The following is a 57,671-nucleotide window of genomic DNA, read 5'->3' on the forward strand; positions in this document are numbered from 1 at the left end:
ACAACCGCTAAGATTAATATAGTCGACAGAGCATTGATTTCCGGGGAGACCCCCCGCCGAACCATCGAGTAAACAAGGACAGGAAGAGTGTTGGAACCCGGTCCCGTCGTAAAAAAGGCGACAACGAATTCATCTAAGGAAATGGTAAACGCAAGCAAGGCCCCTGCTAGAATTCCAGGATAGATTAACGGCAGTGTCACCTTCCAAAACGTATGCCATTCGTTAGCACCCAGGTCTTTGGCCGCCTCTTCTAAGGCTCGGTCCAGACCAGCCAGCCTTGCTAAGAGAACGAGAATAACAAAGGATGTCGCAAATACGACATGGCCGGGAATTACCGTCGCAAGTCCCAACTTAACGTTGAGAAAACTGTAAAGAACTAATAAAGCGACCGCTAATACAATATCAGGGATAACGACAGGAATGTAGAACACAAATCCTACCGTCCGCTTACCCGGAAAGCCATAACGGTGCAGCGTAAGGGCCGCAAGTGTGCCTAATACCGTAGAAATAATTGTCGTTACAACCGCGATAAACAAACTGTTAAAAGCAGCATCGATAATTTGCGAATTGGAAAATAAGCGAATATACCAATCAAACGTAAATCCCGTCCATACCGTACCTATTTTCGAATCATTAAAAGAGAATACCATTAAGACTAGGATAGGTATGTAAAAGAAAGCAAAAACAAGCAATGTAAATATGAATAATGTTTTCCTCGTACCTTCCCTCATGTTTGCACCTGCCTTTGAGCAATAGGAAAATGTAAATGTTGTATAGATAATTCAGCACCCGCATACAGTTAGTTCTGTAGACTAGGAGAATCCCTCCCAGTCTACAAACTACTATTCTTGAGCTGCATTCCCTATATTGTTTTTTTCAAAGCAAAAGATAACGTCTCACGAGCACTACACTCGGTTTATTCCACTTTTATCTCTTTATATATTTGGTTCATTTTCCCTAATTCTGTTGGTTCAAGATATTCAAAGAAAACCGCTTTTTCAGGGATCTCCGGATAAGAAGCCGGGTCATTAATTTGTTCCTCACTCATTAATTCTTTTGCTGCTGCATTCGGATTACTGCTCGGAATCGCGTCTGTTAATTTCTTACTCACTTCTGCCTCAAGCATGTAATTTATGAAAACCTCTGCCGTATATTTATTCTTTGATGTTTTCGGGATGACAAAATTGTCCATCCATAACATCCCACCATCTTCCGGCAGTACATAGTCGATGTTTTCATTTTCTCCTATTGCAACCCCTGCTTGATCTGAAAATACTTGCGCTATCCAGACTTCTTCGTTAATCAATTTATCAGCAGGAGTGGAGTCATAAGCGAGGATGTTCTTCTTTAAGTCGGATAAGCTACTTTTTGCTTCTGCCAAGGTTTCTTCCGCCGGCTCGTTGATGTCGTATCCTAACTTCTGCAAAGCCATCGATACCCCTTCGCGCGGTGTTTCTTGTATGGTGACGTGATCTTTGTATTCAGGATTCCAGAGCGAATCCCAGCTATCCGGCTTATCGATTTTCTCTTTGTTGTAAGCAATGCCGATGCTTCCGTATAAATATGGGACAGAATATTTATTTTCGGGATCAAACGAAGGGTCTTGGAATTCTCCCTCAATATTTTCGAAATTCGGGATATTTTCCATGTTTAATTCTTGCAGCATGCCTTCCTCAATCATCTGTTGAACAAAATAGTCAGTAGGCACCACAATATCGTATGAAACTGTTCCACTGCTTAATTTCGTAATCATCTCTTGATTCGCGGAATACGTGTCATACACTACTTTCACTCCGTATTCCTTTTCAAAGTCCTCGAGAATTTCTGGGTCAATGTTCTCTCCCCAATTAAAAAAGTAAAGTTCATCAGCGAGTTCTTGTTGATTTGTATTATTTTCTTCTTCCGCCGTAGTAGCAGACTCATTTGCACCGCCACAAGCTGCCAAAAATATTAATAAAAAAGTTATGTTGGCTGCTAACCCCCATCGTCTGTTCATGTCGTTCCCTCCATCCCTTATTTACCGTCTAGTGAGCATCGTTAGTTCCTTTTTGTTTTAATTTACCTTCGCTTCTTGGAAGTAGCGGTTCATAAGTTGGTTTTTATCCGGCGCAAGGGGCTTACCCCAGCCTGCTTTCTCAATTTTTTCTGCCGGCATCACCATTCCCGGGCTCTCTTTAATTTCATCGCCAAGCATTTCTACAGCTTTTGTATTCGGATTTCCGTAAGGATAAGCTTCAGACAATTGTTTACTGACTTCTGGTCTGAGTAAATAGTTGATGAAGACTTCGGCTGTATATTTATGCTCAGCATTTTTCGGGATGACCATGTTATCGGTCCATCTAATTCCACCTTCTTCAGGAAGTACAAAACCTACGTCTTTATTTTCCATCCACGCCACAGCGGCAGCACCAGAATAAGCATAGCCGATCCATGCTTCGCCATTTACGAATTCGGCTTCCGGAGTTGATTTAAATGCCAGTAAGTTTGGTACGAGCTCTTTCAGCTTTTCGCCGCCTTCTTTCAATTGTTCTTCGGTAGGTTCGTTGTGATCGTAGCCTAAGTATTGAAGCACCATGTTAAAGTTTTCCTTCGGCTCTTCCATCGTTATGACATGTCCTTTGTATTCTGGATTCCATAAATCTTCCCAACTTGTAGGTGGCTCTTTAATTTTTTCTTTGTTGTAAGCGATTCCATCATATCCGTACAGGTATGGAATTGAATATTTTTCATCAGGATCAAACGGGAGTCCTTTCCACTCGTCTGCAATATGTTCGTAGTTTGGAATATTGTCAAAGTTAATTTCCTGTAGCAGGCCTTGCTCTTGAAGTTGGTTAACAAAGAAATCAGACGGTACTACAATATCGTACGCCACAGTTCCGGCATTCATTTTTGCAAGCATCTCCTGATTGGAACTAAATGTGGAATAAACAACATCCACCCCGAACTCTTCCTCAAAATCATCTAAAATCTCTTGCGGCATGTACTCACTCCAGTTAAAAACAACTAACTCATCCGCTAACTCTTCACTCGCCTCTGCACCTGTATCGGCTTCAGCGTCGCTTTCATTTGATGTTTCACTGTTGCCACCTGAGCACGCCGTCATTCCTACTGCTAGGGCTGCCCCAGCTAACCATAACGATAATTTTTTCTTCATCTTTTTTCCCCCTCGTTTTAATTAATCGTTCATCACGCTACACTTCCATTTTTTCTTTCATTTCAAAAACAACACTGTCTGCTGGTTCCCAGTGAAGATAGAGCTGATCACCCCTTGTACAGCTTTTTAAAATATCACGTGACCCATGCGCGATGACCTTCTGGCCATCTGGAAATTCTCCAATAATCTTTGTCACAGATCCGATATATATTTCATCTTTCAAGGTTGCACTTAAGAGATTATCTTCTTCCCCCGCCTGCGCCGAGACATGAATTTTTTCCGGTCGGATTGACATGTAAACTCTCTCATTCTTCGAAAAATTCCCGGTATTTGGGATGGAAATGTGCCTGCCACCACATTTCATCGTTGCGAAACTTGGATTAGCATCCATAACAGTTCCTTCAAACAAGTTTGTCTCCCCAATGAAATCAGCAACAAACTTGGTAGCCGGTTTCTCATAAATCTCATCCGGCAGGCCCATCTGCTCAATTTTCCCTTGATTCATAATGACGATTCGGTCTGACATCGTCAATGCTTCTTCTTGGTCATGAGTAACGTAGATAAATGTCATACCTAATTCTTCTTGCAACTGCTTCAATTCCAACTGCATTTGTTTCCGCAGCTTTAAATCGAGCGCTCCTAAAGGCTCGTCAAGAAGAAGTACTTGTGGATTATTAACAATAGCCCGAGCAATCGCTATTCGTTGCTGCTGCCCCCCACTGAGCTTTTTCGGTTTTCTATCAGCAAAATTGGCCAACTGAACAAGCTCTAATGCTTCTTTTACTCTTTTCGCGATTTCTTGTTTTGATACTTTTTTCATTTTCAATCCAAATGCCACATTCTCTGCCACGGTCATATGTGGAAATAAAGAATAACTTTGAAAAACAGTGTTCACTTCACGGTTATACGGCTCCACTTTGTCCACTTTCTCGCCATTAATCCATATGTTTCCTTCATTTGGTTTCTCGAATCCGGCGATCATCCGCAACGTCGTCGTTTTTCCACACCCGGATGGACCTAACAACGTTAAAAACTCTCCTGTTTTAATATCTAGATTTAATTGTTCAACAGCGTACGTGTTACCAAATTTTTTTGATACATTCTCTAAACGTACCATGTCTTTTGCCACTTTCATCCCCCCAACTTTTAAAAAAATAAATATTCTGTCTTATGGAAACGCTAACAAAAAAAGAAAGTTTTTAACTTAGTTTAATTATATTGCAATTAGTGTGCCAATTTAATTTTTTTTTAAAATCTTCAATCATTTGTTATCCGTTTATTGCTATAGATGCCCTTCTCTCACTTTTAAAAACTTTTGTTCACTAATTCTCCACCTAAAAAGGCCTTAGAGTTTTATACCTAAATGCATAATGTTATGCATTTAGGTATAAAACACAGCTATGATAGAGACGATTTTATTACCTGGTCGTTTAAAGAGACAAAAGGATTCTTCTCCACGTCCTATGGCAACGTCTTTATTTCCTATATTCTGTAACCCATATGGGTACACGCAAGATCCCGTCTTTTGTCCCTCTTTGATTCCTTCGAATTAATAGGAAAGATTTTCTTTATGCAAGTTTAGGTATTTTCCACTCCTTCTTTTTCAAAAACAATTTGTCCATCCATGATCGTTAACAACACTTCTGCCTTTCTTATGTCGGCTGCCGGCACAGTAAATAAATTACGGTCTAACACGATTATATCTGCCCATTTCCCTTCTTCAATTGTCCCAGACTCTTGCTCTTGAAAGCTTCCGTATGCAGAACCTTTTGTATAGCAGCGAAGCGCTTCTGCTAGCGAAATTTTCTCCTCTGGATTCCATCCCCCGTCCGGGAGCCCGTCATCGTGAAGACGGGTAACAGCGCGGTAAATCTCTGTCAGCGGGTCAAGATCAACAACCGGATAGTCGCTGCCAAAAGCCATCCGGGCCCCGTGATTTATTAATGTATAAATCGGCCATGTAAACGGTTCGCGTTCTGTTCCCAGCCGCTCCACATACTCATGTTCCTCCAAAGAGGCAGCTGCCATATGTTCCGGCTGCATAGAGGCAATCACTCCCAGCTTTTCAAAACGGTTACTATCATCTGGATGAATGACTTCTATATGCTCTATAGTATGTCGGGCGTCACGAACTCCATTCTGCTTCTGTGCTTCCTCAAAACAATCCAATGCAAGCTGCACCGCACCATCTCCGCAGGCATGAAACCGAATACGAAAACCCTCTTTATCCGCTTCCACCGCCCACTTTTTCACTGTGTCTTCTGGAAGCAGTGTACTTCCGCAAGTATCCGGACGATCTGAGTAAGGAGAAGTGAGGAAAGCCGTATAGGTAGTCGGCACTCCATCCAAAAACTGCTTTAACCCGGAGAATTTCAATTTGTCTGAATGGTATCGGTCCCGAAGTTGACAGGCCCTCTCAAGGTCGCCGTCCAAAGTGCTTAAAAATTGAATACGTGTCGTTAGCTTACCCGCTTGTTCAAATTCTTGATAAAATGCAGGGTCTCCTAATTCGAGATTTGGAAGTGGCAGCATATCATTTACTGTAGTGATCCCTAATCTTGCTGCTTTCTTTAGGAATTGTTCCATTACCTGTATTTGTCGTTCTTTTGGGATGGATTGAAATGCCTCTCTTGCCAGTCCCATAGCCGTCTCATATAAGAAACCAGTAGGCTCTCCACTCTCATCCCTGGCTATTTCACCGAACGGCGGGTCAGGTGTATACTTATCAATCCCGCATATTTCAAGCGCCTTACTATTCAACCAGGCACCGTGACACTCTTCGTTTAACAGGAAAACAGGCCTATCCGGGATGAGCTTGTCCAACGAAGAGCGGTGCGGTAGTTCTTTCTTTTCCCAATAGATGTGATACCATTGGAAACCAATCACCCATGGATCATCAGGACGGTTGTCTGCGAATTCTTTTACCTTTCGAGCAGCCGCCTCTTCTGATGAACAACCACGCAGGGAAACACTCTCCTGACAAAGACTGCCTAAAAATAAATGAATGTGAAAATCTTGAAAACCAGCCATGATCATCTGATCCCCGTAATGATAAACAGTTGTGTCAGCACCTATATAGCGCTCCATCTTTTCAATAGTTCCGACTGCCTGGATACGGCCGTCTTTAATTGCTACTGAACCTTTTACAAGTGTATCTGTAAGACCAGTGAAAATAGCATTACTCGATAACACTAAGTCGGCATTACCAATCATACTTAGCCCTCCCATTTATTCGTAATGTCATTGATTTACTATTGCAATTTTTGTTCCAATAAAGAATTTTTAAATAAAATTCAACTCTCTAAATCTATTTATGCAAAATTGCATATTTTGTGTTAAACTTACATGAGAAAGTATGGAGGAGGGGAAACAACGAAATGACAACGGTAATTAAAGATAAACTTCATCCCCTGTTTACTGTTTCCACGGTGCCAGAAGAGAAAAATTGGCGAGAGCGTTTAAAGAATGATCCGAACCCTTTTTTGTTTCTGCAAGAAAACGGCGACATCACGGCTTACATTCATTTGCGCGATACGAATTGGGAGCACATTAACGATATCACCATAGACGATTTATACGAACACGCCCATTCTTTAGAAAATGTCGGAACGATTCAACAAAAACAATCCGTCATTCCATCCACCTTTATCTTTCAGATCTTAGGTGAACCACTAGCACTCGTGACCGACGAAAACGATGCATACATCGGCTATATTCGCCGTGAGGACTTGTTGGTGGAACTGCTGCGTGTAGAGGATGACAATACGAATTTATTAAAGGTGATGCTTTCTTCCATTCCAATGGGGATTTTCATCACTGACAATGAAGGGAAAATTGTCGACTCTAATGATGCGGGACTGCGAATGATCAAGTCCTCTCTTAAGTCATTAGAAGGAACAGAGGCGTCGCAGTGGTTTAATGAACGCCATCTTGATAAAGTATTCCAAACAAAGAAAAAGATTCTGAATCAGATTCAGATCGAAGACGAAGCAGGAGTTCTTGTAGATTACATCCCGATTTTAGACTCGAAAGACAACTTAGATGGCATTATGATTGTCGTTCAAGATTTGCCTAAAGTAGAAGAAATGGCGATGGAAATTGAATACGTAAAAAATTTGAATGCTGATTTAAACGCTATCTTATCTTCTATGTATGATGAGATCCTAGTAGTAAACGACAAAGGCGACATTTTGCGATTTAATGATAATTTTGTATCCGGCCTTTGGAACCGAAACATGAAAAATCTCGTCGGTCAAAATCTTTTCGAACTCGAAGATAAGGGGTACTTTAACCCAACGATTTTACGCTTAGTCCTGGACAAACGGGAAAAAGTGTCGATCGTACAGGAGACAGAGGAAGGTAAGAATATCCTAGCTGTCGGCAATCCCGTTCTTGATGAGGAGGGACACATCCACCGTATTGTAATCGCACTCCGGGATATTACAGAAACGACCAAGCTGAAATCAGAACTCAATGAGACAAAAGAATTGACGAAACGGTATAAGAAGGAACTGGAAAACCTGCGTAACTTAGAACATACAAGTAATGAGGTTGTTTATTGCAGTACAGCAATGGAGCAAGTGATGATCAAGGTGAAAAAACTAGCAGAATTCCATTCTACTGTCTTAATTTTAGGAGAGTCCGGGGTCGGGAAAGAAGTCATTGCCCAGGCGATTCACAAACACGGCCTGCGCTCTTCGAAACCATTTCTTTCCATAAACTGCGGGGCAATTCCGGAGAACTTACTGGAAAGCGAACTGTTTGGCTATACAAAAGGTGCGTTTACCGGTGCCGACAATCAGGGGAAAATCGGCTACTTTCAGCAAGCCGATCAAGGTATTCTCGTTTTAGATGAAATCGGAGAAATCTCCCAGCAGCTGCAAGTGAAGCTTTTACGTGTACTTCAGGAAGGTGAAATCGTACCTGTTGGAAGCTCGAAGCCCGTCCCGGTCGATGTTCAAATCATTGCGTCTACTAACAAAGACTTGGAGAAAATGGTAAGGGAGGGTACTTTCCGAGAAGACCTGTATTACCGAATTAATGTCATCCCCATTACGGTACCGCCACTCAGGGATCGTGCAGAAGATATTCCACTCTTGGCCTATCATTTTCTCCAGCAATTGAATGTGAAATACGGGAAAGAATACTACTTCTCACCGGAAGCATTAAATTTGTTGGAAGTCTACTCTTGGCCAGGAAATATTCGCGAACTCCAAAACATCATTGAGCGCCTGGTCGTCACTGCAGAAGAACAAGTAATTTCCGTTGATTCTGTTCGACCTCTATTAAAGCTCGGTGACAGCGGCAAACATAAGCCGATTATCACAGATATTATCCCTTTCCAGGAAGCACAGGAGTCGACGGAAGAACAGTTAATTCTTCTGGCAATGAAAAAATATAAAACAACGACCAGAGCGGCAAAAGCACTGAAAATTAGTCAATCTGCAGTCAGCCGCAAGTACAACAAGATTCTTGACAAGCAGAAGCACACATATTCATAGATAAGAACGGTACTCCTGCCAATTTTTTCTTCGTGCCAGCTGCTGGGATAAATCTAACACACGTCACTAAAAAGTCGATATATGGTTAAGAACCTACATTCTAAGCATTTTGATGGAACGGCGTTGGCCATTACTGCCTTAACCTAAATAACCCGAACTGATTACATGTAGTCAGTTCGGATTATTCTGTGGTTGATATACTTTTGTCCCGACTCTTTTTTCTATGTTTGCGTCCCTTTACTAACTAGTTTTTTGTTTTGTTCTGTTTAATAATGGCGAGAAAGGCTTCTGTATCTTTTTCATACAACCGCTCATCAAGAGCTTTATCAATGATTTGCTTGACTCCCAATTCTTCAAAATGCTGGACAATCCGTTCGACTTCATGACTTGCTTGGCTCGGTCCGCCTGTTAATGGCTCTGTCGGATATTGGAGCATCGTGTCCGTGTATACGTGTAGCCTATCTATATTTAAGGTATAGCCATACTCACTGACTTCTTCAATGAACGCTTCCTTACCACGAAATTTCAACATCCGGTGGGAGAAAACATCACTCGTCCCAGTCGTCTCATTATAGTAATTAACATTTACAACCAAATCCTGCTTAACTTGAACTTTTTCGCCTTTTTTGAATTTCATGATGATCCCTCGCTTCCGTTACTAATTTTCCATGTTTCTGTTAAAAATAAACATTAGAAGTTGTTTTTCTTGGAAGCGAGGTTATTCCTGCTACATCTTTTCTTCTGCACAGCGCCACTCCGTAATGAAGTCAGTTATCGGCCATCCATGCCCAAGGCGCATCGACCTTTATACGTAAACCCGTTTCTCCATCATAACAGGAGGAGAATACATAGGTCTTTCATCTCCAGCGGGATAGAGCTTTCACAATAGCTTTGTCGCCGCCTCCTGCGCTGCTCCGTATACTTCCATAAACGGGACATTGTTTGCATCTGCTGCTCTTTTCACTTCTTCATATTCTGGAACAGCTTTCAATAACTGTCCTTCCATATATCCAAGTTTCACAGTAATAGAACCAAAAGGAGTCTGAACCTCCTTGGAGTCACGGGCTAGTATTTTCCTGTCCCATGCTGTTCTTCTTACGCCAAACGTACTCGTTTCACGAAGAAGAAGCTCTTCTATTTTTCTGGCATCTTTCGGCTTTGCGAGGACGGTAATGAGACAGCCAGGCCTGCTTTTTTTCATCGTAACCGGGGTGTAATATATATCTAAAGCGCCCGCCGCAAATCCTTTTTCCATCACATATCCTAGTGCTTCCCCGGTCATGTCATCAACTTGACATTCAACAGTTGAAATAATTTCTTGTCCCGGGTCATATTCTTCTTGTAACAGGATAGCACGCAGTACATTCGGATGTTCGAAATCCTTACAACCGGCACCGTAGCCGATTTTTTTAATTGTCCGTGCCGGTAAGTAACCGTACTCGTCCGCGAGCGCCTGCAGAAAACCGGCACCAGTCGGTGTAGTTAACTCGCCCTCTACGTGAAAATCTAAGAGTGGCACCCCTTTTAAAATCTCCGCAGTAGCTGGTGCAGGGATCGGATACAGACCATGTGCCATTTTCATTTTTCCGTATCCGGTCGGAACTGGCGAAGTAGTAATCTTGTCGACCCCGAGGCTTTCAAGGGCGAGACAGACACCAATCACGTCAATAATTGAATCCATTGCTCCAACTTCATGGAAATGAACATCTTCCGGGTCCATACCATGAATCTTTCCCTCCGCCTCCGCAATCACTTGAAAAACTGCACTGCTTCTCTCTTTCACTCGCAATGGCAACCTGCTGTTTGTAATCATCTCTAAAATAGAAGCCGCTTTCCGGTGGGGATGATCATGATCATGATGATGGTGATGGTCGTGATCATGGTGGTGATTATGTGAGTGAGGAGGATGCGCGTCGTAAATCTTTAATTCTAACCGCTGTGCGGCAATCCCTTTTTTATTGACTGTAGAAACGTCCATAGTAAATGATTCAATGGGCAGCTGCTTAAGTTGTTCACTTATGTAACTCACATCAGCACCCAAATCAATGAGCGCTGAAAGTGTCATATCACCTGAAATACCGTATTGGCAGTCAAGAAATAGATGTGTCATTTGTCTCCTCCAATTTCTGCGGCCAGCTTCAGAATAAGTGCCGCTTGATAGGCAGCCCCAAATCCGTTATCGATATTTACTACACTCATCCCGGAAGAACAGGAGGTAAGCATAGATAGCAGCGGGGTTATCCCTTCTAGATGAGTACCGTAGCCCACCGATGTCGGAACGGCTATAAGCGGACGTTTTACCAAACCGCCGACAACGCTCGGGAGGGCACCCTCCATTCCGGCACACACAATCACAACACTCGCTTTCGTAATATCCTCACGATGCGCCAGTAAGCGGTCAATACCAGCCACTCCAACGTCATATAAGCGAGTTGTCTGACATCCCATCCACTCGGACGTGACCGCTGCTTCTTCCGCAACCGGCAGGTCTGACGTACCGGCGCACATTACCATGACAGTGCCTGAATAACGTCGTTCAGGCGCTCCACACAAAAGAATGCGCGCTGTTGTGTCATATCGTGCTTCTGGAAATTCATTTGTCAGTGTGGCAGCTTTTTCAGCAGACAGTCTCGTGACCATCACTTTTCCGTGTTTGTTTAGTAAAATTTCCATGATAGCTCGAATCTGGGCGGCTGTCTTTCCTTCTCCGAAAATGACTTCCGGGTAGCCTGAACGCTCTTCTCTTGCCACATCGACTTTGCTGAATCCTAAGTCTTCAAAATTATCCACTATGTCACCTGCCCCTCTCCTCTTCCCTTGAAATCCTGCTTACTGCTTAGCTTGTTCAAGTACTTGATTCATACTCCCGCTCTTGTATCCTTTTAGATCCATCGTGACATAGGTGTATCCGATTTGCTTCAACTGCTCGGTGATTTCCTGATGGTGGTTTAGTAAGGTCATCATTTCTCCCGGCTCTACTTCGATGCGGGCAATATCCCCGTGATTCCGTACCCGAACCTGCCGTATGCCCAGTTTTCGAATAGCCTTCTCTGATTCATCTACTTTGCGGAGCTTATCCATTGTGATCTTTTCTCCATACGCAATTCTAGAAGACAAGCAGGCAAATGACGGCTTATCCCACGTGGGCAATCCCATTTGCCGGGAGAGGTCACGGATCTCCTCTTTATAGAGGCCGGCTTCCTGCAGTGGACCACGGACATTGTATTCTTTCGCCGCTTGAACTCCGGGCCTGTGTTCCCCCATGTCGTCGGCGATTAATCCAAACGCCATGTTTTTATACTGCTGAGCATTCATAATCGGGATGAGATGATCAAAAAGGCTACTCTTACAGAAATAACAACGGTTCGGCGTGTTCTCTGAGTATCCTGGTATCGAAAGTTCAGACGTTTCAATGATCTCATGCGGGGCTCCGAGTGCTTTTGCTAACTGCTTCGCCTCTTCTAATTCTTCAAAAGGATATGTTTCGCTATCTGCCGTAACGGCTAACACGTTATCTTCACCAAGGGTCTCTAACGCCACTTTTAAAAGCAACGTGCTGTCAACTCCACCAGAAAATGCGATCACTACTGTTTCCATTTCTCTCAATATCGTCTGGAGTTTCTCAAGCTTTTCATCTACCATTTCCTTCTCCCCTTTATATCAAAAAATGTCTGTACAGGGTAGCACCTATCCTTGTTTTTTCGGAGCGAGTTCAACGGCCTGCCGAATTGCCTCTATCAAGCTGTCTTCGCTGGCAATGCCTTTGCCGGCAATATCAAAAGCCGTTCCGTGATCGACACTTGTTCGGATGATGGGCAGGCCGACTGTAATATTGACACCTGCCTCAAGTCCCAGCACTTTAATTGGGCCGTGCCCCTGATCGTGATACATCGCCACAACCATATCAAAATCACCACGCACCGCCCGGAAAAATAATGTATCAGCGGGAAGTGGTCCTTGAACGTCAATCCCTTCCTTCTGTGCTCGTTGGACAGCAGGAATGATTTTCTCCTCTTCTTCCCCATTGCCAAACAAACCGTTCTCCCCGGCATGCGGGTTGATGCCGCAGACCGCGATTTTCGGAGCATCTGTGCCTGCTTTTTGCAAAACATCATTCGCCAACGTAATAACCCTATACACTCTTTCCGGTTCAATCATTTCGATGGCCTTTTGTAAACCAACGTGTGTTGTCACATGAATAACCTTTAAATCAGGAGCCGACAGCATCATGGCATAATCTTTTACTCCGGTTAGGTCGGCAAGGATTTCAGTGTGTCCCGGGTACTGATGCTCAGCCAACTGAAGAGCCTCTTTATTCAGAGGAGCTGTACAAATGGCGTCGATTTTGCTATCACGCGCTAACCGTACGGCTTCCTTTATATATTGAAAAGCAGCATTTCCTGCTTCCTTAGAGACAGCGCCTACCGGCAACGTATCATCCAACAGGTGCAAATCATAACAATCAATCGTACCCGGTTTGTTTTGTAACTGTTCGACTTCCTCTATTTCATGGATCACGACCTCACTGTCTATAAAGCTGGCTGCCCGTTTTAGAATTGTGCTGTCCCCTATTACTACCGGTCGGCAAGTATCATGGAGTTGTTTATTTTCAAAAGCTTTTACGATAATTTCAGGGCCAATGCCGGCAGCATCTCCCATCGTAATGGCTATTACAGGTTTCATTAAGTTATGCCTCCTTTTAACTGTCTATAAGCGGTAACGAGGGACTTTTCATGGCCAAAGGCACCAGCCTTTGTGATAAGCGGAAGCTTAGGACCGCCAATCATGCGCGAAAGCGGCAGACCTGGTTCTATCTCATCTATTAATTCAATCGCATCCACGCCAAGTTCTTTAGAAATGGCCTTAGCTGTATCACCACCGGCCACAATCATTCCGTTTATTTCGTAATCGGGTAACACACCTGCTACCACAGCCCCTAATACTTCCGCTATTAGATAAGGAAGGGCTGCATCCTTTATTGAGTTATCCTGCGCAGGCTTCAAAATAACGTCTTTTCCACTTTCAAAATAAGTACGAATGCATGTATGACAGCGATTGATTTCAGCTGCTTTGTCTCCCGCACTGACAATATTATCAGGTTTCAGCTCCACAATTTCAGCTCCTGTGTGGGATTGAAGAGAGATCACTTGTTTTTTTGTAACCTGTGAGCGGCTTCCTGCCACGGTGAATACCGGAAGACCATCTCGCCGTTTCATCCATTGGTGTGTTGTTATCGGGGCTTCTTTTTGCGATACAGGAAGCTTCTCCGCAAGGCCAGCGGAGCCTGTCCAGAGAATAGAGTAAGGCAGTTTTTTAAAATGATACGCGATTTCCTCTAAGTGTGTCTCTGTCTCTGCATCCATCACAAACAGCTTAACGCCGTCACGGAATAGGTTATCAACGTGTTTCTTAAAATCGCTATGTCCCTTCTGCAAAATTTCTTCGGGCAAAAGACCAGCTTCTCTTTTAGATTGTGTGGAAAGCATTCGTACAATGTTTGCCTCTTGTACTGGTGTCTTTACATCTTTTGCCAGCTCGGTTTGGTCAACCGGAATATTTTCTACATACTGGACCCCCTTCTTCGTTGTGCGTTTTAAAGAAGGGAAAGCAGGAGCCACTACTGCTATGTCAAGAGAAAGCGCGTCCATTACTGCATCTATTTCTTGTCCGATATTTCCGCGCAGGGTTGAATCTATTTTTTTGTAAATAAGGGAAGTCTTGTCACCGTTAAGATGACAGGTGATTTTTTCTACTGCTTTATACGCTTTCTCTGGCGGAAGGGCGCGGCTGTCTGAATCAAATATAAGGACGTCCGTTTGCATTTCTATTGCCTTTTCTTCATTAAAACAGACAGCAGCGCGCAGGCCGGCACGTGCCAATTGCACTCCGGAGTCGCATGCGCCAGTTAAGTCGTCCGCAATCATTATAATCTGCTTCATTACGTTTTCCCTACTCCTGGTCTTCAACGTACGGAATGGTGAGCGGCCCCATCGGCATAACAGCAACCGTCATACCGTCCCCGTATTTTTCTTTTAATTGGTCGAGTGTTTTTTCAATATCTGTTGTCGGCTGTAGCTTGGCATCACGCACTTGCTCCTCGCTGAGCTGAGAATATACACAGACATCAGCCCAGACTTGAATAACGGCTTGTTTTTGAACTTGCCATTGATCAAAAATCTCAAATTCAGGTCCATTGATAAGGTCTAATAAATCTTGAGGAGTATCAGCCATTTTCAGGATCTTCGAGTAGTTGCCGTGATCAGGAAGGCCGTCTGAACACTCGGAGGCAACAATTATCGTTCCGCCTTCTTTCACAATTTTATGGGCCGCGCTCATCCCTTTTACAGCCTGATAGAGATTCTGATCGAGCGGGTACCCGGAGTTCGAGGTAATGACAACGTCGACACGCTTATCACAACGAACCATCGCGTGGTCTTTCGCGAACTCACATCCCTTGTCATGCGCTTCATATAGTTCTCCAGCAAACACAGCTGTAATCTCTTTCTCTTTATTAAGTGTTACATTTAACATAAAATGAGGCTTGCACATTCGGTTAATTTCACGCGTCATTTCTTGGAGCGGATTATCCACCATGTTCCCCCACGTGGCGAGCGGATCACCAATCATCCGGGCATTGTGAAACGTTGAGATCGTTTCAATCCCTGCAATGCCAGGCATAACCCCCTTTGGGCCTCCTGAAAATCCAGCAAAAAAATGAGGTTCAATGAAGCCGGTAACGATACGGAAATCAGCTTCCACATACTCTTTGTTTAAATATACATCACAGCCGAACTTGCTTTTCCCGATATTTACAAGCGTCTCTTTATCATGACAGTGATTATTAATAATCCGAACGTTATCGACCACCCATTCACCAAGCATCTGAATAAATTCCTCTTTCGTTTGGTCCCGGTGTGTGCCTGTACCGTTAATAATAACAAAATTTTCCAACGGGATGTGGTTCAATTCCTGAATAAGAAGTGGGACTAGGACATGATTAGGTGTCGGTCTCGTAATATCACTGATGACGATTGCCACTGTATCGTCCGGACCGGCCATCTCTTTTAACGGGGGTGAACCAATTGGATTTCGCAGCCCCTCCTGGACCGCTGCTTCTTCATCCTCGACTCCCGGCAGATGCTTCGGTTCAATAACTAACGTATCATCAGGTACGTTTATAGAAAGGTTCTCTTTTCCGTACAATAAAGTGGTTTTCATTTTCTATCTCCCTTTCATTTTTCCGTACTTACTAAGTATATTACCCTTATTGCAGAATGTTTAATAACGTTAAAAACCAACACCCTGAGTCATGTTCACTCAGGGGATTGGTGTTTATTTACTTCGCAGCTGCTTCACGTTCGTAGTCTTCCAGTCTGCCGTCAATGCCTTTTCGTTGTTGGTATTTATCGACGAGAATGACGGCAATCGGACATAAAATAGCAGTTGTAATGGTAGCGATCGAGATCTGCGCAGTCGCGATATTAACAATGCTTTCATATCCTGCGGCTTCTGATGCCGTCATCATACCGGATGCTGCGGCTACAGAAGCCGCGGCCGCAATTGCAGCAGGAGTGGCAGCAGCATTCCCTGCCGTTGATGCTTCTGAAATCGGCGCAATGTAGCTTTTTTCTTTAAAAGCTTTAAAAACAAGAATACCAGTTAAACCAGTTAGGACAGTTGTCAAGATTCCAATCGTAAGCCCGGCAGCTACGACGGCTGGGTTAAAGAAATTAGCCAAGTTCATGCCTGCCCCTAACGCAAAAGCAAAGAACGGCACCGGCAAAATTTCTCCTGGTTTTAAAAACTCACGAATCTCTGGATCTAAATTTCCCAAAATCATTCCAATTGCAATCGGCAAGAGCACGGCAATGAAAGAGATAACGGGAAACTGAGAACCTAACAATCCGAGCGAAATCAAGGTGAAGAAAGGACCGTCATTCAAAGAAAGAATCGCCACTGCCCCAATGTCAGAACGGTTCCCATATTGACTCGTTAATGCTGCATACATGCCCCCGTTTCCGTTCGTCATCGCAGCGATAATCGCCACGGTTGATAAACCAAGCAGTCCGTCCAGCGGATCAAAAAAGTAACCAAAGAGAAGACCTACTGCTAAACCGGTGAGATATTTAGACGTCATAAGTAAAACACCTTTTTTTAGTGCTTTACCGCCGATTTTTAAATTCATTTGGCTTCCAGCACAGAAAAGGAATAAAGCAATTAATACGAGAGCACCGTCTTTAAAGAGCTCCTGTGAAAAGCCGCCAATTCGTAAAAATTCATAAAAACCGTCCTCCGTCGGTGCGACTCCTAATGATTTCAGAAAGTTCATTACAAACGGAATATGCAGCTGATCAATTGTATTCAGCACGGCTCCAAGTAAGAGCGGAACAACCATGAGGCCGCCGGGAACTTTTTCAATCGATTGTTTGATTTTCATAGGAACACTCCTTATTTATTAAATGAAAGATGAAAATAAGAACGGACTACTTGTTCTGAAGTCAACGCCAGTAGCGCTTCTGTTTCCTGCATCGCTTTCTCCAACGTCATCGGGCGTTGAATGATACTGTGTACACTAACAACGCCAAATTGGTACAACTCCTCAATCCCCGCACCGACCGATCCAGCAATAATAATGGATGGAACACCTTGCTTAAGGGCTGCCTGCGCCGCCCCCATCGGTGTTTTTCCTGCTGCTGTCTGTGCATCTGCTTGTCCTTCTCCTGTTATTAGAAGATCAGCTTCTAGAAGAGCTTTCTCTAATTCTGTTTTTTCGATCACAACATCGATTCCGCGCTTCATTTCTGCTGCAAAAAAAGCTGCAAAGGCGCCGCCAATGCCGCCAGCTGCACCTGCTCCCGGAAAATCATGCAAATGAATCCCTGTGACATGTTCAACTTGGTCTGCCCAATTTTCTAAACTTTTATCCAAAATAGCTACCTGTGCAGGCGTTGCACCTTTTTGAGGACCGAACACACAGGACGCACCATAGGGACCAATCAATGGACTTTGAACATCACTTGCGATTAGAAAATCACTGTCTTTAATGCGGCTGTCAAAGCCGTCTACGTCAACATTCCGGACATGAGCAAGTGCTTCTCCGCCGACAGCTACTTCGTCTCCCGCTTCGTTTTTCAGCCGCACACCGAGTGCCTGCAGCATCCCAGCTCCCCCGTCGTTCGTAGCTGATCCTCCCAATGCCAAAATAAAAGAACGAAGACCATCATCTAATGCCTGCTTGATTAGCTCTCCTGTCCCGTAAGTAGTCGCTGTCATCGGGTTTAGCTTTTCTTTTGGAACAAGATCAATCCCGGAAGCCGCCGCCATTTCAATTACACATGTTTTCCGGTCACCAAGAATGCCGTATGCTGCGTCAATCGGATCACCGAGCGGACCGGTCACACGAACTTCTTTTTTCTTGCCGCCGGTTGCTGCTACTAGTGTATCCATCGTCCCCTCGCCACCGTCCGCTATCGGGAGACAGAGCGTTTCGGCCTGAGGAAATGCTTTTTTTATCCCTTTCTCTATTGCTGCTGCCACTCCTTTAGCGGGAAGGCTGCCCTTAAACGAGTCTGGTGCTATCACAATTTTCATAGTATCCTCCCAATTAGTAACCGCTTACATTTTGTATGTACATTATAGCAGATGACTTTTTATTAATCTTCGTGTAATATCAATAAATAAATTCAATTAGTTAGGTTTGTTTTTGTATAAAACATCTAAATGAGGCGAACTATATGTTAACCAAAGAGATCGCAGACATGATTGTGAAAGAAACGTCCGTCCGTCTAAATCGCAACATTAATATGATGAATGAAGAAGGTGTCATTTTGGCATCTTGCGACGAAGAGCGTATTACAGACATTCATGAAGGTGCGGTTCACGTTTTAAAAAGCGGGGAAACGCTGATTATTTATCCGGGCGATCAAAGTCAATATAAAGGCAGTCAGCCTGGCATTAACATCCCGATTGTCGAAAACGGGACGATTGTTGGCGTTATTGGGATTACCGGCCACCCCGATGAAGTCCAGCACTTAGGGGAACTTGTAAAAATGACAACTGAACTTATGATGGAACAGAAAGAAATTGCTGCCCAGCTTGAATGGAGACAACGGATGAAAGAAATGATGATTGCGGATCTATTGCAATCGAAACCGGCTTATAACCATATTGAGCGTGGTCTTGACTTATTGGGCATCCACCTTGAAGCCCCTTTTACAGCATTTCTTATTCAATTAGCCGATCGGACTACATCAAACCAAGCCATTATTGACAAACTTGAAAGGATAATCGGAAAGTCTACTAGTATCGTTGGATTTATTAACGTCAATCAAGTTTTCATTACTGTCTCTAATCTTGCGACACGCAAAGTCCGAGATGCGGCTGAAAGAATGGCAGACCTTTTTAATACATTACAGATCCCTTACCAAATCGCACTGAGTCAGCCATTTCTGCAGATGAGAAGCTTTTATGCAGCATATGAAGAATGTAATCTTGCTCTTCAAGCAAGTGATCCTAACGAAAAGATTGTATTTTATTCAGAGATCGAAGCGAAGGCTCTTGTTTTCCAGCTGGACAAAGAGCGCGCTAAGCGTTTTACACAAAGGGTTATAACAAAAACAATTAAGAAACACCGCGATACGCTTACGTGTTTCTTTTCCTGCAACTTCAACATACAGCAAACAGCAGATGCCTTGTTTATCCACCGAAATACACTTCTATACCGCTTAAATAAGATTAAAGAAGAAACAGGTTATGATCCGAAAAATTTTCACGATGCCTTAACTTTGCAGCTTGCGATCTGGATTTTTGAACGAAATTATCCAACATAAAAAAAAGCTGTCTTTAGAGGTAGCATCCCCTATAGACAGCTTCTCTATAATACAGTTTGTTAAAAAGTGGGGCCGATTCTCCAAATACCAAAATCATGTTGCTTCAGAATTTCTGCTTTTGTTAGCTTTCCTGAAGATACTTGGCTTATTTCATTTAGAATACGAGTACCGACTTCTTCAATAGATTCTTTTCCTTCGATAATAGTACCGGCATTAACGTCCATATTTTCTGCCATTTTTTCAGACAATGCAGAGTTTGTAGAAATTTTAATTGTCGGTGCGATCGGAGAGCCTGTCGGCGTTCCTCGCCCGGTAGTAAAGAGAACAATTTGGGCACCGCCGGCCGTCATGCCGGTTAACTGCTCAATATCCTGCCCTGGCGTGTCCATCCAAACAAGCCCTTTTTTCGTCGGTGCCTCAGCATAATCGAGCACTTCCTGCAGGGCAGTGCTGCCTGCTTTCGTTGCTGCGCCGAGCGATTTTTCTTCGAGGGTGCTTAGACCGCCCTTTCTATTGCCGGGTGTCGGATTTCCTGTACGGATGTCCACTCCCATTTGCAGGGAACGGTTTTCCATCGCTTTAATAACAGCACGGGCTTTTTGAGCGACGCGGTCATCCGCAGCTCTTTCTGCGAGCAGATGTTCAGCACCGATCAACTCGGTTGTCTCAGCCAATATAGCGGTACCGCCGTCTTCAATGATGGAGTCACTAACGTAACCGACAGCTGGATTAGCTGATAGACCGGAACAAGCATCAGACCCTCCGCATTCTGTTCCGATAATCAATTCACTAAAGTCACACAGTTCTCTCGTCTGCGCGGAAGCTTCCTGTACCATTCTTGCCGCAATTTTTGATCCTTGGGCAATGGCATCCAACGTCCCACCTTCATCTTGAATAGACACTACTTCGACCGGTTTGTTCGTCTTCGCTAGTTCACCCGCCACTGTTTTAGCCTGATGCGTTTCGCAACCAAGACCGAGTACGACTACTCCATACACGTTCGGGTTGGCACCAATCCCGACAAACGTACGAAATGTCTGCTCATAATCAACCCCGACCTGCGTACAACCATGCTGATGAATGAAAGAGACCGTACCGTGAACGAGCTCGGTAATCTGTCTCGCCGCTTGGGTTGCACACGTGATCGTCGGAAGAATTAAAACATGATTCCGTACCCCTACTTTTCCATCCGCTCTTCGATAACCCCAGAATTTATTCTTTTCCAACTTGATCCCCTCTTCCTCTCGTTCCTTCGATGTTATGGGTGTGAAGATGAGCTCCTATGTCAATATCCTGGCTCGCCCTCCCAATCACTTCCCCGTATTTCCTGATGTCACTGCCTTTCGCAATGAAAGAGGTGGCAAACTTATGCCCAAATTCGATTGAATCTAAAACAGTAATCGTACTAACCCTGCCTTGGCAGGAAACAACCGCGTCCTTGTTCGCCGGAATTGCTTCGAGCGCTGTTGCCACGTTATCTTCCGGCTTAACAATAAGAGCTTTATAGTCTTCCATTGTTGCAAGACTCCTTCATATAAAATTGTTCACCGACTAATGAATTAACCATATGCCATCATTCGAATGGTATCATGCCAAGAAAAAATCGTCTTTGACATCTTCCCCCACCTAAAATCCTATCGAATTTTTGAGGAAGGGGACTCCAATGGATAAACAGCTGAGACCAGCAAATTCATGTTGGATGGTTACGTTACCTTTACCTCTACTCAGTCCCACTCTCCATTTTCACAGGTTATGGGTAGAGCGTCAACAGCTAGGTGTACAGCGCAGTCAGGCGCCTTACAGAAAACACTACATTTCCTGCAACGACTGTCAGGGCGGCCGCCCCCTTTATAAGCATCAAAAAACAGCTGATCGTCCAGGGTGTCGATCATGTCGCTTACGATCCGGGCAACGTGATCTTCCGGAATTATCCGAAAAATACATAGGAAGATACAGCTGATTCAAATCGCCTTCTTTCATTAATGGGTTGTGGTGACTTCATTATACCGAAAGAGGCGATTTTTTTGTGTGTTTGGCATAAAATGTTAGATTGTTTTTTCGTTCCACTACTTTGAATGGCGATCAGGTGAGACGCCTGCGGGAAAAGCAAGAGCTGAAGATCCACCGACGGTGATCTTCCGTCGGTTAGCTGAAGCCTTGCCCGCGGCAAGCGAACCTGAAGAGCCATCTATCTGAAAGGGTATTAATTAATCTTAACGATAAATCTTATAGAATTAAAAAAAGGGCTGTATCAAAAGGTCATTTTTCATGACCTTTTGATACAGCCCCATCCCTCATTACGCCACCGTATGCAGACAGCGTCGTTAATACAACCTGCAGGCTAACTACTCCTTCATTCCTTCCAACCACTCTGTATAACATGTCCCGCACAATGTTTTTTCGAGTTCCTCATTTTCACGAAAAAAAGCAACTTGGTGAACACTCTCATGCTGATCAATGGTGCTGTCACAGTAAAAGCATGTGTTTTCCATTTTGATTCCATCCTTTTCCTATAATGTTTTCAGCACCATTATTTTTTCCAGCTCCATAGAAGGGCATACACGAAGTAATGGTTGGTGGCGTTGTTAAATAAAAGCCTCTTTTTTTTCATAGTCAACTTCGAACCCGAGATCCTTAAGCATTTGATGATCTTTTGTTCCTTCCTGTCCTGCGGTTGTTAAATAGTCCCCGATGAAAATAGAATTAGCGGCATACAATCCGAGCGGCTGCAGGCTGCGCAAGTTCACTTCCCGCCCGCCGGATATCCGAATTTCTTTTGTCGGATTGAGGTAACGAAACAAAGCGAGTACTTTTAAACAGTAAGAAGGCGTCAGCTCATCGGTCCCTTCAAGCAAAGTGCCATCAATCGCATGCAGGAAATTAACGGGAATGGAATCCGCATCAAGCGCTTTTAGTGACTTTGCCATTTGGATAACATCGTGCTTTGTCTCCTTCATGCCTACGATCACCCCGGAGCACGGGGAAATGCCCGCCTCTTTTGCTTTGTTTACAGTGGCCACCCGGTCCTGATACCTATGGCTCGTTGTGATCGCATCATGATGATCTTCTGAGGTATTAATATTATGGTTATAACGGTCGACACCTGCTTCTTTTAATTCGAGAGCTTGTTCTGGTTTTAAAATACCAAGGCACGCACATATTTTAAGGTCATACTTTTCCTTTATTTCTTTTACCGCTGACGTAACGATGCCAAGTTCTCGGTTCGTCGGTCCACGGCCGCTTGCTACGATACAATATGTACCTGAGTTTAATCGGTGAGCATTTTCCGCTCCTTTGACAATCTCTTCTTTATCCATCATCCGGTATCTCTCAATAGGTGCGCTCGAGTCGCGTGACTGCGAACAATAGCCGCAGTTTTCCGGACAGGCGCCGGACTTCGTATTAACGATCATGTTTAATTTCACTTTATTTCCGTAGTAATGACGCCTGATCGTATAGGCTCCGTCTAAAAGTTTCAGCAATTCTTCATTCGGACAATTCAAAATGGAGAGAGCTTCTTCCTCACTTAACTCGTATCCTTTCAAAACCTCATCTGCAAGCATATGCCAATTTGACATAATCCATTCCCCCTTTAGTTAGGCTGCTTTGTTCTGCCGTGCAACTATTCGTTTAATAACCGGAATGTTATGAAGTCTAAAGGCGAATATCCCCGATAAAACAGTAAGAATAATATCTTTGGGAAGCGGTGCCATCATCCATAACCACGCCAATTTGTACGTAAACCCTTCCGGTGCGTCAAACCAAAAGACATATGCCGCATACATCCAATTAGTGCCAAACACATAGTTAATTGCCATCGCTGTTAAGGCTGCCACTACAAAGGCACGCACGGCACTCTTATTTTCAATCATTTTTCCTGCCACGTAGGCGACCAGAATAAAAGATAAAATAAACCCGAATGTTGGAGAAACGAGCGCGGCCAAACCTCCTTTAAATTGTGCGAAAACCGGTGCTCCGGCAAGACCAATCATCATATACACAAACATGGAAAAAGCTCCAAGCCTGCTTCCGAGCACTAGTCCTGCCAACACTGCGAAAAAAGTCTGCAACGTAATCGGCACACCGCCTACTACCATAAACGGCACAAAGGCTGTAATATTCGCCCCAACCGCAGTCAGTGCAACAAAGAGAGCACCTAGCGCCATGTCGAGTGGTTTCCATTTTCTTCTCTCCAAACTAAAACCCCCTTTTTAATTTCTATTTTTGTTTTGTTAACCATTTATAAAATAACGTTAACATAAAGGCGAATTAAAAGAAATAAAAAATGATTAAGAAAACAACAAATCAGATGTTAGTAACAATAATAAGGTGTAATTAGAAGTTATAGTACGATACACATAGATATAATGCGTTATTTTTATCTATTATTATTTTATCCTTTTTTACACGTTTATATTGACAAATACGGAGGAATACCTTTAATATTTGGGGAGATTTTTGATGAACGGCTATCAGAATATCCATTTTTGCTTGTTTGATTAGAGAGGAGGAGTGTAAGTTGTTTTACCGTGTTTCTGTGTATTTGGCAGGAATGTTTATTAATTTTCTCGGGGTTGCATTAGTTATTAATGCTTCCTTAGGGGCTGGATTCTGGACGGCTTTTTTTGCCGGCTTATCCAACAACCTTGGCGGCACCATCGGTCTCTGGTATGCGATATTTCAGTTTTTGATTATTTTTATTAATGCCCGGCTTATGAAGCAAGCACCGGAATTTCGAGCGTTATTCACGGTAGTTTTAGAAAGTATTATTCTCGATTTTTGGGTAGAAATCGTTTTTGCCACTCTTGATTTATCAACAGCTCCTTTATTCATGCAGCTCGCAGTACTGACGACCGGCGTTATCTTAGTCGGCCTCGGGGTCGCTGTTTATATCTTGCCATTGTTTCCCCGTGCTCCGGTAGACCAGCTTTTCTTAGCTGTCAGCCACCGGTTTGGGCTCAGCCTGCGCCTCGGACAGACAATCGTTGCCGGCATCATGGCAATACTTGCTCTTCTAATCGGCGGTCCAGTAGGAATCGGAACACTTGCACTCACCCTCTTCTTAGGACCAGTCACCCAGTTCTTTTACGTACGAGCGTATCCTCTTTATTATAAATACAGTCCAGAGGGACATCCGGTACCAGCAGAATCCTTTGTTTAGCTGATTTGAAAAACCCCCACAGCATATTCAGCTGCGGGGGATTTTTTAGTGAACAATTTCCCAATTTTCAGGTGGGGACGCCGGTGCTTTTTAAGCCGGCTCCTTTTTTAAAAAGTTAGAGATAAAGGAACCGAATGATAGATTGATGATCGTGTTAATAATAGGGGGGACTGCCCCTAGTTCGCCAATAAATTGAAAGGCAAGGATTGCAGCTAAAGCGGTGTTGCATAAACCAACATAGAATAAAATAGCGCGCGCTTCCGGTTCTTCAACCCCAATTTTCTTAGCGGTAAGATAGCCTACTCCCATAGGAAGCAGGACCTGGATAAGGATAACAACAATTAATAATGGAAGCAGGTTCAAATGAGCCGCAACCGCCTCTTTCCCTTCCCCAACAATAATGTGAACAATGATCAACAGCGACAACGAGGATCCCAGTTTTGTGAGAGTTTGGGAATGCTGAACCGACTGCGGAAACATCCGTTGCATGAAAATACCAGCTGCTAACGGAAGAATTACAATGAACAGAAAGGATTGAAGTAAATCTAAGAAGGTGATACTGACTTCCTTTCCAGGTATATTTACCATTGCCAAAAGAGTGACGACAGGGCTTAACGCTGTGTCAAGAAACGAGCCAACGATAACGAGGGCGGTGTTGCCGCCAGCTAAAAAGGTGTATAAGGTTGCCGCCGTCGCATTCGGCACGGTACCAGATAAAATAATGCCGGCTAAGATTTCCGGCTCCTCAGAAAAAAATAGATAGGCGAGGACCAAAGAGATCGTAACTGTCAACGTCCATTTTAATATAACTGCAACCCCAATCGCTTTCTTCTTCCTGCCAATGCCTTTAATCGAGTCAAGGTTAATAGATAACCCGGCAAAGAAAATAACCATGCCTAATAAAACAGCCGGGACCCATGTGTACGTCTCCCAATATACCGGTAGATAATAAGTAAGTATTGCCGTAAAGACAATAAGATGAGGAAGCCTTTTAGAGAGAATATCAGTGATTGTCTTCATGTTTATGTATCCCGCTCCCCACAACGTTCGTGTTCTTTCTATATTACAAATTCTACTTTTCACTCACCATACATGCAATCCTCTCTTTTCGTTTCCTTTACTTTAGACAGAAGCCAATACGTTGAGGAAAAAGTTTCTTCTCAAATAACTCTAAATCTAAAGATATAAGAATTGCTTTGTGATATGATTAATTAGGTTAATAATTCAAATTTTTCTGTTTAGTTACTTGTTTTTTAAATTCAAGTCTTAGAGGGGGATTTGTATTGAATTCAATGGCAGGGAGTCGAGAACAAGGGGACATTAATTATTCACCAAATCGAGAGAAGTATTGGGATCGCAACTTAAGTGAAAAGGCCAAAGTACTGTTTGAAGAAGATAACAAATATTTTCTTCATCAGAATTTAAGTACACCCGTACTGAACGTCTTAAGTAAATGTGATGGTGCCTATATTTATGACATGGATGGCAAGAAATATTTAGACATGCACGGAAATGGCATTCACAATGCTGGATTCAACAATGATTACATTATTGAAAAAGTAATGGAGTCTTTAAAAGAAAAGCAAACATTCACCCCTAGACGTTATACAAATGAGCGGGCTATTAATTTGGCAAAAAAGTTGGTTTCTATTACACCTAAGGGACTGGACCGGGTATTATTTGCACCAGGAGGTTCTGAAGCAATTGAAATGGCGATTATGCTGGCGAAACAAGTAACAGGGAAATGGAAAACTATTTCTTTTTGGGACTCTTATCATGGTACTGGCTATCAAGCAGCAAGTGTAAGCGGGGAAGAATTATTTAAAGGTGGAAATGGGCCGATGGTTCCCGGTTCCCTGCACGTTGAATTCCCAAATTACAATCGTAATCCTTGGAAATTCACAGATCCTGAGGAGGTAGATAACGAAATACTTAGACAAATGAAAATCCTCTTTGAAAAAGAAGGTGATATCGCTTGCGTCATAGGAGAACCAGTAAGTGCAACACCTGTCGTTCCTAGCAAATACTTTTGGGAAAAAGTAAAGGAGCTCTGTGACGAACACGGGGCTTTATTGATCTTCGATGAAATTATTGAAGGCTTCGGCAGAACAGGTACCATGTTTGCATTCGAGCATTATGTGACACCGGATATCCTTGTGCTCGGTAAGTCACTGGGCGGCGGACTGTTCCCTTTTGCCGGTATTATCACAAAAGAGGAATATAATACCCTGTCGCACCGTTCTATTGGACATTACACCCATGAAAAAAATGGAATTTGCGCTGCTGCAGGCCTCGCTGAAATCGAGTATATTGAAGATCATAATTTAGTTGAAAACGCTCGCGTACTGGGAGATTATTTATTGGAACGGCTGCGTACTCTACAGGACAAATATTCAATCGTAGGTGGAGTAGCCGGCCTCGGATTTCACATAGGGCTAGATATAATAAAAGATCAAAAAACGCAGGAGCGTGCTATCGAAGAAGCGGAATCTATTATGTATATGTGCATGGAAAATGGACTTGCCTTTAAATTGATAGAAGGAAATGTCATCACCCTGCGCCCCTCTTTAGTTTTAACTCAAGATGAAGTAGAATACATTGTCGTCACTTTGGAGCAAGCCATTAAAAAAGTAGAAAGCGGAGAACGTTACTAAAAAACCAGGCAGGGAATCGATCCTTGATTCTCTGCCTGATAAAAAAAATATGAATCCCAATGACCGTCTCTCTCTTTTTCATTGCACTCTGCGGATAAACGTCTCTAAAGCATGCACATCAGTAATGTTCTGGTTACAAACCTCACTGTCTACGCAAATATATTGACCGATCGAACGGTAGTAATCTGGATTGCTGTCAGAAACGTCGTTTGTCTGAAAGGTGACCAAGGATACGGGGGCAAGTTCTTGGCAAAAACAACAATAATCGCGCTGGGCTCGCTTGGAGTAATGACCGCTAACACCGACGAGCTCATCGCCAAAAGCATAAACAATGTATTTTTTTTGCTTTCCAGGGTCATTCCAACCTAAATACGAACGCCGTTCTAGTTCGGACAATGAAAATTCAGGAATGCGCAATCTCCTCTCATGAGAAAACAATTCCTTGAGACGTTCCCTTGTCACAGGCGGGAAGGATTTGATGTAAGAATAAACAGAACCAATAAATGCTTCTATCTCAATACTTGTCTTTACGTCACTTACCGCCTGAATGATAGACTTCTCTTTCCGTGTCAGTGGTGGAAAAGCTTGTAATATTCGGTCTGCGGATTTCCCTTTTACAGCTTGGACGACATTAGAGTCCTGAATATCTTGAAAACAATGCTGAATGTTGCGTCCCTCTTTTTTGATAACGTTGAGCTGATGGTTGCGGATGAACGGTCTTGTCACCTGCACTCCTCCTTCGTTATACATTCTCCTTAAATCATAACACCTTATTACCTTCAAAAATATGAAAATAACATATGCATGGAATATCTACTGTATTCTTAATCCTTTCGTACCTGTTTTATGCCAAAACAACGGTTATGAGTGATAACAACTTCGCACTTGACAAACTTCCGTTGACTACTCACACTAAAAATGGTAAAATTAATTTTTAAAAAGGTTTTTTAGTTAAAGAAGGGAGCGCATCTGTGAGAGAACTTGATAAGTTTGTAGTATATACGGCGCGTTTAAAAAAAGAATTACCGAAAGAAGCATTCAAACCAGCTCCAGGTCGTTTGTTCGGAGGTCTGGCGTATGTCTGTGTCGTAATCACGTGCTTCTTAACGATCGGGCTATTTAATTTTCATCCTTTGCTAAACTTTGTTTTCTCGATTATTATTGGCGCAAGTTTTGCAGCGCTTGGTTTTCTCGGTCATGAAATTCTTCATGGTACCGTTATCCGCAGAGCTTGGCTCCGAGATTTACTTGGCGCGATTGCTTTTTGGCCGTTGAGCACAGGGCCGAAACTTTGGAGGAAATGGCACAATCTAACACACCATGTCCATACGCAGCACCAAGATAACGATCCGGACGCCTGGCCGACGCTTGAAAAAATTTCTAAAATGAAATTTATCCGCTGGGTTTACCGTCTTCCTTTGCCTGTTCGTTCATTATTTTCCTTTGCCTCTTTAACGATTCAGTTTACTGCTCATTCATTGAAAATGTTTCTTGTTTATATAAAAGAATTCAATCCAAAAAAACAGCCAAGTGTGTGGGCACAGGCCGTTTTGCCGTGGATGAGTTGGTTTGGCCTGCTATATGTAATGGGTTTTGAGAAATGGCTTTTTGCTTTTTTATTGCCGCTTCTTATTGCAAACTTTATTGTGATGGCTTATATATCCACGAATCATCGTTTGAATCCCTTAGTACCAATTAATGATCCGCTAGCCAATAGTCTTACCGTTACGGTTCCAAAATGGGTAGATGTTCTTCATTTTAACTTTTCCTATCATACCGAGCATCATTTGTTTCCAGGGATGAGTTCAAAGTATTACCCACTTGTGAAAGAGCATATTAAGAGAATATGGCCAAACAGGTATCATGAAATGCCGTTGAGCCGCGCCCTGAAGGCGCTTTGGTTGACACCGAGGACCTATTTCGAATCCGCTCATTTTGTTGATCCCCATAGCAACAAATCGTACGGATCATTAGGTAATGGCTTAGATCCAAAAAACATTAAACCACTATGGGGCGATAAGAACGACACATACGATACGAATACGATACGAAAGACCCCTCCTGACAGACTTTTTTAATAAAGAGCCCCTGCTTCTTGATTTCTCAAGGCAGGAGCTCCTTTTTTATATTCGTATAGATGTATATTTAATCTCGAGAAATTCTTCCAGCCCGTAGTAGCCGCCTTCTCGCCCCAGACCGCTTTCTTTAAAGCCTCCAAACGGAGCTTGTGGCGTTGATGGGAGTCCGTCATTAATCCCAACGATTCCATATTCCAGCGCATCATTAATACGGATTGCTCTCCCCAAGTCTTTTGTGAAAACATACGCGGCAAGACCGAAGTCTGAGTCATTCGCCTGTTCAATCGCTTCTTCTTCTGTTTGAAAAGTAGCTATCGGCGCGACCGGGCCAAACGTTTCTTCTCTCATACAGAGCATGTCCGGGGTCGCTCCTGCAATGACAGTCGGCGTGTAAAAGGTCGTCTTCCCTTCCACTCGCTTTCCGCCACTTAACACAGACGCTCCTTTTGCCTTGGCATCTTCCACTTGTTTCTCTACTTTTTCCAACGCTTTATCATCAATAAGAGGTCCGACCGTAACATCTTCTGAAAAGCCGTCTCCCACTTTTAATTCCCCAACTGCGGCGGCATATTTTTCCGCAAACTCCTCTGCAATTCCCTCTTGAACGTAGAAGCGGTTTGAACAGACACACGTTTGCCCAGCGTTACGGAATTTAGAATGTACCGCGGCTTCTACAGAAAGGTCAATGTCAGCATCATCCATCACAATAAACGGCGCGTGACCCCCAAGTTCAAGTGCCACTTTTTTCATGGTTTGGGCAGAGCCCTCCATTAAATACTTACCTACTGGAGTTGACCCCGTAAAGGTCAGTTTGCGAACCCGTTTGTCATCCAGCCATACTTGTCCAATGGCTTTTGGATCCCCAACTACGATATTAATCACTCCTGCCGGGATACCAGCCTGATCAGCAAGTTCCACCAAATACAAGGCAGTCAGCGGCGTCTGTTCTGCCGGTTTAACAACAGTTGTACATCCTGCCGCAAGTGCCGGTCCTACCTTTCGTGTAATCATTGCCGCCGGGAAATTCCACGGAGTGATCGCTGCTACAACGCCAATCGGCTGCTTCTGAACGATGATTCGTTTATCTGGATGCGATGCTGGAATCGTATCTCCGTACACACGCTTCGCTTCCTCTGCATACCATTGAATAAACCCATTCGCGTATCCAACTTCACCTAGCGCTTCTTTATAAGGCTTTCCCTGTTCTTTTGTCATTACAGAAGCAATCTCTTCCTGATTGTCGCGGATTAATTCGTACCAGCGATACAGGAGGGAAGATCGTTCTTCTGCGGTCTTTTTCGACCAGCTTTTAAACGCTTCTGCCGCTGCCTCGACTGCAATCGAAGCCTCTCTACTTCCCGCAAACGGCACTTCTTCCACCACTTCACCGGTGGATGGATTTGTCACCGCCATTTTCTCCAGCGTCTCACCCGTCCATTCTCCGTTGACATACAGTAAATTCTTCATCCCTACCATCCTCTCTCTATATCGGAACGCATTCTTGTACTACGGAATATCTTTCATTTTACCATTGTACTTTTGAAATGGCACCTTTTCAAAACTGGATTCTTTATTCATTTTTAAATAATATTTTATTCAAAACAGAATAAATGATAAAGTATAGTGGTACCTTGTTATTAAGGCCTTACCCATTTCATTTATTCACTTTTGAATTTCGATCAAGGAGAGCATACCATGAGCATCTATACACGTGATGAAAGCGAGAGAATTTTGGAATCTTTACAAGATGACCTACTTGTTTCTGATAGGAACGGCATCATTACCAGAGTGACAGATGCCATGAAAAAAACGTATGGCGTGGAAAGAAGTGAGCTTGTCGGAAAATCAGTCTACGATCTGCAAAAAGCGGGTGTTTTCACTCCTATTGTTACCCCTGAAGTTATTAAAAACAAAAAAAGAGTTACCCTGATACAAACAACAAAAAAAAATAAAAAACTACTCGTTACTGGTATTCCAATCTTTGATGATGAAGGGGAGCTTTGGCGGATCGCTACCTATTCCCATGACGTCACAGAACTTGTTAACCTGAGAGATTATATAACCGAAATGGAAGGTGAGATGGAGAAAGTACTCCATGAGCTGAATCATTTACGCAGCCACTATTTACAAAAGCACGGTTTTATTGCTCGTTCTACGGAGATGAAGCGGTGCCTGGATACGGCCAGGCAAGTTGCGGATGTAGACGTCAATGTCCTACTGCTCGGTGAATCAGGCGTAGGCAAAACTCAGATTGCCAAGATGATTCACCAAGAAAGCCCTCGTGCCAAAGGCCCTTTTATTGAAGTAAATTGTGGCGCTATCCCAGAGACATTATTTGAAGCAGAATTTTTTGGTTATACAGGCGGGGCTTTTACTGGTGCAAACAAAGGCGGAAAAGTCGGACTTGCCGAGCTTGCAGCAGGCGGCACTCTCTTTTTAGATGAAGTTGGCGAATTATCGTTAAATAATCAAGTCAAAGTCTTGAAATTCATTCAAGAAAAAGAATTTTTGCCAGTTGGGGGGAGAAAATCGAAAAAAGTGGACTTCCGTTTAATTACGGCAACCAATCAGCCACTAGCCCAGTTAGTAGAAGAGAAAAAGTTTCGTGAAGATCTATTTTTCCGTTTAAATGTCGTTCCTATCATCATACCGCCTCTTCGTGAACGTACGATGGATATTCTTCCACTGATTGAGTACTTTGTAAAAGAGTTTTCCTTAAAGTACAACCGAGACATTCAAATGGACCAATCAGCCCTAAAGTTTCTGAATGAACAAGAATGGCGCGGAAATGTCCGCGAACTAATGAACACTGTGGAAAGGATTATCGTGACAACCTCTTCCCGCCTCATAAAAAGAGAAGACATCTGGATGCCGGCTAATACGTCCCAACTATCAGCCCATCAGTCTTTTAAGCACTCACTCCCTGACGCCCTTGCAAGCGTAGAGGAAGCAATGCTAAGAGAGGCAGCATCCATATGCCGTACAACGACAAAAATGGCAGAATGGCTTGGTATCAGCCAACCGTCCGTCGTCCGCAAACTAAAGAAGTATAAAATTAAATAATTTGGCACGTTACTTGCAATAATATAAAGGTAAACATTGCAAAGGGTGATTTCACGTGAGTACACACCAAGAAAGTGGAGGAAAAGGAGCTGCTGCAAAGCAAAAGCCTGCATTCTGGACAACTCCCAACATCACGAAGTCTCTTGTCGTATCGGTTGTGAGTATGTTCTTATTCTTAGTTCCTGTTCCCTACCAAGGACAATGGACAATCGGTATCGGGATTGTCGCTGAATTCCTGCAGGCCGCTTTTGAGAATTATTTGCCGCAATTTATGACTGGAATTCTAATTTTGTCAGTCATTGGAACGATTGTAATGAAAATCGCCGCTAAAAGCGGGGCGGCTTGGACAAAGAGACCATCATTTATTACTGAACTTCTTGATGTTAACTGGTTTTGGGGGTTGCTTCGTATTTTAGGAGCGGCATTTGCGATCATGACACTGTACGAGCTGGGCCCAGAATTCATTTGGTCCCCCGCTACAGGTGGAACCGTTCTATTTGATCTCGTTCCTGTGTTAACAACATGGTTTTTGATTGCTGGCTTCTTGATGCCATTACTACTTGATTTTGGTTTAATGGAATTTATCGGGACAACAGTAAGAGGACTGATGCGACCACTCTTCAAACTTCCAGGCCGTTCTTCCATTGACGCGCTAGCATCTTGGATGGGTAGCGGAACAGTTGGCGTATTAATTACTGCCCAACAGTATGAAAGCGGTTATTATACGAAGCGTGAAGCTTCGGTTATCGCTACTAATTTTTCCGTTGCATCTATTGCTTTCAGCCTTTTAGTTATTAACTTTATCGGCATGGGACATATGTTCATACAGTTTTACCTAACTGTTATTGTTGCCGGCTTTGTAGCTGCTATTGTCTGTCCACGTATCCCGCCTCTTTCACGAAAAGAAGAGACGTACCATGAACCAGTTGGGAAACAAATTTCCGAGGAAGCGCCAACTGGAAAGTCTCGTCTACGCTGGGCTTCTGAATTAGCAGTTGAGAAAGCATCACACGTAAAAAGCGCTTGGCCGGTTGTGATCAACGGGACAAAAAACGTAATAGATATCTGGTTTGGGTTAATACCACTCGTAATGGGGCTTGGCACCATAGCACTCATTACGGCAGAATTTACCCCTATATTTGAAATCATTTCCTATCCGTTAGTTCCTTTACTGGAGTTGGCCCAAATCCCCGAAGCGGTTGAGGCAGCACCAGCCATGCTTGTTGGCTTTGCTGATATGTTTCTGCCGGCTGTTCTCGGAAGCGGTATTGAAAGCGAATTAACGCGTTTTATTATTGCTGTTTTATCCATGACACAGCTCATATATATGTCCGAAGTTGGTATTTTACTGTTACGTTCTCGGATTCCGCTAAGTTTTTTAGACATTGTTATTATTTTCCTTGAGCGTACAATCGTAACGTTGCCAATCATTATTTTGATGGCACATCTTTTCTTTTTTTAAAATGAAAAACGGCAACAATTTTGGCACAATAATTGCATTAATTTATAGATGTAGTTACACATCATCTTGCAAGGAGGACATCATCAATGAAATATAAACCAAAAGATTCTTCCCTTAGCCCCCGTTATACCGGTGTGCGCACATTTATGAGATTAGAACAAATTAAAACAACCGATGACGTTGATTTCGTTGTCGTCGGCAACCCTTATGACACTGCGGTATCCAACCGGATTGGCGCCCGCGGAGGCCCGCAGCATATCCGCAATTTTTCTATTTTGCTGCGTCCCTATAATCCTGTACAAGAAATTAATATCTTTGACTATTGCTCCGGAGTGGATTACGGAGATTTTGAGATCGTGCCGCAGAACATTCACCGCTCTTATGATATTGTTGGTGAGGAATTAGGGAAGATTTTAGAAAAAGATATCACCCCGGTTATCTTAGGCGGTGATCATTCTACCTCCTTAGGACATTTGCGGGCATTTGCAAAAAAATTCGGTCCTGTAGCTCTTGTTCACTTTGACTCTCACAGTGACACGTGGGACAATTATTTTGGAGAAAAATACATGCATGGAACCCCGTTCCGTCGAGCGGTGGAGGAAGGTTTGATCGACACCGACCATTCGATCCAAGTCGGTCTCCGTGGTCCATTGTATGGTCCAGAGGATATGTCCGATCCCGAAGAGCTTGGTTTTAAAACAATCCCTATGCATGAAGTGAAGAAATTAGGATACGAGGAAGTTCTTCGCCAGATTCACGAGCGCGCTGGTGATAAACCTGTTTTCGTGTCGTATGACATTGATTTTGTTGATCCAGCCTTCGCACCGGGTACAGGTACACCCGAAATTGGCGGACCTGACAGTCACGAAGCACTTGAATATGTACGCGGTCTCCATGGTCTCGACATTAAAGGCTTTGACCTTGTTGAAGTACTTCCGGAGTATGACCATGGCGAGATCACAGCTGCACTTGCCTCCGCTGTTGCTTTTGAAATGATCACACTTATTGCAATGAAAAAGAAAGAGCAACAAGAATTAAAATAAAGATGTTCACATCTCCCTTAACCAGTTCACTTTCAACTGGTTAAGGTTTTTTTATTACATTTTCTACTTCCAATAATTCGAACGATCCGTACAAAATATTTTAAATTTTCAATACGAATCGTATATTGTGAGTCGTTTTACAGTAAGTTAAGATAATTTTAAATTATAAGTTTTCAGTTAAGGAGAGGAATCATAATGAGTAAGTATACAATTGTTGACCAAGATACTTGTATTGCTTGCGGTGCTTGCGGGGAAACAGCCCCTGACATATATGAATACGACGAAGAAGGATTATCCTTCGTTATTCTTGATGACAATGAAGGTACGGTCGAAGTGCCAGAAGAACTTCTGGAAGATCTCGAGGATGCTTTTGAAGGATGCCCTACTGAATCCATTAAAGTAGCAGAAGAACCTTTTTACGGTAAACCTCTTAAGTTTGAAGACGCTGGGTAATACACAGAATTTATAAAGACACATCGGGGTGAGCGAATGAGTCAACAGCATAAGGTTTTTGACATTACGATTATCGGCGGCGGACCGGCAGGTCTTTTCACTGCTTTTTATGCGGGGATGCGCCAGCTTTCTGTCAATATCGTGGAAAGCCTTCCACATCTAGGCGGACAGCTTACCGCCCTCTACCCTGAGAAATATATTTATGACGTTGCAGGGTTCCCAAAAGTAGGAGCACAAGAGCTGGTTGATAACTTGACGAACCAAATGAACCAATTTGAACCGAACGTTACGTTAAATGAAGAAGTACAGGATATACAGAAAGATGCAGATGGCATTTTTCATCTCACAACGAATGAAAACGTTCACTATTCCAAAACAATTATTATTACAGCCGGAAACGGTGCTTTCCAGCCAAGAAAATTAAAACTCGATGCCGCAGAACGCTATGAAAATAAAAACTTGCATTACTTCATTGACAATTTAAACAAATTTAAAGATAAGCGAGTCCAAGTGTTCGGAGGAGGCGATTCGGCTGTAGATTGGGCACTCATGCTTGAACCTATTGCGAAAGAAGTTTTTTTAGCCCACCGAAGGGATAAGTTCCGAGCCCACGAACATAGTGTCGAGAGGCTTAAAAAGTCAAATGTTCAAATTTTGACACCGTTTGTTCCTACTGAATTTGTTGGTGAAGACCTCATTGAACAGGTCGTTTTAGAAGAAGTAAAAGGAACGAAGAAAAAAGTGATCGATGTCGATGAAGTTGTTTGTAACTATGGGTTTGTCTCGACATTAGGTCCTATTAAAAACTGGGGACTGAATATTGAGAAAAACAGTATTGTCGTAAACTCAAAGATGGAGACAAACATGGAAGGCATTTATGCGGTTGGTGATATTTGTACGTATGAAGGTAAAGTAAAACTAATCGCAACTGGTTTTGGAGAAGCTCCAATAGCCGTCAGCAATGCGAAAGTTTACATTGATCCAAAAGCCAAAATGCAGCCTGCTCACAGTACCAGTGTAATGGGACAAGAGGGTAATAAAACGAAAGCAATGACGTGAGTCTGCTGCACCTCTAACCATCACATATAGGCTGCCAGGAGGGTTTTGAATGAAGCCTAGGAAAAATCAAGCCAAAAAGCATTACGAAAATAACCTAACGATCCTTTTCGATGACGTGCACACAGGAACTAGTTATCTTACAGGCGTAGGTGAACGTGCAGATGGTCGTGATATCAATTTTATGATCAACTACGGAAAAGGTCTTGTTTACGCTTGTATCACTAAAAATACAGCCAATAGACTAAATTTGTCACGAATGGATAGAGATATCTCTCATAAAAACACGTTGAATACATCAACGGTTTCAATCGATTATAAAACAACAACTACTGGAATCTCCGCGTTTGAGCGGGCGGACACAATAAAAAACATCCACACCTCCCGTAATCCGGGGGATTTCAAACGACCTGGTCATATTTTCCCCTTGATTGGACAGGTGGAGGACTTGTTAACAAAGCCAGATATTGTAGCAGCGGCACTCGAACTAGCAAGCAATTTTATAGATCCTATACATGAACCCACTTCATTTATCTCCGAAATATTGGACCACAACGGGGAAGTTTCATCGATTCACGACGTGAAGAAGTTTGCTGTTCGACACTCTTTAGAGATCATTAAAGTCAGTGACGTCGTCCATAACTACCTTCAAAAAAAAGAATGGTTGGAAGTTATTGAAGTAACTGACATGCGGTTATTTAACCATACGCTCAAAGTGTTGAAAGTTCATAATCATCTTTATCCTTCATCCTTTACCGTGTATTTGCATACGAACACAAATGATTACTCCAAGCGCACCGCCTTTCATACTGAATGTATATCAGGAGATGTGTTAGGAGTTAATCACGAGTGCGATTGCCACAAACATTTAAAAGAGTATATGTATGACCTTATAAATGGACAAATCACTGGTGTGGTGTATAGGCAGAAGTACAATGAATCTTCTATTCCCTTACATTACGAAAACACCATTGAACAGCAACTGATAGACCTAGTCACTAACAAAATGAAAGCGCGACCAATAACCAAAGATTCAATGACTGTGTGATATTAATATTATATTAATATAAATTTATCAATCTTGAGGAGGAATTTGTAATGGCACAAAAACAAGCAGCTAAAAAGAATGAGCGTGTCGAAGAGGTCTTTCATCTATTTGTCAAGCATATTCAGGAGTTTTTAAAAGAGGCCAAGCTAAATCACGAGGAATATACTAACTTTGTTGATTGGGCAGATCGCTTAGGACGCGCCGGTGAACTCCCGTTGTATGCCGATGTTTTCCTTGAAAGCCACGTCCTTAAAGCCATGTACTCCAAATTGCCGGGTACACAACCTTCTCTCTTAGGGCCATACTTTATTGACGGATCACCGTTGATTGAAAAAGAACCAGGAAAGCCGCTTGAACTTACACAACGTCCGGACGAGCCAGGAGAACTGTTTTACTTTAAAGGAAATGTGAGTTCTGTGGATGGCCAGCCGCTCGCAAATGCCCGCGTGGAGATGTGGCAGAACGATGCGAGCGGAAAATATTCCGCTTTCGATTCTGATGCACCGAGATACAACTTGCGCGGCCATTTCTACACGGATGAGAACGGTGACTTTGAAGTCAAAACGATTGTACCGCTTCCGTATTCGATTCCAGACCAGGGTCCGACTGGCGAATTTCTGGAATATATGGATCAGCATCCGATGCGTCCAGCCCACTTACACCTCATGTTTGAAGCAGACGGCCATGAGACGCTAATTACTCAAGTGTTCTTTGAAGGCGATGAATGGCTCGAAACGGATGTTGCCGACGGCGTCCGTGACGACCTTATGACTCAATTCGAAGACAAAGGTACGCATAAAGAAGCCTCCCTTAACTTTGTCATGAGAAAACAATAAGGATCCGTATCTAAGACCGGTAAAGGGGCATGCCACATGTCCCTTTACCGGTCTTATAAAGGAGGAATGACATGGCACACAAACTGACAACACTCTATCATACCTTGTTAGACATCATGTCCTATCTTGGAAGAGCCCTTCTCGTAGCAATCGCACTCTTAATCGCTCTTGATGTGCTTTTTTCTAATCTTCTTAACCAATCCATTCCCTGGGTTCTTGAGGTTACGGAATATTCACTCGTATTCCTTACCTTTCTTGGAGCGGCTTGGTTACTGCGTGATGATGGCCATATCAAGTTTGATCTTGTGCTTCAATACTTACCCGGACGGGCTCAATATCTATTCCGTATCATTAGCTCCCTCATTGGCTTCTTTGTCTCTCTTGTCATTACTTTTTTTGGCAGCGTTATAACAATTGAGATGTACCATAAGGCTGCCTATACCGATGCGATTCTTCAGGTTCCACGGTTTATATTGCTTTTTATTATACCCATTGGATTCCTGTTTATAACGATAGAATTTTTAAGAAACATGGTGACGCTTCTTACTGAAAAAAAGGGTACAAGGGGGGGCACGTAATGGAGTGGTGGCTCACTATCCTACTAGTCTTCGGGGGCTTATTTGTCTTGTTTGCTATCGGCCTTCCGATCGCCTTTTCATTCTTAACGATAAACTTAATCGGAGCCGTCCTTCTCTGGAACGGGGCTGCTGGAGCCAACCAATTAATCTTAAATATATTCGACTCGGTCTCCAAGTTTTCCCTGCTCCCCATCCCGATGTTCATTTTAATGGGAGAAATCATGTTTCGTACCGGTCTTGGTATTAAAGTGTTTGAAACGATCGGCAAGTGGTTTGGTCGATTGCCGGGCAGACTAAGTATTGTCGCTGTCGGCAGCGGTGCTTTCTTTTCAGTCTTAAGCGGATCCAGTGTAGCCAGCACAGCTTTATTAGGCTCCTTATTAGTGCCAGACATGCAGAAAAAGGGATACAGCTATACGATGTCTGTCGGGCCCATACTCGGCAGTGCCGGGCTTGCTACGATGATACCGCCGACTGCATTAGGAATCCTGCTCGCTTCTCTTGCCTCTATTCCGGTAGGACACTTCTTAGTGGCAATCGTACTTCCGGGAATTTTATTAGCCGTTTTTTTTCTCTTATATATTATTATCCGCAGCTTTCTGCAACCGCACCTTGCTCCTACGTATGAAGTAGATAAAGTTTCACTGTCTGAGAAATTAATGGATACAATTAAATACATACTTCCTCTTGGTATTATTGTTTTTCTTCTATTAGGAGTCATCATTTTAGGATTTGGAACGCCTACACAAAGTGCTGCGTTAGGAGCAATCGGCACGGTTATCCTCTCTTATTTTTACGGAGGGCTCACGTGGAAGAGTATCTGGGATTCTTTAACAGGCACGTTCAAGTCCAGTGTTATGATTTACATGATTATTATCGGTTCCACGACGTTCGGCCAAATATTAAGCTACACGGGAGTCACACAAGGCCTTGTGCAAGTCGTCAGTGAGTTGAATTTCACTCCGGTCGTTATCTTAATCTTATTGCAGGTCGCGTTATTAGTGTTAGGATGCTTTATGGAACCCCTTTCTATTATGATGATGACGCTTCCTGTTCTAATGCCGATTTCTAGCGCGATGGGATTTGATCCACTATGGTTCGGAGTCATCATCTTACTCAACATGCAAATCGCTACTATCACCCCACCTTTTGGGATGGACCTATTCGCAATGAAATCTGTTGTTCCTGACAACTCACTCCGTATGACGGATATTTATAAAGCAGTGGTCCCCTTTTTAGCATTAAATTTATTACTTATGCTTATCCTCATATTTTTCCCCTCGATTTCGCTTTGGCTTCCTAGTTTGATGCGATAAATACCCACTTGAAAGAGGGAGTGCCCTAGAGCACCCCCTCTTCCTGCATCCGCAGTTTCCTCTTATAATAACCATACTCCTAATAGTAATCCCACTGAAGCATAGAAAAGAGCAAAAGGAAGGTTTCGCAGCGTAATCCGATATGGGTTCTGATCAGTGTTCATCGCGGTCATGGTAATGGTCACACCGTAAGGACCTACCGTTGCTGTGGCTAATGCTCCTGTAATTAGAACAATCCCAATACTAATCGGATTAACTACTTGATATAACGGTTCTAAAACAGCAACTAAAACACCAATGGTCGCGATTGCATGTACTCCAATCAACCCCATTAACAGAAACATAAGCTGAATAAAAATAAATATAATAAGTGGGTATTCCATGTATGCGAGAAACGGCTTCTGCACGAGCTCATTAAAAGCAGTTTCATTTAAACTATTGGAAAAAAAGGCCAAAGACAAAAACAGAACGACAAAGTTCTGCATCCCATTCGTCTTTCTTTTCCACTCATTCCAACCAATCACCCAAAAACTCTTCCTTCTTCTCAATACCATTGCCCATATAATCGAAAAAGGTATAATTACAAACGTGACAGAAAGAATAAAGTCCAAGTGAAAGTAATTGCCAATTGTCACGACTATTATAAGGAAAAGAAAGAGAGCAACAAACAGCTTAACAATCTCCATAGCTATTTTCCGCATTCCAGCATGATGAGTGGCTGTTTTCTCTGCCGGTTCATAAGGAATGGACGTAAACTGCCGCTTCCCGAATAACCAATCAAGGGAGATAACCACCAAGGAGCAAAGCAACAGCCACGGTAAATAAGAAAAGAAAGGAACTCCCGTGGAATCCACAGTGATCGCTACAATGATTTCCATCGGGCTCCAAGCTTGCGCGCAAGCAAAAGCCCGTAAAGTGGTCCGGCTGATAAAAGCTTCTTTTATTTTTCTCGAAAGATTTTTCATGTTTTCATTTAGCACTTCTTGAGAAAGTGTAAGTGCTGATAAGTTCATAAACGTTGTAAAGATATAGGCGGTAAAAGAACTTCTTGGATAGAACTTTCCCAAGTCAGACACATCTTTATTTAATAAATCATTCAGTCTAAGGTGAAACCGCCCTGCATATACAACACTTGTCATCCACGGAAGCACGGTTAAAAATGACAGTAATGGCATAGTAGAAGTCATAAATAGCGGGATTTCTAATAATGACGTCCCTTCGTAAAAAAATAATAGCAGCCCTACCGAACTGAAGATAATTCCTAACACTTGGAACAACCTGCTCGCTCCAAAAAAAGATATGACGAGCATTGGGATCGCCGCTGCACCGACGGCGTATCCTAAAATGTCACTCTCAATGAAATAATTCACGATAAAAAGTAGAAGAATCGTAGAATATAGAAGGTACAGATGTTGTGCCGTCCAGCGCTTCATACCATAACCCCATTTGCCAAAGTTATTATTGACAGCATGATATAAATAACGATAAAAAAAGAAGAGCTGATCTATATCAATCAGCTCATCGCATGGCTACTCGGATTTCGTTGTTAATTCGCGAAGTTTTTCTGCAAGTTCTGGTACTTGCTCTTCTACGTAGTTCCATTCCGTATCATAAGCTGTCTGTAGAAATTTTTCTGCCTCTTCTTTAGGCAACTCAATTAACTCCACTCCGATTGCCTTTAACTCCTCAATCTCTTCTTGATCCATTTTCTCATAATAATCTACCATATGCCTCTCATATTCCCCAGTGGCGTTTATAATGGCTTCCTGATCCTTTTCCGAAATCTCACTCCATTTATCATCATTCATTAAAATCACACAGTTTTGTGTCCAGAATGGATGATCGAGCACATATTTCGTGGAATCAGTCCAGCCATCTTTACGTGGTCCGCTAAACCCTCCATAGACAAATCCTTCTACTACCCCAGTTTGTAAAGAAGTGTAAACTTCTGACGGGTCAATTAGTTTTGAATTAATCCCTAATTCCTCAAAGAAACGATTGTAGTTTGGTGCTGAGCGAACCGACATCCCCTCTAAGTCAGAAACTTGATCAATCGGTTCATTCAGCCACAACCGCGGGGAGCCAGTCAGCCAACGGCCTAAATACATGACCCCAAGTTCTTGATGTCGCTCCACCATAAAGTCATAAAATCCGCTTTCACGCTCCTCCCATGGTTCTAATTGAGATAGAGGGATACTTAACGATTCGGGAGCTAGGGATTGATACTGGCCAATATACGTAAAGTTAATATCGATGGCGCCCGACTGCATCGCTTCGAATTGCTCCCCTATTGGGATAACATCCGCTCCGCCCCGCCAATTTATTTGTACGCGCCCATCCGTTGCCTCCTCTACAGTCTCTACCCAATCATGTAATGTCTCTGTTAAGGGGTGGTCCTTAGCTAAAAAACTAACCGCATTAAATGTAACAGACTCTGTACTGCTTCCTTTTCCTCCCTCCGATGAGGCTTCTTCAGACTCCGAACAAGCCGATAAGAAAAACAAGATGGAACCTATCAAAAAAAGTAATTGAAAAGTATGGCTTATTCTCATACTGCTTTCTCTCCTTCTCGATGAATCTTTACGGCACCCGGCTTCCCGCTTTTTCATTATGATCCACTCCTAAAAAACCAAGATGCCTTAACAAATCTATAAACTTCTTGAGAGTTTCCGCCTGATAGGCATCGATATCTTGATCTGAAAACGAATAGAAGCCTTTCTTTGTTTTCATGCCGATTTCTCCGTCTGCCATTTTTTCTTCAATCACTTCAGGCGGGGCAAAACGATCATCCTGCAGTGTATCCCGTAAATAGTTACTCGCATGGAATAGTGTATCTGCCCCTCCCCAGTCAATAAACTCTAGTAGCCCGAGAACCGCAAATCTCAAACCGAAGCCAACTCGCGATGCCTTATCGATGTCCTCGACAGATGCTACATCCTCTTCCACTAGACGGGAAGCTTCGTTCATGGCGAGTGCTTGGATTCTCGGTACAATAAATCCAGGTGATGGCTGACACTTAATAGGAACTTTCCCAATCGTTTCAAGTAATTGAAACATTTTCTGTAATGACTTCTGATCCGTATCTTTCCCCGGGCTTACTTCAACCAAAGGAATTAAATAGGCAGGATTTAACCAATGCGTGTTCATGAATCTTTCTTTGTTACTAATAAAATCTGCTAATTCGTTAACTGAGAAGGATGACGTAGTAGAAGCAACTAATGCATCTTCGCTTAACTGCGGGCAGATACGAGTGAAAACAGATTCTTTTACGTCAATTATTTCAGGCACCGCTTCAAATAAAATGTCCACCTGTTCCCATGATTGTGGTTCGTACATTTCAATCGGGGCAAGTTCAATTCTGTTTAGTATAGCGGAAATGTCGTTTTTTTCTATTACAGACCCCGAGGCTAATATCTCCAAATGTTTCGTTATTTCAACAAAGGCACTCGTCTTTAGGCGTTGGTATTCTTTGCTGCTCCTCTCTTTAATATCAATCAGTCGTACAGGATACCCCTGATAAGCAAATGTAATTGCGATCCCTCTTCCCATACGGCCTGCCCCGGCTATTGCGATTAACTCTCTATTGGACTTCATACTGTGTGCTTCCTTTTGTTAATAAATCCTTCAACTGCTCTTTCGAGATATCATGTAGTTTCAGATTTTCCATGGTCCTGCCTGTTTTGCGAAAATCTTCACCCGTTATGCTGGAGGCAAGCGCTAATAAGCCAGCAGCTGTTGGTACTTCAATATTTAGCCACTCCCCTAGAGACACGAGAAAAGCAAGCCCGCAAGCAATGTCTTCTGTCATGTAACGATGGGTCTTTAAGTCAAGCGGTTCATACCAATCTTCTCCGTCAACAAGTTCTTCATGCGCCCCGTCCCCATACATCCATTCATCTCCCTCTTCGTTATAATGATCAGCAAGCGGAAAATGCGGACTGTTATATCCTAAAGCTTCACGAATTTTCATTCTTTCGTTATCAAGGGAAGTGTGTACACTTCGGACTGCCTGTTGTGTTCCTTCGTCATGGATATCCCACTTATCAAAATGCTGAATAGGACCTGCGTTCATGATGATAAGCGGTGGATGAATAATAGGTCCCGCGTTCATTAAGGCTCCATCGAGGGCATCTTGGATTGGTTCAATAGCAGGGAATGCTTCTTGTAAAATCTCGAAGGCGTACTCCGACCTCTCACTAGGAAAAACGCCTGTCGGCAGGCGCGTTGCCCGTCCTGATAACGAAATTGTCTGCTCATCATGCTTTCTTGCCAAATATGGCAGTGTGCCGGTTTCTGCAAAAATGACATTAGATTGACATCCTTCTTCTACAAGCGTTTGTGCCATGACATAGCTGCCAAACGTTCCAGGTGGCAGAAAGATCACCTGATCGTCTTCGAGGACTGATGCAAGTTGCTTGGCTAGTGATTGCTGGGCAAATGCCGGTAGCGGGATAACAATCAGCTTCGTACCTGTAACTGCTTCTTTTAAATTGGAGGTAGCTAAATGCAGGTGGATGTCTCTACGTCCCTTTGAATCACTAACTGAGATTGCCTGTTTTTCTAATACTGGTTTAAATGCTTTATCATTTCGGCGCCATAAGCGAACCTTGTGTCCCTTCTCTGATAAATCCGCCGCTGCAGCATACGAACCATTTCCTCCACCAAGTACGGTAATATCCATTTATACATTCCTCCTGTTTTTTTGTTTTATTCCGAATATTTTTTAATTAATTCATATAGATGATCTCGATATTCTTCTCCTGGGAGCCCTTGTTCTTCTGCTTTCTCAACTGCTTCTTCTTGAATACCTGATAATATCTCGTTCCATTTATCTCTCTCTGCTTCGGTAACATCTACTACTTTTAAGCTCTCTTCTTCTTTACTCCATTCCATCGCTTCAGCCACGTGCTCATCTAAATACTTGCCTGTAAACACACTCATTTCCGCATTCAACTCATCAATTACCTTTTGCACATTTTCCGGAAGACTTTCCCACTTATCCTTATTCATAACGGCCACAAACGAGGTGACAGTTAGGGGATAGTCAGTAACGTGTTTAACCGTCTCAGCGAGTTTAAAGTCTTTTAATACCTCTCTCGATGATACATTCCCTTCAATTACACCTGTTTGCAGGGCTTCCGGAACTTCGGATTGTGACATTCCGACAGGAGCGGCCCCTAACTTTTCCATAACAGGAGTCAAACCTCCCGAAATTCGTAATTGCTTGCCTGACAATTCCTCTAAGTTGGAAATCGGGTCAATACTCTGGATATAGGCAGGTTCTGTAGCAAATGACGTGATTATTTTAAAATCTTTTAAAGCCTCTGGAGGATATTTTTCAATTAAATCATGTACAACCTGGCTGGCCACCTCGGAATTCGGATAATCTGAAGGTAGGTTAGATATTTCTATTAGTGGAAAACGTCCTGGCTCGTAGCTTGTGGAAGTAAGCCCTATGTCAGCAGTTCCCTGCGCCACCCCTTCAAACATGTTATTGGCTTCCAATAATGAACCACCAAAAAATAGATCAATCTCTACCTGTCCATCCGTTCTTTTCTCCAGTTCTTCTTTCCATTTCTCCATTTGCACCGCCGGAAACGTACCGCTTGGCGCAAAAAAAGCATACGACAATTTAATCGTTTTTTCGTTTTCAGCACCTGCTGTTTCTGACTTCTCTTCCCCGCCTCCACAAGCAACTAGGAATATTAACAATGCCGTCGACACAAAGAACCATACATAGGCCCTCTTTTGTTTCTTTTTTCGTCCCTTCATTCTTTCCCCACCTTTTCTGATTTGGTAAGCTTCGGATAATGCTCATTTTCTGCCAACTTTTTCATCCAGCTCTCTGACTGCTCATAACAGTTCCCAATATTTAAGACTTTTTTGTCTGCAAATGGCTTGCCAATCAGCTGTAAACCAACAGGAAGGTGGTGGTCTGTAAACCCGCAAGCTACGGATAAAGCAGGAAAACCTAATATATTCGCAAGCGGTGTTTTACCAAGTGTAAACATGTTGCTAATTGCTTGTTTAGGGACCATCGTGCCAATTTCAAACGGCTCTTGCACATTAGTCGGCCCAACCAGCGCGTCATAACTTGTCATTTGTTCCAGTGTCTGTTTAATAAATTGATTTCTTACCCGCTGAGCATGAATATAATCCGTTGCCGCTATATCACTGCCAAATTGGAACCGATACTTCAAGTCATCACCGTAAATCGCCTCGTACTTTTTTAATAATGGTTGATGAAACGCCATCACTTCAGATTGAGCAATAACCTTTAATGCGTCGAGTGCTTCATCAATCATAGGCAGTTCAATCGGCACAATTTCTGCCCCTAGCTCTGATAACCGGGAAAATGCCTTTTCTACTACTTTCTTGACCGAAGGCTCGATACCGGCAAACATATAACCCTCATGGAAACCAAGTTTCACTCCTGTTAAGTCTGTCCATGGTTTATTTAATTGCAAATGTGGCGATCGTTTTGGAGACCTCTCCTTGATTGCGTCCAGTATGATAGCAGCATCTTTTACCGTTCGCGTCATTGGTCCTACGTGATCAAGTGACCAGCTGAACGGAAACCCTCCTTTACGGCTTACCAAGTCGTATGTTGGCTTAAAACCGACCGTTCCGCACATTGCTGCCGGAAGCCGGATAGACCCTGCCGTATCTGTTCCCAATGCTCCAAAAGCCATGCCAGCTGCTGTTGCTACAGCAGAGCCGCCGCTTGAGCCTCCTGGAATCCTCTTTATATTCCACGGGTTTTTAGCACTTCCGAAGTGAGGATTCTCGGTTGTCGCTCCCATCGCGAATTCATGTAAATTGGCTTTTCCTATGATCACAGCTCCAGATTCTCTTAGTTTCTGTACAGGAACAGCATCTTCTTCCGGCACCCACTTTTCAAATATTTTGGAACCACCAGTAGTAGCTGTGCCTTTGGTTTGCAACATATCCTTCACCGCGATCGGAATACCATGCAGACTTCCTCTGTAAGTGCCTTGCAAAATCTCTTGTTCTGCCTGTTCAGCAGCGGCTAATGCCTCCTTGTCCATCACGGTTATAAAAGCATTTAGAGTTGGTTCATATTCTTCAATCTGGGTGATCGTGGCATTAACCAATTCAACAGGTGAAATGTCTTTGTTTTTTATTAAATGGCTGACATCTTCTATATCCGCAAATAATAGTTCCTTCAAAGATTATCCCCCTCTTCCATCTCCTCTAATAGAAAAGAAAAAGCCGGTTCTTCTGTTAAACGATCGATGTCATCTTCTTCTAAAATACCGGTCAAAAATTCACGTAATGTCATGTTAATGCCTCCTTTAAATGAAAATCAAAATAATCTGCGGGAATAATATCAACAGACCGATGAAAATGACATACGTAATAAAAAAGTAAGTAGTCCCTTTAAAAACGGTGGTTACCGGGGTGTTAGGGGTAATTCCTTGCACGATGAAAGCATTTATACCAACCGGCGGGGTAATCGCACCTAGGCTAGTAACAACACAAAGCAAGATAGCAAACCATACCGGATCGTAACCAAGCGCTAAAACTGTCGGATAAAAAATGGGGATAGAGATAATCAAGAAGCCAAGTGCATCCATGATAGCTCCGCCAATGACGTAAATAAGGAGCACTGCTATTAAAATAAATACCGGAGCCACCGGTAGAGCGCTAACCCACTCAGCAACCGCAAACGGCAGCCTCGTTATAGCCAAAAACCGCCCGAACACCATTGCTGCCACTACCAGCATCAACACCATTGCCGACGATTTGAGTGTTCCTGCCATGGCTGTTTTAAATCGGTCCCACGTCAATTTTCTCATTACAAGTGAAAGTACAATCGCTCCAAAAGCACCGAAAGCACCTGACTCGGTTGGTGTAAACCAACCTAGATAGAGTCCGCCAATAACAAAGACAAATAGCAGCATGATCGGTACTACATCTTTTAAAGATGCTAATCTATCTTTCATCGTCGATCGTTCACCTGCTGGTCCATAATCCGGATGAATCCGGCACAAATAGACAACTGTTGCTATCAATAACAAGGTAAGGAAAATACCGGGAACGATACTTGCAATAAATAAATCTCTCACAGACAGCTCCATCTGCAATGCCAGTACAATGAGTACCGTACTCGGAGGGATAATAATTCCAAGCGTTCCGCCGGTGGCAATGCTTCCTGTGCTAAGGGCTTTGTTATAGTTATATTTGTCAAGTTCCGGCATAGACATGGTTGCCATCGTGGCTGCCGTTGCAGAATTTGAACCGCTGATAGAGGCAAAACCAGCACTCGCTAAAATTGTCGTGCTAGCCATCCCCCCTCTAAAGTGACCAATCCACTTATAAGCAGAATTAAACAGTTTTTCAGCAACGCCTGTGCGAAAAATAACCTCTCCCATTAAGATATAGAGTGGGACGACACTTAAAGAGTAACTTGAAAATTGGTTCCACAAATCAGCACTTAAGAGATTGTAAGCTGCACCAGGCGAAGCATAAATCAGAACCCCAGCGAAACCGACGATGAACATCGCAAAACTTATTGGCATCCGCAAAAACATCAATAGAAACAAAACAACAATTCCGAGCAGCGCTAACACATTTGCGTCCATCATGCCCCCCCTCCCTTCCAGATGAGAATGGTCTCTTTGATTAGTGCCAACAGCAGGCTCAAGAACCCGAGCGAACAAAACATAACGATCGGATAAAATGGTACTCTCATCGTTTGGGAGACAACGCCATTATTCATCAGGTCAATGCCGTAAATCGTAATCTGCCATGCAGCAATGCTGAAAAAGATAATACTGAGGGCGTTCATAAAAGTGTGTAGCACGTGTTGTAGTAGTTTGGGAAGCTTCTTGAATAGCAAATCAATAAATACATGCCCTTTATGAAGTTGCGCATAACCAAGTGAAAAAATAGTCGTAATGGCACCAAGCCAGCTGACCATTTCTACCGTACCTGCTATCGGATCAGAAAATATTCGCTTTATGGAATTAAAAACAACTAACAACATCATGGAAATAAGAGCAATCCCGGCCAAAACGGCCAGGCTTTGGTTGCTCTTATCAATTATTTTAAAAAATGTGTTCGATGTTTCTATCCTGTCAACTTGCTTTTCCACTGGGATGTGAGGGATTTCCGTTTCTAACGAAGTGGTATGTTTATCCTCCAATTTTGTTCTCCCTCCTCATTGAGATGACTTATTCACTGTCCGTGTTATATTTCTCGATTAATTCTTTCATCTTTTCATAGTATTCCTGAGCAGGAAGACCTTCGTTTTTCGTTTCTTCTACATATTTCTTTTGCATGTTTTCTAACTTGTCATCCCATTTCCCTTGATCCTTTAACTCTACAATTTCATGACCATGGTTCTCTTTACTCCATTCAATCGCTTCTTGAACATGATTATCCAAATATTCACCTGTAAACTCGGTCATCTCCCTGTTTAATTCATCGATCACTGTTTGAACATCCTCAGGAAGACTTTCCCATTTATCTTTGTTCATGACTGCAATGAAGGTGTTTAGAGCTAATGGATAGTCAGTCGTATACCCAACCATCTCAGCAAGCTTCGAATCTTTTAAAATTTCTCTTGAAGAGACATATCCATCTACAATGCCCGTTTGCAGTGCTTCCGGGACTTCCGATTGTGACATTCCAACTGGGGCTGCTCCAAGCTCTTCCATAATCGGCGTTAAAGCTCCGGCAATTCTCAGTTGCTGCCCATCAAGATCTTCTAAGGACGTAACGGGATCGCTGCTTTGAATGTAGGCGGGCTCCGTTGCAAATGTCGTTATAATTTTATAATCCTTCAATGCTTCAGGTGGGTATTCTTCAACAAGATCAGCTACTACGTTGCTCGCAGACAAGGCATTCGCATATCCTGATGGCATATCAGAGATAGCTAGTAACGGAAAGCGTCCAGGTTCGTAGGAAGTAGAGCTGAGTCCGATATCTGCCGTCCCGCTTGCCACCCCTTCGTACATGTTATTAGCTTCTAATAAGGAACCGCCTGGAAACAGTTCAACCTCCACCTGACCATCTGTCCGTTCTTCCAAGCGTCTCTTCCACTCTTCCATTTGCACAGCTGGGAATGTATTAGCTGGAGCAAAAAAAGCATACGAGAGCTTAATCTTTTCTCCATCCTTGGCAGCACTGCTTTCATTTGCTCCAGCCCCGGAATCTTCTCCTCCGCAAGCGGTTACCATTAAAACCATTAAAGTCGTGACAAAAGCATAGATTGCTTTTTTCATTTTTTTCTCCCCTCTGAATGTTAATGAGCATCTCAATGCCCGCCTGTTCGGCTAGGGAGATGCGAGCCAGCGCCCGCACTCCGCTGTCTTATCGTTGGTTTTATTGCTTCTCTAAAAGGAAAAAGGGACGCCCTATGGATGCTTCCAATCGAAAATACCGGTCCAGACCAGCTGCCCGAAAAGAATGTGTCATATCTGTAACCGTTTGCAAATCTGGAATGTTATATAGAAAACAAGCGTGCCAATTTCCCGGACCTGCATGTCCAGCGGTTAAAATATCCCGATCAAACGTTGCCAATAACTCAGATCCGTTCTGCTTCCACTCTTCGAGAATGCGAAAGAGCTCGGGCAGGATGTCCTTTTCCTTCTGCTCCTGTGTCGTGTCAAACCATCCCGTCGATTCAAAGGTCATAAACACTCGTAACGGTTTAGGTACTTTCGGTGCGTCGTGTTTCATTTCTCCCATTTCTTTCAACTCCTTTTTTTGTTATCTCATTAATAAGCCACCATTGATATCGAAAGTTGCGCCGGTAATGTAACCAGCAGTTTCGGAGGCTAAATAAGCAGCCATTTCTGCAACCTCACCGGCTTCACCAAATCGTTTCACTGGTATACTTTCCTTCATTTTTTCAAGCTTTGCCGGGTCAATTTTTTCCATTTCCGGCGTTTCGATAGCTGCCGGCGCAATTGCGTTAACCGTAATCCCGTGTGCAGATAAAGTACGGGCAAAGACTTTCGTTAACGCCAACTGGCCAGCTTTAGAAGCACAATAATGAGCGCCGGATGTTAACGGTCCTGCTTGACCGCCAAAAGAGGACACGTTAATAATACGTCCTTGTTTTTGCTTTTTCATGATGTCAAGGACAGCCTGTGAAAAGAAAAACGTCCCTCCCAGGTTCACTGAAAGAATCAGATCCCATTCCTCTTCCGTGACATCCTCTACAGCCGTTTCTTTTCGCACGCCAGCATTATTGACTAACACATCAATGCGACCCCATTTTTCTATTACTTGATCAACGCCTTTTCGGATAGATAACACGTCTGAAACATCAAGTTCTAAAAACATGAAACGATCGGGTTCCGTCACATCTAAAGGGCCCATTTGCTTGGTTTTTTCCCATTCAGCCGCATTGTTGTCGATAAATACGACGTTCATTCCTTCAGTCAAAAACCGAGAAGCGATTGCAAGTCCAAGTCCTTGAACAGCACCAGTCACTACAGCTACTTTTCTGTCACTATCAACCACTACCTACATCCCCCCTTGCCTAATCTTTAAGAACCTTTTTCATAATTCTCATCGCATTTTTACCTGCTGCTTTCGCGATATCTTTTTGGGTATATTGCTGTTTCACAAGCCAACTGATCATGTTTTTCATTGCTTCTGTCGGGTTCTCTAACCCTTTCACATAGGAGGAGGTTTCGAACGTTTCGCCGCTATGCGAATCTGAAATCCGCAGCCTATTGTCAAAAGCGTATTGCAAAGCAGTGTGATCACCGTAAAAAGTATCCGGACCCAGTCCGACATGATCAATTCCTACCAGCTCTTTCATGTATTCAAAATGCTCCATGACTGACTCAAGCGTGTGCTCGGGTGAACTTTTGGTCAATGTCGTGTTTGGCGCTGCACATACCCCGATAAGACCCCCTTTTTCGGCACATGCTTTCAACAAATCGTCAGGTTTCATTCGTGGCGTATTCCAGAGAGTACGGGCCCCAGCATGGGTCATTAAAACGGGATCACTGCTCGCCTCAATAACATCGAAACTAGTCTCATCCCCACAGTGAGAGATATCAATAAGCATTCCTAGTTTGTTCATTCGTTCGATGACGCGACGGCCAAAATTAGTTAACCCGCCGTCTTTCTTTTCAGCAAGGCCAGAACCTAGTGTGTTGGATTCGTTATATGTAATCCCCATGCAGCGAATCCCCAATCCATAAAGAATATCAACCCGATCTATTTCATTCTCTAAAATATTGGCAGCTTCCAACGAAGGGAGCAAAGCTGTTTGCTTTCGGCGCTTAGCTGTTTTTAGATCATTATAAGAGTACGCAAGATATACAGTATCCTGCTTCTGTATATCTGCGTATCTCATACCTAACAAGTAAATAACATCCTCCCATTTCAATCCGTTTTTTGAAGTGAGGGCCGCAATACCATCCATGAAATTTTCAAAGATTACATCAATTCCTGATTGAGCGATCCCTTCATAGTGGAAGGCGGTGTGCAGTTCACTACAGTAAGGAAGAATGTCCTCATATTGCTTAGGAACAATAAACCCATGATCCCTTAATGATACAATTGGATGTTTTGTAAACAGTTCGCTTACTTTTTCTTCTTCCTCCGATGTTAAATGAGGAGAATGGTCAGGAGTTCGATTTATATCATCATCTAATTCATACAAGGTATAGTCTGCATGAGCCGTTAAATAAGAAAAGGATTGATAACCGTTGTATTTCTTTTCATTCATTATTGCTTCGTCGCTTTCTCTTTCTTCGCAAATTGCTCCTTCAAAGGAAGTGCTTCCTTCCATTGTTTGTTTTTATCATCATAGATACCATCACTATATAATGTTTTTAATGAATCATTTTGATGTTCAAACGGTTCATGACCCTCTTGTAAAGCTTGAACCTGTTGCAACAGCAAACGTCTCATCTGAATGACTGGGAGATCACTGGTCCCGAGATGCTCGTTAGAACGGTCCACGATCGGCCCCATTGTCTCTGTCGCAGCATGATCTTGGTTTGCTATACCGCGGATACCTGTGAAATTTTGTGTTTTTTGTAAATCTCGATCCTGACCGTATTCATTTTCAAGATTTTTAACTTTACGTAAGTTCTCATCCAACACTAACCCTCTGCGGTCATGCTGTGCCTCTACGTCAATCGGCCGGTCATGGGCAAACTGTACATCCCACGCCCACGTACTGTAGTCGTCACGCGGAATAAAAGCGTGCCACATTCCATCTTCTCCGTCGAACCGAGGTGGAAACGTGTAAAAAGGAAAAATGTAGTGTATTTCCATAAAAGCATTTTTTTCTTCATCGCCAATCCCTACTGCTACGCAGCGCTTGCCATAGTTCGTATCTTCTACTGCCTGCTTAACGGGAGGATTTTTCACAAGCGGATGGTTTGGATCAATGCCTAAATCCGTACTTAAAATTCCCTCTTCCACTGCCTGGGACCCGTGAGCCCGATGTAAAAATGCAGCGTGAACAAAGTCAACATCATTCTCCATCACTTGCAGATAGTTACATTCCTGCCACACTCGTTCTACTAATATATTTTCCTCAGGGAGCCCCATCCAATAAAAATAAGGGAATGGCGGCTGCTTTTCTTCAGGGCCCATATATGTCCATATAATCCCACTTACTTCCTTTATCGGATAATTCTTTAATTTAATTGATTGTCTAAATTTACCGTCTTTTGCTTCGGAAGGAATTTCTGTACAATTTCCATCTGTGTCAAATTTCCAGCCATGATACATACAGCGAATCCCGCATCCATCATTAATCCCATAATATAAGGAAGTTCCTCGGTGCGGACACCGTTCATCAATTAAACCTACTTTTCCCTCTGTGTCACGAAAGGCTACCAAATCTTCGCCTAGTAATTTTACCCGTTTTGGTTTTCCGTCACTTTCTAATTCATCAGATTGTAGAGCAGGGATCCAATATCTGCGAAACAGGTCTCCCATCGGCGTGCCAGGATCTGTTTGTGTAATTAATTGATTTTTTTCCTTTGATAACATCGGTCATACCTCCTAATAGTATTGATGTTTATATAGATAGAGGTCACGTTGCCTCTGTCATAGCCAGTTCACCCATTTTCCCTCTAAAGAACAACAGCGGCTCCTTTTCATTATCGTAATCCACCGATTTCACGCGTCCGGTTACGATATAGTGATCGCCTCCCTCCAAAATGGCATCTACGTCACAGTGAATGGTTGCCAGGTTCCCCTTTAAAATCGGCACCCCGTCGTGTGAAAAATCATATGCACACCCTACGAACTTATCTTCTGATCTTTTCGCAAAGCGCCAGCAATCTTCCGATTGATTCTTCTCTAAGATATTGACAGCAAATGGCTGATCTTTCATAAATGCTTCCATGCTGCTTGATTTTTTATCAATGCAAACTAGAATTAGCGGCGGGTCTAAAGAGAGTGATGAAAATGCATTTGCGGTCATTCCGATCAGTTTGTTTTCTGTCTTTCCTGTAATGACCGTTACTCCTGTTGCAAATTGTCCAAGCGTATCTCTAAACTTCCTAGCATCCATTTCAGTCATTCCTCCTCTATTTGTGAAGTGTAGGTGGCCCTTTCCTACTTTTTATACTTTCCCGAGCATTAGGAAAATCTGTAACGATAATTGTACTTCAAACCGATCATTTGAATGCGCCAAATTAATTTGAAGTAGTTCTTCAATCTTCTGGATACGATATCGCATTCCACTGATAGATATCGCCATTTCACGTGCTGTTTTGTGCAAATTAAACTCATTTTGTGAATAATAAAACAACGTTTGCAGCAATTCAGCATTCCTTTTTTTATCGTAGTCTAGTACTGGTTCTAAGTTTTGTTCAGCAAAGTTCTTCAACTCTTCAGGCTCTCTGGCATATAGAAGCAAGGATAAGTGCCCCAGCTCACTCGCTAATATCACTCGCGAGGATGTTGATCGTATACTTGCGAGATCAGCTGCTTGTTCTGCTTCCTTCGCCCGTTTATAAAAATCTGAAATTTGCTTAGTTACTTCACTGACTCCAATATAAATTCGATAATTCTTGCCATGTAGTTTTTTCAGCAGAGCCTCTGTAAATCTTTTAACTGTGCGGCTTTGGTGAGTAATCCATTCTTCGGACACAATTGCTTGAGCACTCGTCCACTTTGTTAAAAGAAGCATATTGGAGCTGTATTTATTCTGTTCTTGGTAGAATGCATCCAATTTTTCGCGGATTTCTAATTGATCTTTATTTTCAGGACGTGAAACCTCATCATCGCTTAAGTCTTTCATTTTAATATGGAGGACGTAATGAGGTTTCGTTAAGTCATAGCCTAAATAAGAGAAACGACTGTAAATCTCTTCAGTGTTTGTTTCTTTACTATTCAGCAGCTGTTCGAGTAATTCTCCTCTCAGGCGCTGTTCTGTTTCAATCGCTATTCGCTCGTTCTGAACCTGTAATGCAGCCACAGTGGCAGCTCTTTCTAAAAGATCCGTGTAAAATGGATCCACTTTGTGATTAAGCGCAATCGTTAGAAATCCATAAATTTGGCTCCTTACTGTTATAGGCAAGGTTACTAATTTAAACGTTTGTCCGGGGATCTCCGCTTCCAGCACTTCATCCAGCGGGATATCCTCCGTGTTGCGGGGCAATGCTTTTTCCGCTGTGATGTTTGTACTCATGCCTTTTGTAATGCCATAAGATGCAATTTCCTTGAATTGCCTGTCCTCCACCTTTACTTGACACTGAAGACTTTCTCCCAGTATTTTAGCGAAAGCAGCAAATCCTTTTCCTTGAAGAAGTGCTCTATTTAATTTCCGGCTAAGAGAATATCCAACCTCAAGCCTTTCTTTTTGCTGTTCCACCTTTCGATACATATGGTCCAGTTCGCCCGACATATCGTCATCTTTGTAATAGAATAGTTCTTCGTCTATTTCATCCTCCCATTCTTCCTCAGCTTTTCCTAAATAGCTGCAATAGTCATCTCCCTTTCCTTTACACTTAATTTCTTTAAAAATAATATTCTTTCCCATACAAGCACTCGTGTATCCGCTTGCATATCCCACTAGATAATAGCAAACTGGTTCATGGTATTTAGAGAAGTATTGCAAGTGCTGCCTGGCTTCATAAGAGTCAATCCAATAACCAGACACATTAAAAGTTCCTTTTTCGATATCTACTTGGAAATTTTCAGGGTAAGAATAGGCCCTTCCTGTTAGATGATGAAGCTTAGAGCCCGCTACAAGCCAATCCAAATCACTTTCCCAAGCAATTGACTTTTTTAGAATCTTGGCTTCGTGCTCCCCACATTGATACCCGTAGCGAAGTAAAAACCTTTTCGCCCGCTGAACTCCAAGGGCATTAATTAAATCTTTGCGCAGTAAGCCCCAGGCATCAGCACTCGCTAATATTAGCTCTAAGTTTTTCCACTTCTCTCCTGTACGCTCCGTAACATTAATTAAATGGTTTAAAGTAAATTCACTGGCTTTCACATTCACGGGACCAACCTCACCTTCATGTTGTTTTGTGATTGTTGTCTTTATTTTGACACTTTTCAACAAAATAAGAAAGGTTTTGTGTTACTCCCTGTGATCATTCAGCCAACCATCCATTACGATGAAAACGCCGCAGTTTACTGAAAAGTCTTTGCTACAACGGTTGTTTGTCATACAGATGAATGGGAAGGACAGGCTGGTATGTTGATTGTATGGGTTGATTTGGCACACCGATCTTCCCCTCTCCTTCTAAAGGTCGCTCTACACTAATTTACTAATTGCTTTTCTTTTTTTGTTCCTTGAAAAGCAGGCATAATTTCTTTACTGAATAAATCCTGAGTACGGATCGTTTTCCAATGCTCTATCCCTGCAAATGTACAAAGGAGGGATACTTCAGACAATTCAGGGCAATCTTTTATAATGTTTCTTACTTTTGTTTTCATTTCATCCGGAGATCCTACCCAAACATAGTCATCATCCAATAATTTTTGATAGGGAATCTCCGCCAGTGCTTCCAAAGCACCACTTGCATAAAAGCCAAAGTCTTTATTTGCTAGTTCTGCTTTCGGCGGCAACTCTGTCATAGGTGACACATTGCCTTTCATGAATTGTCTAATATACGGCTCTGCTTCTTCTCTCGCTCTATCCCCATCGTTATCTAAATACATGGCTTGTACGTATACGATATCAGGTGTATTTCCATGCTTCTTACAAACTTCACGGTAAAGAGCTAATTGGCCGGCTACGTGGTCAAGTGGGAGCATTGGTGTAATTAAAACCCCCCAGCCCTTCTGCCCAGCTAATTCATAGTTGTGATTACTTGCGCCTCCTGTAAAAATGCGAGGTTTTTTCATTGGTCTTGGCACTACTCTCACATTATCGACATTAAAATACTCTCCATTATAGGAGAAACTCTCCTCTTCCAACGCTTTTTCTAAAATCTCAAGAGATTCTAGAAAACGGCCACGCGATTCCTCGAG

52 protein-coding genes (2 of these 52 cut by a window edge) are annotated in these 57,671 nt (G+C 42.9%); 14 read left to right on the plus strand and 38 right to left on the minus strand.

Annotated elements, in window-relative coordinates; all coding sequences use genetic code 11:
- The 5 genes from LOR49_RS08085 to LOR49_RS08105 all read right to left on the minus strand — a co-directional run.
- Positions 1–731: the 5' portion of an ABC transporter permease gene (locus LOR49_RS08085; protein WP_240375912.1), read on the minus strand. Its footprint begins 64 nt before the window's first position; the window shows 731 of its 795 coding nt (coding positions 1–731); the start codon lies at positions 729–731; the stop codon falls past the left edge of the window.
- Positions 732–916: 185 nt separating this feature from the next.
- Positions 917–1,996: an ABC transporter substrate-binding protein gene (locus LOR49_RS08090; protein WP_240375913.1), complete on the minus strand. Its 1,080-nt coding sequence runs from the start codon at positions 1,994–1,996 to the stop codon at positions 917–919.
- A gap of 57 nt (positions 1,997–2,053) precedes the next feature.
- Complete coding sequence (locus LOR49_RS08095; protein WP_240375914.1) at positions 2,054–3,154, minus strand: ABC transporter substrate-binding protein; 1,101 nt, start codon at positions 3,152–3,154, stop codon at positions 2,054–2,056.
- 37 nt (positions 3,155–3,191) lie between these two features.
- Positions 3,192–4,271, minus strand: a complete 1,080-nt coding sequence (locus LOR49_RS08100; RefSeq protein ID WP_338021133.1) for an ABC transporter ATP-binding protein — start codon at positions 4,269–4,271, stop codon at positions 3,192–3,194.
- Between the two features lie 461 nt (positions 4,272–4,732).
- Positions 4,733–6,367 (minus strand): amidohydrolase, encoded by a 1,635-nt coding sequence (locus tag LOR49_RS08105; RefSeq protein WP_240375915.1) that lies wholly within the window; start codon positions 6,365–6,367, stop codon positions 4,733–4,735.
- A 164-nt stretch (positions 6,368–6,531) separates the two neighbouring features.
- On the opposite strand from LOR49_RS08105, the gene LOR49_RS08110 reads away from it, so the two are divergent.
- Positions 6,532–8,655 (plus strand): sigma 54-interacting transcriptional regulator, encoded by a 2,124-nt coding sequence (locus LOR49_RS08110; RefSeq protein ID WP_240375917.1) that lies wholly within the window; start codon positions 6,532–6,534, stop codon positions 8,653–8,655.
- Positions 8,656–8,899: 244 nt separating this feature from the next.
- Here the strand turns inward: LOR49_RS08110 and LOR49_RS08115 are convergent, their stop codons facing one another.
- The 9 genes from LOR49_RS08115 to LOR49_RS08155 form a co-directional block, all read right to left on the minus strand.
- Positions 8,900–9,292, minus strand: a complete 393-nt coding sequence (locus LOR49_RS08115) for a hypothetical protein (protein ID WP_240375918.1) — start codon at positions 9,290–9,292, stop codon at positions 8,900–8,902.
- Between the two features lie 243 nt (positions 9,293–9,535).
- Positions 9,536–10,765, minus strand: a complete 1,230-nt coding sequence (larC, locus tag LOR49_RS08120; RefSeq protein WP_240375920.1) for a nickel pincer cofactor biosynthesis protein LarC — start codon at positions 10,763–10,765, stop codon at positions 9,536–9,538.
- Positions 10,762–11,445: a nickel pincer cofactor biosynthesis protein LarB gene (gene larB, locus LOR49_RS08125; RefSeq protein WP_240375922.1), complete on the minus strand. Its 684-nt coding sequence runs from the start codon at positions 11,443–11,445 to the stop codon at positions 10,762–10,764. Before larB ends, larC begins: the two co-directional genes overlap by 4 nt.
- Positions 11,446–11,484: 39 nt before the next feature.
- Positions 11,485–12,297, minus strand: coding sequence for an ATP-dependent sacrificial sulfur transferase LarE (gene larE, locus LOR49_RS08130; protein WP_240375924.1), 813 nt, complete (start codon positions 12,295–12,297; stop codon positions 11,485–11,487).
- 45 nt (positions 12,298–12,342) lie between these two features.
- Positions 12,343–13,338, minus strand: coding sequence for a 4-hydroxythreonine-4-phosphate dehydrogenase PdxA (gene pdxA, locus LOR49_RS08135; RefSeq protein WP_240375926.1), 996 nt, complete (start codon positions 13,336–13,338; stop codon positions 12,343–12,345).
- The gene (locus tag LOR49_RS08140) at positions 13,338–14,594 is read right to left on the minus strand and encodes a four-carbon acid sugar kinase family protein (RefSeq protein WP_240375927.1); all 1,257 of its coding nucleotides are present in this window, start codon (positions 14,592–14,594) and stop codon (positions 13,338–13,340) included. The genes pdxA and LOR49_RS08140 overlap by 1 nt, the downstream gene beginning before the upstream one ends.
- 10 nt (positions 14,595–14,604) lie before the next feature.
- Positions 14,605–15,873: a nickel-dependent lactate racemase gene (gene larA / locus LOR49_RS08145; RefSeq protein WP_240375928.1), complete on the minus strand. Its 1,269-nt coding sequence runs from the start codon at positions 15,871–15,873 to the stop codon at positions 14,605–14,607.
- Positions 15,874–15,991: 118 nt separating this feature from the next.
- Complete coding sequence (locus LOR49_RS08150; RefSeq protein ID WP_240375930.1) at positions 15,992–17,092, minus strand: 2-keto-3-deoxygluconate permease; 1,101 nt, start codon at positions 17,090–17,092, stop codon at positions 15,992–15,994.
- An 11-nt stretch (positions 17,093–17,103) separates the two neighbouring features.
- The gene (locus tag LOR49_RS08155) at positions 17,104–18,246 is read right to left on the minus strand and encodes a glycerate kinase (RefSeq protein ID WP_240375932.1); all 1,143 of its coding nucleotides are present in this window, start codon (positions 18,244–18,246) and stop codon (positions 17,104–17,106) included.
- A 143-nt stretch (positions 18,247–18,389) separates the two neighbouring features.
- Between LOR49_RS08155 and LOR49_RS08160 the strand changes: the two genes are divergently transcribed.
- Positions 18,390–19,484, plus strand: coding sequence for a CdaR family transcriptional regulator (locus LOR49_RS08160; RefSeq protein ID WP_240375933.1), 1,095 nt, complete (start codon positions 18,390–18,392; stop codon positions 19,482–19,484).
- Positions 19,485–19,543: 59 nt separating this feature from the next.
- Here LOR49_RS08160 and LOR49_RS08165 read toward each other — a convergent pair whose 3' ends face one another.
- The 5 genes from LOR49_RS08165 to LOR49_RS08185 form a co-directional block, all read right to left on the minus strand.
- The gene (locus tag LOR49_RS08165) at positions 19,544–20,710 is read right to left on the minus strand and encodes a UxaA family hydrolase (RefSeq protein ID WP_240375934.1); all 1,167 of its coding nucleotides are present in this window, start codon (positions 20,708–20,710) and stop codon (positions 19,544–19,546) included.
- Positions 20,697–20,999 carry a UxaA family hydrolase gene (locus LOR49_RS08170; RefSeq protein ID WP_240375935.1) on the minus strand — a complete coding sequence of 101 codons (303 nt, stop codon included), beginning with the start codon at positions 20,997–20,999 and terminating at the stop codon, positions 20,697–20,699. The genes LOR49_RS08165 and LOR49_RS08170 overlap by 14 nt, the downstream gene beginning before the upstream one ends.
- 830 nt (positions 21,000–21,829) lie before the next feature.
- Positions 21,830–21,976 carry a hypothetical protein gene (locus LOR49_RS08175; protein WP_240375936.1) on the minus strand — a complete coding sequence of 49 codons (147 nt, stop codon included), beginning with the start codon at positions 21,974–21,976 and terminating at the stop codon, positions 21,830–21,832.
- A 93-nt stretch (positions 21,977–22,069) separates the two neighbouring features.
- Positions 22,070–23,062: a biotin synthase BioB gene (bioB, locus tag LOR49_RS08180; RefSeq protein ID WP_240375937.1), complete on the minus strand. Its 993-nt coding sequence runs from the start codon at positions 23,060–23,062 to the stop codon at positions 22,070–22,072.
- 18 nt (positions 23,063–23,080) lie between these two features.
- On the minus strand, positions 23,081–23,650 hold the full coding sequence (locus LOR49_RS08185) for a biotin transporter BioY (protein WP_240376084.1): 570 nt from the start codon (positions 23,648–23,650) through the stop codon (positions 23,081–23,083).
- A gap of 353 nt (positions 23,651–24,003) precedes the next feature.
- Here LOR49_RS08185 and LOR49_RS08190 point away from each other — a divergent pair, with 353 nt between their 5' ends.
- Positions 24,004–24,645 (plus strand): YczE/YyaS/YitT family protein, encoded by a 642-nt coding sequence (locus LOR49_RS08190; protein WP_240375938.1) that lies wholly within the window; start codon positions 24,004–24,006, stop codon positions 24,643–24,645.
- Between the two features lie 90 nt (positions 24,646–24,735).
- Here the strand turns inward: LOR49_RS08190 and LOR49_RS08195 are convergent, their stop codons facing one another.
- On the minus strand, positions 24,736–25,665 hold the full coding sequence (locus tag LOR49_RS08195; protein WP_240375939.1) for a bile acid:sodium symporter family protein: 930 nt from the start codon (positions 25,663–25,665) through the stop codon (positions 24,736–24,738).
- 272 nt (positions 25,666–25,937) lie between these two features.
- On the opposite strand from LOR49_RS08195, the gene pbfA reads away from it, so the two are divergent.
- Positions 25,938–27,299, plus strand: a complete 1,362-nt coding sequence (pbfA, locus tag LOR49_RS08200; RefSeq protein WP_240376087.1) for a (R)-1-hydroxy-2-aminoethylphosphonate ammonia-lyase — start codon at positions 25,938–25,940, stop codon at positions 27,297–27,299.
- A gap of 78 nt (positions 27,300–27,377) precedes the next feature.
- Here the strand turns inward: pbfA and LOR49_RS08205 are convergent, their stop codons facing one another.
- Entirely contained in the window at positions 27,378–28,025 is a 648-nt protein-coding gene (locus tag LOR49_RS08205; protein ID WP_240375941.1) for a FusB/FusC family EF-G-binding protein, read from the minus strand.
- A 245-nt stretch (positions 28,026–28,270) separates the two neighbouring features.
- On the opposite strand from LOR49_RS08205, the gene desB reads away from it, so the two are divergent.
- Positions 28,271–29,377, plus strand: a complete 1,107-nt coding sequence (gene desB / locus LOR49_RS08210; RefSeq protein ID WP_240375943.1) for a Delta(10) desaturase DesB — start codon at positions 28,271–28,273, stop codon at positions 29,375–29,377.
- 45 nt (positions 29,378–29,422) lie between these two features.
- On the opposite strand, the gene LOR49_RS08215 is transcribed toward desB, so the two are convergent.
- The gene (locus tag LOR49_RS08215; protein ID WP_275899583.1) at positions 29,423–30,832 is read right to left on the minus strand and encodes an NAD-dependent succinate-semialdehyde dehydrogenase; all 1,410 of its coding nucleotides are present in this window, start codon (positions 30,830–30,832) and stop codon (positions 29,423–29,425) included.
- A gap of 240 nt (positions 30,833–31,072) precedes the next feature.
- Here LOR49_RS08215 and LOR49_RS08220 point away from each other — a divergent pair, with 240 nt between their 5' ends.
- From LOR49_RS08220 to LOR49_RS08260, 9 genes are all read left to right on the plus strand, one after another.
- Complete coding sequence (locus LOR49_RS08220; RefSeq protein WP_240375945.1) at positions 31,073–32,440, plus strand: sigma-54 interaction domain-containing protein; 1,368 nt, start codon at positions 31,073–31,075, stop codon at positions 32,438–32,440.
- Between the two features lie 163 nt (positions 32,441–32,603).
- A complete protein-coding gene (locus LOR49_RS08225) occupies positions 32,604–33,902 on the plus strand; it encodes a YjiH family protein (RefSeq protein ID WP_420830419.1) in 1,299 nt (432 codons plus the stop codon).
- Positions 33,903–33,988: 86 nt separating this feature from the next.
- Positions 33,989–34,945, plus strand: coding sequence for an agmatinase (speB, locus tag LOR49_RS08230; RefSeq protein WP_240375946.1), 957 nt, complete (start codon positions 33,989–33,991; stop codon positions 34,943–34,945).
- Positions 34,946–35,140: 195 nt separating this feature from the next.
- On the plus strand, positions 35,141–35,398 hold the full coding sequence (locus tag LOR49_RS08235) for a ferredoxin (RefSeq protein ID WP_240375947.1): 258 nt from the start codon (positions 35,141–35,143) through the stop codon (positions 35,396–35,398).
- A 36-nt stretch (positions 35,399–35,434) separates the two neighbouring features.
- Positions 35,435–36,457, plus strand: coding sequence for an NAD(P)/FAD-dependent oxidoreductase (locus LOR49_RS08240; RefSeq protein ID WP_240375948.1), 1,023 nt, complete (start codon positions 35,435–35,437; stop codon positions 36,455–36,457).
- Between the two features lie 49 nt (positions 36,458–36,506).
- Complete coding sequence (locus LOR49_RS08245; RefSeq protein ID WP_240375949.1) at positions 36,507–37,502, plus strand: 3,4-dihydroxy-2-butanone-4-phosphate synthase; 996 nt, start codon at positions 36,507–36,509, stop codon at positions 37,500–37,502.
- A 50-nt stretch (positions 37,503–37,552) separates the two neighbouring features.
- The gene (locus tag LOR49_RS08250) at positions 37,553–38,338 is read left to right on the plus strand and encodes a dioxygenase family protein (RefSeq protein ID WP_240375950.1); all 786 of its coding nucleotides are present in this window, start codon (positions 37,553–37,555) and stop codon (positions 38,336–38,338) included.
- Positions 38,339–38,409: 71 nt separating this feature from the next.
- Positions 38,410–38,916, plus strand: coding sequence for a TRAP transporter small permease (locus LOR49_RS08255; protein WP_240375952.1), 507 nt, complete (start codon positions 38,410–38,412; stop codon positions 38,914–38,916).
- Positions 38,916–40,232: a TRAP transporter large permease gene (locus tag LOR49_RS08260; protein ID WP_240375953.1), complete on the plus strand. Its 1,317-nt coding sequence runs from the start codon at positions 38,916–38,918 to the stop codon at positions 40,230–40,232. Before LOR49_RS08255 ends, LOR49_RS08260 begins: the two co-directional genes overlap by 1 nt.
- Before the next feature lie 62 nt (positions 40,233–40,294).
- On the opposite strand, the gene LOR49_RS08265 is transcribed toward LOR49_RS08260, so the two are convergent.
- The 16 genes from LOR49_RS08265 to LOR49_RS08340 form a co-directional block, all read right to left on the minus strand.
- Positions 40,295–41,665, minus strand: coding sequence for a hypothetical protein (locus LOR49_RS08265; protein WP_240375954.1), 1,371 nt, complete (start codon positions 41,663–41,665; stop codon positions 40,295–40,297).
- 96 nt (positions 41,666–41,761) lie between these two features.
- A complete protein-coding gene (gene dctP, locus LOR49_RS08270) occupies positions 41,762–42,841 on the minus strand; it encodes a TRAP transporter substrate-binding protein DctP (protein WP_240375955.1) in 1,080 nt (359 codons plus the stop codon).
- A complete protein-coding gene (locus LOR49_RS08275) occupies positions 42,813–43,826 on the minus strand; it encodes a 3-hydroxybutyryl-CoA dehydrogenase (protein ID WP_240375956.1) in 1,014 nt (337 codons plus the stop codon). Before LOR49_RS08275 ends, dctP begins: the two co-directional genes overlap by 29 nt.
- A complete protein-coding gene (locus tag LOR49_RS08280; protein ID WP_240375957.1) occupies positions 43,813–44,913 on the minus strand; it encodes an NAD/NADP octopine/nopaline dehydrogenase family protein in 1,101 nt (366 codons plus the stop codon). Before LOR49_RS08280 ends, LOR49_RS08275 begins: the two co-directional genes overlap by 14 nt.
- 26 nt (positions 44,914–44,939) lie before the next feature.
- Positions 44,940–46,004 carry a TRAP transporter substrate-binding protein gene (locus LOR49_RS08285; protein WP_240375958.1) on the minus strand — a complete coding sequence of 355 codons (1,065 nt, stop codon included), beginning with the start codon at positions 46,002–46,004 and terminating at the stop codon, positions 44,940–44,942.
- Positions 46,001–47,422: an amidase gene (locus tag LOR49_RS08290; RefSeq protein ID WP_240375959.1), complete on the minus strand. Its 1,422-nt coding sequence runs from the start codon at positions 47,420–47,422 to the stop codon at positions 46,001–46,003. Before LOR49_RS08290 ends, LOR49_RS08285 begins: the two co-directional genes overlap by 4 nt.
- Before the next feature lie 126 nt (positions 47,423–47,548).
- Complete coding sequence (locus LOR49_RS08295; RefSeq protein WP_240375960.1) at positions 47,549–48,841, minus strand: TRAP transporter large permease; 1,293 nt, start codon at positions 48,839–48,841, stop codon at positions 47,549–47,551.
- Entirely contained in the window at positions 48,838–49,401 is a 564-nt protein-coding gene (locus tag LOR49_RS08300; protein WP_240375962.1) for a TRAP transporter small permease, read from the minus strand. Before LOR49_RS08300 ends, LOR49_RS08295 begins: the two co-directional genes overlap by 4 nt.
- A gap of 28 nt (positions 49,402–49,429) precedes the next feature.
- Complete coding sequence (locus LOR49_RS08305; RefSeq protein ID WP_240375963.1) at positions 49,430–50,482, minus strand: TRAP transporter substrate-binding protein; 1,053 nt, start codon at positions 50,480–50,482, stop codon at positions 49,430–49,432.
- Between the two features lie 100 nt (positions 50,483–50,582).
- Positions 50,583–50,948: a hypothetical protein gene (locus LOR49_RS08310; RefSeq protein WP_240375964.1), complete on the minus strand. Its 366-nt coding sequence runs from the start codon at positions 50,946–50,948 to the stop codon at positions 50,583–50,585.
- 21 nt (positions 50,949–50,969) lie between these two features.
- Entirely contained in the window at positions 50,970–51,728 is a 759-nt protein-coding gene (locus LOR49_RS08315; protein ID WP_240375965.1) for an SDR family NAD(P)-dependent oxidoreductase, read from the minus strand.
- Between the two features lie 19 nt (positions 51,729–51,747).
- Positions 51,748–52,950 (minus strand): dipeptidase, encoded by a 1,203-nt coding sequence (locus LOR49_RS08320; protein ID WP_240375966.1) that lies wholly within the window; start codon positions 52,948–52,950, stop codon positions 51,748–51,750.
- Positions 52,950–54,230 carry a Rieske 2Fe-2S domain-containing protein gene (locus tag LOR49_RS08325; protein WP_240375967.1) on the minus strand — a complete coding sequence of 427 codons (1,281 nt, stop codon included), beginning with the start codon at positions 54,228–54,230 and terminating at the stop codon, positions 52,950–52,952. Before LOR49_RS08325 ends, LOR49_RS08320 begins: the two co-directional genes overlap by 1 nt.
- A gap of 43 nt (positions 54,231–54,273) precedes the next feature.
- Complete coding sequence (locus LOR49_RS08330) at positions 54,274–54,756, minus strand: flavin reductase family protein (protein WP_240375968.1); 483 nt, start codon at positions 54,754–54,756, stop codon at positions 54,274–54,276.
- Between the two features lie 51 nt (positions 54,757–54,807).
- Positions 54,808–56,694, minus strand: coding sequence for a XylR N-terminal domain-containing protein (locus LOR49_RS08335; protein WP_240375969.1), 1,887 nt, complete (start codon positions 56,692–56,694; stop codon positions 54,808–54,810).
- Positions 56,695–56,957: 263 nt separating this feature from the next.
- Positions 56,958–57,671: the 3' portion of an LLM class flavin-dependent oxidoreductase gene (locus tag LOR49_RS08340; protein ID WP_240375971.1), read on the minus strand. It continues 366 nt past the right edge of the window; 714 of the gene's 1,080 nt are visible here — the last part of the coding sequence; the start codon falls outside the window, past its right edge; the stop codon is at positions 56,958–56,960.

It is taken from the genome of Bacillus piscicola (assembly GCF_022458745.1).
Classification (GTDB): Bacteria; Bacillota; Bacilli; order Bacillales; family Marinococcaceae; genus Alteribacillus_A; species Alteribacillus_A piscicola.

Coding starts and splice junctions, on each gene's coding strand:
- LOR49_RS08090 (WP_240375913.1), bottom strand. CDS start 1,996: ATGAACAGACGATGGGGGTTAGCAGCCAACATAACTTTTTTATTAATA.
- LOR49_RS08095 (WP_240375914.1), bottom strand. CDS start 3,154: ATGAAGAAAAAATTATCGTTATGGTTAGCTGGGGCAGCCCTAGCAGTA.
- LOR49_RS08100 (WP_338021133.1), bottom strand. CDS start 4,271: ATGGTACGTTTAGAGAATGTATCAAAAAAATTTGGTAACACGTACGCT.
- LOR49_RS08105 (WP_240375915.1), bottom strand. CDS start 6,367: ATGATTGGTAATGCCGACTTAGTGTTATCGAGTAATGCTATTTTCACT.
- LOR49_RS08110 (WP_240375917.1), top strand. CDS start 6,532: ATGACAACGGTAATTAAAGATAAACTTCATCCCCTGTTTACTGTTTCC.
- LOR49_RS08115 (WP_240375918.1), bottom strand. CDS start 9,292: ATGAAATTCAAAAAAGGCGAAAAAGTTCAAGTTAAGCAGGATTTGGTT.
- larC (WP_240375920.1), bottom strand. CDS start 10,765: ATGACACATCTATTTCTTGACTGCCAATACGGTATTTCAGGTGATATG.
- larE (WP_240375924.1), bottom strand. CDS start 12,297: ATGGTAGATGAAAAGCTTGAGAAACTCCAGACGATATTGAGAGAAATG.
- pdxA (WP_240375926.1), bottom strand. CDS start 13,338: ATGAAACCTGTAATAGCCATTACGATGGGAGATGCTGCCGGCATTGGC.
- LOR49_RS08140 (WP_240375927.1), bottom strand. CDS start 14,594: ATGAAGCAGATTATAATGATTGCGGACGACTTAACTGGCGCATGCGAC.
- larA (WP_240375928.1), bottom strand. CDS start 15,873: ATGAAAACCACTTTATTGTACGGAAAAGAGAACCTTTCTATAAACGTA.
- LOR49_RS08150 (WP_240375930.1), bottom strand. CDS start 17,092: ATGAAAATCAAACAATCGATTGAAAAAGTTCCCGGCGGCCTCATGGTT.
- LOR49_RS08155 (WP_240375932.1), bottom strand. CDS start 18,246: ATGAAAATTGTGATAGCACCAGACTCGTTTAAGGGCAGCCTTCCCGCT.
- LOR49_RS08160 (WP_240375933.1), top strand. CDS start 18,390: ATGTTAACCAAAGAGATCGCAGACATGATTGTGAAAGAAACGTCCGTC.
- LOR49_RS08170 (WP_240375935.1), bottom strand. CDS start 20,999: ATGGAAGACTATAAAGCTCTTATTGTTAAGCCGGAAGATAACGTGGCA.
- LOR49_RS08175 (WP_240375936.1), bottom strand. CDS start 21,976: ATGGAAAACACATGCTTTTACTGTGACAGCACCATTGATCAGCATGAG.
- bioB (WP_240375937.1), bottom strand. CDS start 23,062: ATGTCAAATTGGCATATGCTTGCAGATGAGGTTTTGAAAGGATACGAG.
- LOR49_RS08185 (WP_240376084.1), bottom strand. CDS start 23,650: ATGGCGCTAGGTGCTCTCTTTGTTGCACTGACTGCGGTTGGGGCGAAT.
- LOR49_RS08195 (WP_240375939.1), bottom strand. CDS start 25,665: ATGAAGACAATCACTGATATTCTCTCTAAAAGGCTTCCTCATCTTATT.
- pbfA (WP_240376087.1), top strand. CDS start 25,938: ATGGCAGGGAGTCGAGAACAAGGGGACATTAATTATTCACCAAATCGA.
- LOR49_RS08220 (WP_240375945.1), top strand. CDS start 31,073: ATGAGCATCTATACACGTGATGAAAGCGAGAGAATTTTGGAATCTTTA.
- LOR49_RS08225 (WP_420830419.1), top strand. CDS start 32,604: ATGTTCTTATTCTTAGTTCCTGTTCCCTACCAAGGACAATGGACAATC.
- speB (WP_240375946.1), top strand. CDS start 33,989: ATGAAATATAAACCAAAAGATTCTTCCCTTAGCCCCCGTTATACCGGT.
- LOR49_RS08235 (WP_240375947.1), top strand. CDS start 35,141: ATGAGTAAGTATACAATTGTTGACCAAGATACTTGTATTGCTTGCGGT.
- LOR49_RS08240 (WP_240375948.1), top strand. CDS start 35,435: ATGAGTCAACAGCATAAGGTTTTTGACATTACGATTATCGGCGGCGGA.
- LOR49_RS08245 (WP_240375949.1), top strand. CDS start 36,507: ATGAAGCCTAGGAAAAATCAAGCCAAAAAGCATTACGAAAATAACCTA.
- LOR49_RS08250 (WP_240375950.1), top strand. CDS start 37,553: ATGGCACAAAAACAAGCAGCTAAAAAGAATGAGCGTGTCGAAGAGGTC.
- LOR49_RS08255 (WP_240375952.1), top strand. CDS start 38,410: ATGGCACACAAACTGACAACACTCTATCATACCTTGTTAGACATCATG.
- LOR49_RS08260 (WP_240375953.1), top strand. CDS start 38,916: ATGGAGTGGTGGCTCACTATCCTACTAGTCTTCGGGGGCTTATTTGTC.
- LOR49_RS08265 (WP_240375954.1), bottom strand. CDS start 41,665: ATGAAGCGCTGGACGGCACAACATCTGTACCTTCTATATTCTACGATT.
- dctP (WP_240375955.1), bottom strand. CDS start 42,841: ATGAAAAAGCGGGAAGCCGGGTGCCGTAAAGATTCATCGAGAAGGAGA.
- LOR49_RS08275 (WP_240375956.1), bottom strand. CDS start 43,826: ATGAAGTCCAATAGAGAGTTAATCGCAATAGCCGGGGCAGGCCGTATG.
- LOR49_RS08280 (WP_240375957.1), bottom strand. CDS start 44,913: ATGGATATTACCGTACTTGGTGGAGGAAATGGTTCGTATGCTGCAGCG.
- LOR49_RS08285 (WP_240375958.1), bottom strand. CDS start 46,004: ATGAAGGGACGAAAAAAGAAACAAAAGAGGGCCTATGTATGGTTCTTT.
- LOR49_RS08295 (WP_240375960.1), bottom strand. CDS start 48,841: ATGATGGACGCAAATGTGTTAGCGCTGCTCGGAATTGTTGTTTTGTTT.
- LOR49_RS08305 (WP_240375963.1), bottom strand. CDS start 50,482: ATGAAAAAAGCAATCTATGCTTTTGTCACGACTTTAATGGTTTTAATG.
- LOR49_RS08310 (WP_240375964.1), bottom strand. CDS start 50,948: ATGGGAGAAATGAAACACGACGCACCGAAAGTACCTAAACCGTTACGA.
- LOR49_RS08320 (WP_240375966.1), bottom strand. CDS start 52,950: ATGAATGAAAAGAAATACAACGGTTATCAATCCTTTTCTTATTTAACG.
- LOR49_RS08325 (WP_240375967.1), bottom strand. CDS start 54,230: ATGTTATCAAAGGAAAAAAATCAATTAATTACACAAACAGATCCTGGC.
- LOR49_RS08330 (WP_240375968.1), bottom strand. CDS start 54,756: ATGGATGCTAGGAAGTTTAGAGATACGCTTGGACAATTTGCAACAGGA.